General features: G+C 67.9%; 46 protein-coding genes and 6 tRNA genes (2 of these 52 only partly in view). 19 read left to right on the forward strand and 33 right to left on the reverse strand.

Going from position 1 to position 57671, the window contains the following annotated elements:
• From VHR41_03235 to VHR41_03245, 3 genes are all read left to right on the forward strand, one after another.
• On the forward strand, positions 1 to 548 hold the end of the coding sequence (locus VHR41_03235; protein ID HEX3233185.1) for a hypothetical protein. 694 nt of this gene lie to the left of the window's left edge; only the last 548 of its 1242 coding nucleotides appear in the window; the start codon falls outside the window, past its left edge; the stop codon is at positions 546 to 548.
• 149 nt (positions 549 to 697) lie between these two features.
• A complete protein-coding gene (locus VHR41_03240) occupies positions 698 to 1219 on the forward strand; it encodes a DUF4142 domain-containing protein (GenBank protein ID HEX3233186.1) in 522 nt (173 codons plus the stop codon).
• Between the two features lie 411 nt (positions 1220 to 1630).
• On the forward strand, positions 1631 to 4588 hold the full coding sequence (locus tag VHR41_03245) for a serine/threonine-protein kinase (protein HEX3233187.1): 2958 nt from the start codon (positions 1631 to 1633) through the stop codon (positions 4586 to 4588).
• Positions 4589 to 4607: 19 nt separating this feature from the next.
• On the opposite strand, the gene VHR41_03250 is transcribed toward VHR41_03245, so the two are convergent.
• The 18 genes from VHR41_03250 to VHR41_03335 all read right to left on the reverse strand — a co-directional run bounded on the left by VHR41_03250 (position 4608) and on the right by VHR41_03335 (position 19975).
• Positions 4608 to 7742, reverse strand: coding sequence for a TonB-dependent receptor (locus VHR41_03250; protein HEX3233188.1), 3135 nt, complete (start codon positions 7740 to 7742; stop codon positions 4608 to 4610).
• An 876-nt stretch (positions 7743 to 8618) separates the two neighbouring features.
• Positions 8619 to 8691 (reverse strand) — tRNA-Lys (locus tag VHR41_03255).
• 29 nt (positions 8692 to 8720) lie between these two features.
• A tRNA-Glu gene (locus tag VHR41_03260) sits at positions 8721 to 8792 on the reverse strand.
• 24 nt (positions 8793 to 8816) lie between these two features.
• Positions 8817 to 8889 (reverse strand) — tRNA-Glu (locus tag VHR41_03265).
• Positions 8890 to 8928: 39 nt separating this feature from the next.
• Positions 8929 to 9001, reverse strand: a tRNA-Trp gene (locus VHR41_03270).
• A 66-nt stretch (positions 9002 to 9067) separates the two neighbouring features.
• Positions 9068 to 9141, reverse strand: a tRNA-His gene (locus tag VHR41_03275).
• Positions 9142 to 9201: 60 nt separating this feature from the next.
• A complete protein-coding gene (locus tag VHR41_03280) occupies positions 9202 to 9840 on the reverse strand; it encodes an aminotransferase class IV (protein HEX3233189.1) in 639 nt (212 codons plus the stop codon).
• A 3-nt stretch (positions 9841 to 9843) separates the two neighbouring features.
• A complete protein-coding gene (locus tag VHR41_03285) occupies positions 9844 to 10746 on the reverse strand; it encodes a DMT family transporter (GenBank protein ID HEX3233190.1) in 903 nt (300 codons plus the stop codon).
• A gap of 64 nt (positions 10747 to 10810) precedes the next feature.
• On the reverse strand, positions 10811 to 11119 hold the full coding sequence (locus VHR41_03290) for a hypothetical protein (GenBank protein HEX3233191.1): 309 nt from the start codon (positions 11117 to 11119) through the stop codon (positions 10811 to 10813).
• 2 nt (positions 11120 to 11121) lie between these two features.
• Positions 11122 to 11478 carry a hypothetical protein gene (locus tag VHR41_03295; GenBank protein HEX3233192.1) on the reverse strand — a complete coding sequence of 119 codons (357 nt, stop codon included), beginning with the start codon at positions 11476 to 11478 and terminating at the stop codon, positions 11122 to 11124.
• Between the two features lies 1 nt (position 11479).
• Positions 11480 to 12691 carry a divalent metal cation transporter gene (locus VHR41_03300; GenBank protein HEX3233193.1) on the reverse strand — a complete coding sequence of 404 codons (1212 nt, stop codon included), beginning with the start codon at positions 12689 to 12691 and terminating at the stop codon, positions 11480 to 11482.
• A complete protein-coding gene (locus VHR41_03305) occupies positions 12688 to 13776 on the reverse strand; it encodes a cytochrome c oxidase assembly protein (protein ID HEX3233194.1) in 1089 nt (362 codons plus the stop codon). The genes VHR41_03300 and VHR41_03305 overlap by 4 nt, the downstream gene beginning before the upstream one ends.
• On the reverse strand, positions 13773 to 14150 hold the full coding sequence (locus VHR41_03310) for a hypothetical protein (protein HEX3233195.1): 378 nt from the start codon (positions 14148 to 14150) through the stop codon (positions 13773 to 13775). The genes VHR41_03305 and VHR41_03310 overlap by 4 nt, the downstream gene beginning before the upstream one ends.
• 13 nt (positions 14151 to 14163) lie before the next feature.
• Complete coding sequence (locus tag VHR41_03315) at positions 14164 to 14772, reverse strand: hypothetical protein (GenBank protein HEX3233196.1); 609 nt, start codon at positions 14770 to 14772, stop codon at positions 14164 to 14166.
• On the reverse strand, positions 14769 to 16676 hold the full coding sequence (ctaD, locus tag VHR41_03320) for a cytochrome c oxidase subunit I (protein ID HEX3233197.1): 1908 nt from the start codon (positions 16674 to 16676) through the stop codon (positions 14769 to 14771). The genes VHR41_03315 and ctaD overlap by 4 nt, the downstream gene beginning before the upstream one ends.
• Positions 16673 to 17650, reverse strand: a complete 978-nt coding sequence (gene coxB, locus VHR41_03325) for a cytochrome c oxidase subunit II (GenBank protein HEX3233198.1) — start codon at positions 17648 to 17650, stop codon at positions 16673 to 16675. The genes ctaD and coxB overlap by 4 nt, the downstream gene beginning before the upstream one ends.
• Complete coding sequence (locus tag VHR41_03330) at positions 17647 to 18216, reverse strand: cytochrome c (protein HEX3233199.1); 570 nt, start codon at positions 18214 to 18216, stop codon at positions 17647 to 17649. The genes coxB and VHR41_03330 overlap by 4 nt, the downstream gene beginning before the upstream one ends.
• The gene (locus tag VHR41_03335; protein HEX3233200.1) at positions 18197 to 19975 is read right to left on the reverse strand and encodes a methanol/ethanol family PQQ-dependent dehydrogenase; all 1779 of its coding nucleotides are present in this window, start codon (positions 19973 to 19975) and stop codon (positions 18197 to 18199) included. The genes VHR41_03330 and VHR41_03335 overlap by 20 nt, the downstream gene beginning before the upstream one ends.
• Positions 19976 to 20225: 250 nt before the next feature.
• On the opposite strand from VHR41_03335, the gene cax reads away from it, so the two are divergent.
• Positions 20226 to 21308: a calcium/proton exchanger gene (cax, locus tag VHR41_03340; protein ID HEX3233201.1), complete on the forward strand. Its 1083-nt coding sequence runs from the start codon at positions 20226 to 20228 to the stop codon at positions 21306 to 21308.
• On the opposite strand, the gene VHR41_03345 is transcribed toward cax, so the two are convergent.
• The 5 genes from VHR41_03345 to hppD all read right to left on the reverse strand — a co-directional run bounded on the left by VHR41_03345 (position 21305) and on the right by hppD (position 26920).
• Complete coding sequence (locus VHR41_03345) at positions 21305 to 21832, reverse strand: GNAT family N-acetyltransferase (protein HEX3233202.1); 528 nt, start codon at positions 21830 to 21832, stop codon at positions 21305 to 21307. The genes cax and VHR41_03345 overlap by 4 nt on opposite strands.
• A gap of 108 nt (positions 21833 to 21940) precedes the next feature.
• Positions 21941 to 22384 carry a hypothetical protein gene (locus tag VHR41_03350; GenBank protein ID HEX3233203.1) on the reverse strand — a complete coding sequence of 148 codons (444 nt, stop codon included), beginning with the start codon at positions 22382 to 22384 and terminating at the stop codon, positions 21941 to 21943.
• Between the two features lie 156 nt (positions 22385 to 22540).
• Complete coding sequence (locus tag VHR41_03355) at positions 22541 to 24532, reverse strand: acetoacetate--CoA ligase (GenBank protein ID HEX3233204.1); 1992 nt, start codon at positions 24530 to 24532, stop codon at positions 22541 to 22543.
• A gap of 4 nt (positions 24533 to 24536) precedes the next feature.
• Positions 24537 to 25730: a homogentisate 1,2-dioxygenase gene (locus VHR41_03360; protein ID HEX3233205.1), complete on the reverse strand. Its 1194-nt coding sequence runs from the start codon at positions 25728 to 25730 to the stop codon at positions 24537 to 24539.
• A 65-nt stretch (positions 25731 to 25795) separates the two neighbouring features.
• Entirely contained in the window at positions 25796 to 26920 is a 1125-nt protein-coding gene (gene hppD, locus VHR41_03365; protein ID HEX3233206.1) for a 4-hydroxyphenylpyruvate dioxygenase, read from the reverse strand.
• A 228-nt stretch (positions 26921 to 27148) separates the two neighbouring features.
• Here hppD and VHR41_03370 point away from each other — a divergent pair, with 228 nt between their 5' ends.
• The 6 genes from VHR41_03370 to VHR41_03395 all read left to right on the forward strand — a co-directional run bounded on the left by VHR41_03370 (position 27149) and on the right by VHR41_03395 (position 34855).
• A complete protein-coding gene (locus tag VHR41_03370; protein ID HEX3233207.1) occupies positions 27149 to 28243 on the forward strand; it encodes a chemotaxis protein CheB in 1095 nt (364 codons plus the stop codon).
• Positions 28244 to 28271: 28 nt separating this feature from the next.
• The gene (locus tag VHR41_03375) at positions 28272 to 30155 is read left to right on the forward strand and encodes a CheR family methyltransferase (GenBank protein ID HEX3233208.1); all 1884 of its coding nucleotides are present in this window, start codon (positions 28272 to 28274) and stop codon (positions 30153 to 30155) included.
• Positions 30156 to 30192: 37 nt separating this feature from the next.
• Positions 30193 to 32034, forward strand: a complete 1842-nt coding sequence (locus VHR41_03380) for an ATP-binding protein (protein ID HEX3233209.1) — start codon at positions 30193 to 30195, stop codon at positions 32032 to 32034.
• Positions 32035 to 32036: 2 nt separating this feature from the next.
• A complete protein-coding gene (locus VHR41_03385; protein HEX3233210.1) occupies positions 32037 to 32615 on the forward strand; it encodes a hypothetical protein in 579 nt (192 codons plus the stop codon).
• A 442-nt stretch (positions 32616 to 33057) separates the two neighbouring features.
• Complete coding sequence (locus VHR41_03390; GenBank protein ID HEX3233211.1) at positions 33058 to 33558, forward strand: sigma-70 family RNA polymerase sigma factor; 501 nt, start codon at positions 33058 to 33060, stop codon at positions 33556 to 33558.
• The gene (locus VHR41_03395) at positions 33545 to 34855 is read left to right on the forward strand and encodes a zf-HC2 domain-containing protein (GenBank protein HEX3233212.1); all 1311 of its coding nucleotides are present in this window, start codon (positions 33545 to 33547) and stop codon (positions 34853 to 34855) included. Before VHR41_03390 ends, VHR41_03395 begins: the two co-directional genes overlap by 14 nt.
• 9 nt (positions 34856 to 34864) lie before the next feature.
• Here the strand turns inward: VHR41_03395 and VHR41_03400 are convergent, their stop codons facing one another.
• On the reverse strand, positions 34865 to 37342 hold the full coding sequence (locus VHR41_03400; protein ID HEX3233213.1) for a response regulator: 2478 nt from the start codon (positions 37340 to 37342) through the stop codon (positions 34865 to 34867).
• A gap of 128 nt (positions 37343 to 37470) precedes the next feature.
• Positions 37471 to 37734 carry a hypothetical protein gene (locus VHR41_03405; GenBank protein ID HEX3233214.1) on the reverse strand — a complete coding sequence of 88 codons (264 nt, stop codon included), beginning with the start codon at positions 37732 to 37734 and terminating at the stop codon, positions 37471 to 37473.
• A gap of 212 nt (positions 37735 to 37946) precedes the next feature.
• Here VHR41_03405 and VHR41_03410 point away from each other — a divergent pair, with 212 nt between their 5' ends.
• Positions 37947 to 41042: a TonB-dependent receptor gene (locus tag VHR41_03410; protein ID HEX3233215.1), complete on the forward strand. Its 3096-nt coding sequence runs from the start codon at positions 37947 to 37949 to the stop codon at positions 41040 to 41042.
• A gap of 35 nt (positions 41043 to 41077) precedes the next feature.
• Here VHR41_03410 and VHR41_03415 read toward each other — a convergent pair whose 3' ends face one another.
• Positions 41078 to 41710 (reverse strand): porin family protein, encoded by a 633-nt coding sequence (locus tag VHR41_03415; GenBank protein HEX3233216.1) that lies wholly within the window; start codon positions 41708 to 41710, stop codon positions 41078 to 41080.
• Positions 41711 to 41888: 178 nt separating this feature from the next.
• Between VHR41_03415 and VHR41_03420 the strand changes: the two genes are divergently transcribed.
• The 8 genes from VHR41_03420 (at position 41889) to VHR41_03455 (ending at position 50513) form a co-directional block, all read left to right on the forward strand.
• On the forward strand, positions 41889 to 42827 hold the full coding sequence (locus VHR41_03420; protein HEX3233217.1) for an ATP-binding cassette domain-containing protein: 939 nt from the start codon (positions 41889 to 41891) through the stop codon (positions 42825 to 42827).
• A complete protein-coding gene (locus tag VHR41_03425) occupies positions 42824 to 45043 on the forward strand; it encodes a Gldg family protein (GenBank protein ID HEX3233218.1) in 2220 nt (739 codons plus the stop codon). Before VHR41_03420 ends, VHR41_03425 begins: the two co-directional genes overlap by 4 nt.
• On the forward strand, positions 45040 to 45957 hold the full coding sequence (locus VHR41_03430) for a DUF4340 domain-containing protein (GenBank protein ID HEX3233219.1): 918 nt from the start codon (positions 45040 to 45042) through the stop codon (positions 45955 to 45957). Before VHR41_03425 ends, VHR41_03430 begins: the two co-directional genes overlap by 4 nt.
• 413 nt (positions 45958 to 46370) lie before the next feature.
• A complete protein-coding gene (locus tag VHR41_03435) occupies positions 46371 to 46802 on the forward strand; it encodes a hypothetical protein (protein HEX3233220.1) in 432 nt (143 codons plus the stop codon).
• A 209-nt stretch (positions 46803 to 47011) separates the two neighbouring features.
• Complete coding sequence (locus tag VHR41_03440) at positions 47012 to 47317, forward strand: hypothetical protein (GenBank protein ID HEX3233221.1); 306 nt, start codon at positions 47012 to 47014, stop codon at positions 47315 to 47317.
• Between the two features lie 238 nt (positions 47318 to 47555).
• On the forward strand, positions 47556 to 48569 hold the full coding sequence (locus VHR41_03445; GenBank protein HEX3233222.1) for an SRPBCC family protein: 1014 nt from the start codon (positions 47556 to 47558) through the stop codon (positions 48567 to 48569).
• A gap of 30 nt (positions 48570 to 48599) precedes the next feature.
• Positions 48600 to 49772, forward strand: a complete 1173-nt coding sequence (locus VHR41_03450) for a zinc-dependent alcohol dehydrogenase (GenBank protein HEX3233223.1) — start codon at positions 48600 to 48602, stop codon at positions 49770 to 49772.
• A 147-nt stretch (positions 49773 to 49919) separates the two neighbouring features.
• On the forward strand, positions 49920 to 50513 hold the full coding sequence (locus VHR41_03455) for a site-2 protease family protein (protein HEX3233224.1): 594 nt from the start codon (positions 49920 to 49922) through the stop codon (positions 50511 to 50513).
• Between the two features lie 53 nt (positions 50514 to 50566).
• Here VHR41_03455 and VHR41_03460 read toward each other — a convergent pair whose 3' ends face one another.
• From VHR41_03460 to hisD, 7 genes are all read right to left on the reverse strand, one after another.
• Positions 50567 to 50839 carry a hypothetical protein gene (locus VHR41_03460; protein ID HEX3233225.1) on the reverse strand — a complete coding sequence of 91 codons (273 nt, stop codon included), beginning with the start codon at positions 50837 to 50839 and terminating at the stop codon, positions 50567 to 50569.
• A 235-nt stretch (positions 50840 to 51074) separates the two neighbouring features.
• Complete coding sequence (locus VHR41_03465; protein ID HEX3233226.1) at positions 51075 to 52985, reverse strand: MHYT domain-containing protein; 1911 nt, start codon at positions 52983 to 52985, stop codon at positions 51075 to 51077.
• 225 nt (positions 52986 to 53210) lie between these two features.
• A tRNA-Ile gene (locus VHR41_03470) sits at positions 53211 to 53284 on the reverse strand.
• A 65-nt stretch (positions 53285 to 53349) separates the two neighbouring features.
• On the reverse strand, positions 53350 to 53565 hold the full coding sequence (locus VHR41_03475; protein ID HEX3233227.1) for a hypothetical protein: 216 nt from the start codon (positions 53563 to 53565) through the stop codon (positions 53350 to 53352).
• A 38-nt stretch (positions 53566 to 53603) separates the two neighbouring features.
• Complete coding sequence (typA, locus tag VHR41_03480) at positions 53604 to 55448, reverse strand: translational GTPase TypA (protein ID HEX3233228.1); 1845 nt, start codon at positions 55446 to 55448, stop codon at positions 53604 to 53606.
• Positions 55449 to 55548: 100 nt separating this feature from the next.
• Positions 55549 to 56502 (reverse strand): cation diffusion facilitator family transporter, encoded by a 954-nt coding sequence (locus VHR41_03485; GenBank protein HEX3233229.1) that lies wholly within the window; start codon positions 56500 to 56502, stop codon positions 55549 to 55551.
• Positions 56503 to 56505: 3 nt separating this feature from the next.
• Positions 56506 to 57671, reverse strand: partial view of a histidinol dehydrogenase gene (hisD, locus tag VHR41_03490; GenBank protein HEX3233230.1) — the 3' portion only. It continues 124 nt past the right edge of the window; the window shows 1166 of its 1290 coding nt (coding positions 125-1290); its start codon lies beyond the right edge, outside the window; it ends in the stop codon at positions 56506 to 56508.

The raw sequence follows: 57671 nt of genomic DNA on the forward strand, positions 1-57671 counted from the left end.
TCGCCGGCGTGCACAGCGTCACCTACACCGGCGACGGTGACCGGCCTGCCTACTGGAACCGCTACGTGGCCGTGACCCAGATGCACGGGCACGGGTCGTTCAGCGAGCCGAGGCTCGGGGTCGCCGTGAACAACCCACCGGATTCTGTGGAGGGGAAGCTGCCGGCTCTGGAGGCGTACCAGTTGAGTCTGACGGCGCCACCGGCGCCGCCGGCGAGTTTCGACCCCGCGGCTGCGGCCCGCGGCCAGGTCCTGTTCGAGGGCACGGCGCAGTGTGCCACCTGCCATGCGGGGCCCGAGCTCACCGACGCCAACGCGCGGCTCCACGACACCTTGGAGGTGCCGACCGACCCGACGCACGCCCGGCGGAGCGCGACCAAGATGTACCGGACCACGCCGCTCCGCGGTCTCTGGCAGCACGCCCCGTACTTCCACGACGGGAGTGCAGCCACACTGGCCGACGTGGTAGAGCGCTACGTCTCCGCGAAGGGGCTCAGTCTCACGTCGGGGCAAAAGGCGGATCTGATCGAGTACTTGATGTCACTCTGACCCAGCGTCACTCACCCATGAAGAGAGGATTTATGCGTATGGTATCGACGCGACATGCAACAACCGCAGCTATCTGGACCGGGCTTCTGCTGATCGGGGCCTGCAAGGGCAGAACGGAGAGTGCCAGCAGACCGGCCGAGGCGCCCGCTGTGGACTCCGCCGTTTCATCGGTGGCGTCCACCGGTGACACCGCCCAGGCGCGCGCGGGCGCAGGACTCAGCGATGCCAACATCGTCGCGCTCCTGGACGAGGCGAACGCCGCTGATAGCGCCTCCGCCGCGTTTGCGCTTGGCAAGGCCAGCAGCGCAGAGGTGAAGGCATTCGCCAAGCTGATGATGGGTGAGCACCATGCGCTTCGGGCTCAGGGTCGCCAACTCGCCCAGCGGCTCAACGTCACGCCGGACGCCCCGGCCGACGATCCGCTGAAGCCCGCCGCTCAGAGTGAGATGGCTGCTCTCAAGGCCGCCCCCAAGGGATCGCAGTTCGACCGGACGTACATCGATCAGGAGATCGGGATCCATAAGGCGGTCCTCGATCTGGCGGCGAAGGCTCACGATCAGGCGCAGAACGCGGACCTCAAGAAGCTGATCGAACAAGCCAAGCCGGTGATCGAGAAACATCTGGATCGGGCGGAGGAGATCCAGAAGAAACTTGGGAAGCCAAGCGCGTGAGATCGCCGAGCGCAAAGCGTGGGCAGGTTGTAGGTTCGATTCCTACGCGGCGCACTGACAATCGCACGGAACCCAGCAGCACAACGGGCTACCTCGGAGAGGTGGCCCGTTCGCTTTGCCGTTCGTCGCGCAGACCACCGCAGACATGCTCAGCGCGACGCCTTAGTTGCGCGCCTTCAGGCCGAACCGTCCTTCAGATGTTTGTGCGGTAGAGAGGTATCTCGGAAAAATGTCACTGGGAGCCCTTCGATTAGCTCTCACATCAGATGGTCAAGAGATAGAAGGTGAGAGGGTCAGGAGAAGGCGGGCCCCGTTCATCCCGGTCGGTCGAGGTTGCCTCTAGGGCGCAGTGCTCGCTAGCAATCCGCCGCGTCACGAGCCACATTTTAGGGTCCCTAGCCCGGCCAAACCGTGAACGCAGTCAATTCCACGCTCGTCGATGCCCTGGCCGGCCGCTACGCCCTCGAGCGGGAGCTCGGGCAGGGCGGGATGGCCACGGTCTATCTTGTGCGGGACGTGCGGCACGAGCGCCTCGTCGCCCTCAAGGTGCTCCGGCCGGAGCTCGCCGCCTCGCTCGGGCCCGAGCGCTTTCTCCGAGAAACCCGGATTACCGCGCAGCTGCAGCATCCCCACATCCTCCCCGTCCTCGACTCAGGCGAGCTCTCCGGGCTGCTCTGGTACACCATGCCCTACATCGCGGGGGAGACGCTTCGCCAGCGCATCGCGCGAGAAAAGCAGTTGCCCATCGACGATGCACTGCTCATCGCCCGGCAGATCGCCGGGGCACTCGGCCATGCGCACAGCCGGGGCATCGTGCATCGCGACATCAAGCCGGAGAACATTCTGCTCGACGCTGCTGGAGCGATCGTGGCCGACTTCGGCATCGCGAGGGCCGTCTCGGCGGCCGGCGGGGAACGGCTTACTGCGACCGGGCTGTCCATCGGCACTCCTGCATACATGAGTCCGGAGCAGGCAGGAGGGAGCCACGACGTCGACGCGCGCAGCGATATCTACAGCCTGGGCTGCGTGCTCTACGAGATGCTGGCCGGGCAACCACCCTTCACGGGGCTCACGACGCAGGCGCTGCTGGCTCGTCACGCGCTCGATCCGGTGCCGTCGCTGCGGACCGTGCGGCCAACCGTCTCGCCGGGCCTCGACCGGACCGTCACCCGCACCCTGGCCAAGGTGCCCGCGGACCGGTTCGCCACGGCCGATCAATTGTCGGCCGCGTTGAGCGAGTCGAGCCAATCGACGGAGCTGGTTCCCCGCCGTGCGCCAATTCGTCGGTGGCTCGGCCTTGGCCTGCTGCCCGTCGCCGTCGTGGCCGCGCTGGGAATCGTCCGATTCCGGCGTCATCTCGACGGATCAAGTGTCGCCCCATCGGCCTCGATGATCGCCGTGCTCCCCTTCGCCCCCAGCGTGGACGATACCGCGCTGGCGCGCCTGGGCCGCGACCTGGTCCTCACCCTGAGTGCGACGCTGGACGGCGTGGGGGAGATCCGGACGGTCGACCCCCATACCGTGCTCGCGCACTCCATCCCTTCCGCCTCCTCGCTCGAGGCGGGCCGAGACGTCGGGCGTCGTTTCGGCGCCGGGAGTGTGCTTCACGGCAGCGTGGTGCGGATTGGCCCCGCCGTGCGGCTCGATCTTGGGCTCTTCACCACTGATAGCGGCCTCCCGCTGGCCCGGCTGACCGTGTCGGCCCCGTCCGATTCTATCGCGGCCCTCACGGACTCGGTTGCGCGCGTGCTCCTGCCGCAGATCTGGCGTCGGGGAACCCCGCCCACGCCCACCCTCGACGCCGCCCTCAAGACCAAATCCGTCCCGGCCCTTCGAGCCTTTCTCGAGGGCGAGCGTGCGTTCGCGCGGAACGAGTGGGATCGCGCCGAGGAAGCCTACGCTCGCGCCATTGAGGCGGACTCGTCGTTCTGGCTCGCCTATGCGCGTGATGCATATGTTCTAGAGTGGCGGCATCGGGAGTTGGACAGCGCGAAGACGGAGGCTCTGCTGACCCACCGCGCCAGCCTGCCCGAGTTCGATCGGCTCTATCTCGGGGAAGACTCCATCGGGCCGCCGGCGCCCGCCAATCTGTGGAGGGCGCGGGAGCTGACCCAGCGCTTCCCGGGCAACTGGTTTGGGTGGTTTCAATACGCGGACCGCCTGTTTCACTGGGGCCCACTGCTGGGACACCCCCGCGCTGAGTCGCGAGCAGCGTTCGAGGAAACACTCCGGCTGAATCCCGGCCTCATCCCGGCGTGGGACCATCTCATGGAAGACGTGCTGGAGGACCACGACACCCTGGCCTCGACTCGCGTGCTCGGGGCGCTCGAACGGCTGGACGCCGGTCCGGCGTTCATCAAAGAGTGGGGTGCCGACCAGCTCATGCAGTACCGGCTGGTAGACCGCATTCAACGCGGGGATAGTGGCGGAGCTCGCGTGCTGCTGGACAGCGTCGCCCGGGACTTGGCGAAGAACCGCCGGGAGGCCCACAACAATCCGGGGTATTACGGATTCCCCGGCGCTGACATCGCGCTCTCTCGGCGGGTGCGCCGTTTGGGATTCGAGCCGGAAAACGCCGCCCTGACCATGGCGAACGCCTGGGCCGCGCGCGGCGGGTGGGACTCCGCGCTCGCCGTCTTCGACGCCCACGCAAAGGCCGCCGGCGAAGCTGATACGCTGGCACCCCTCATCCTGTATCGGCTGGCGGCGCTCGGCGCCTGGGTTGGAGCACTGCCGGTTGCCGAGGCGGCTGCCCGCCGCGAGCCCGCTCGGCGTGCGTTGGTCGGGCTGTCGTCCTCTGAGCGGGCGGAAATGGCACTGCTGGACGGGATCGTTGCGGTCACTCGGCGTGATCGTCGCGCGCTGGCTGCGGCGCGGCGCGCAAGCCAGGCATCCGGAGATTCCATCGCCGTCGTCCTGGATGAGACTCTCGCAGCTTTTGACCAATTCCTCGCCGGAAACATTGGAGGGGCTGGCAAGGCGTTAACCACCCTCGAATGGTGGCAGGCCGAGCGGTACTATCCCCACAATAACAGCCGTATTCTCATGCCGGTCAGTCGCCTCGCCGCCGCCCAATGGGTACTGGCAAGCGGCGATACCGCGACCGCACTCCGGCTCCTTACGGGGATCGAGGCTGGCGACGGGCCCGGCGGTACGGGCAAGACCGTGTTGAAAGGTTTGGCAGAGCTCGAACGCGCACGCATCGAGGACGCGCGTGGCCAATCGGCGCTGGCCGAGGCCCACTTTAGGCAATTCCTGTTGCGCTACGATTCGCCGGTACCGGCACACCGGCATCTGGTGGAGGAGGCGAGAGAGGCGGTGGCGCGGCTGTCCGGCGTGGGTGACCCGCCGCCGAGCCGGACGCCGTGACCGTAGCGTTTCCCGTCGATCAGAAGGTGTAGCGCGCGCTGAGCTGCATCCGCCACCGGCTCGGGTCGACCTGAAGCTCGTGCCGACGCGGTTCGAGCACGTGGTAGATCCCGCGGGCATTCGCCACGTCGTACCCCACCAACTGTACCAAGCTCACCCGACCGCCAGTCCCGACGCCGCCGGACTCCTCCGCCGTCTGGCGCACCTGGCCCCAATCGTGGTCGATGAAGTTGAGCAGGTTAAAGAGGTCGGCCGTGATCTCCACTGACTGCCCCCGCCCGAGCGGCACCGCCTTGGCGACTCGCGCGTCGAGCCGGTGGATCCAGGGGTTTCGGCAACTATTGCGCTGCAGGAGCCGTCCGCGCTGCATCCGGAGGCAGTCTTCCGCCTGGATGTAGCGGTCGAGACGCGCGTAGTCCGCCGGGTCATCCAGCGTGATGTCGGCAGCGTTCCGAGGGATGTAGACCGGGTCATTGTGGCGACTGTCATCGAGGTTGTCGAGACCGTCGGCATTCGCATCGCCATGCACGATGTAAGTCAGCGGATCGCCCGAGTAGCCGAGGTACGTGAGCCCCAGGCGGACGTTCAGCGGAAGATCGGCGGTTCCGAACAAGGTGAGCTTGTGGGGCCTGCTCCAGAGCGCTGTTCGCAGGTTCGGGCTCTCCCAGGTACCGTCGAGCGGCGAGAGGCCCAGATTGCCACGCCCGCTGTTGCCCGGTGAGTCCGTCCGGTCCTTGGCGTTGGTGTAAGTGTACGCAGCGGCCAGTTCCGTCCCGCCGGCGAACCGTTTCTGGAGTTGCAAGGCGACCGAGTACGAGCGGTCGCCGGACCCGTTGGTGATCTGGGCCACCGACTCGAAACCCGCGGCCCGCCGATTGGGTGACGAGAACCCCTCGGTCGGATCGATCGTGCCGTAGAGTGCACGCCCGCCTTCGCCGGCTGAGGCAGCCGACGGTGGCAGGAGGTTGAGGTCGCGTTCGGCGAACTGGTTGACCCCGCGGGTGTACAGGAGATCCACCGTCCCCACCATTGCCCAGGGCAACCGCTGATCGGCGCCGAGGGCAATCTTGAGATTGCGTGGATACCGGAACGCCGGGTCGAACACGGTGATGACGGGAGTTGGGCGCTCGATGTCAGCACACTGCGTCGGCTGAGCCGCCTCGTCGAGTGTGAAGGCAGGGATGTTTTCCCCATCGCACGCGAGATAGAGCAGTCCTACACCCGCGTCGGCGTAGGCGTTCTCGAGCCAGGTGTACGCCGGCCGGCCCGCGAACAGGCCGATGCCGCCACGGACAAACGTCGCCCCTTTGCCGGAGGGATCGAAGTTCAGGCCCAGGCGTGGGCTCCAGAGCAAATTGCCGCCCGGCGTGCGTGCGGTGCTGATCTTGAGGGGAGAAGCCAGCAGGTCGGCGTTCTCGGGCGGCGTGGTCCGCAGGAACGGTACGTCGAACCGAAGCCCCGCGGTGATCGTGAGCCGCGGATTCGGGATCCATTGGTCCTGGAGGTAGAAGCCGACCTGCATCACTCGGAAGTCTGGACGGCCTCCTGTTGGGATGACCGGGCCAGGAATGAGTATGTCGTAGGCTGCGGGCAAGCCCTGTGCTAGTGAATCCATGCTCTCGAAGAACCAGCCTCCGGTGAAGTCACCAGCATCGTACAGGTGCACCAGTTCCTCGTGCGTGCCCAGCGTGAGATGATGCGACTCGGACGCCAGCTCGAGATTGTCGGTCAGCTCCCAGATCGATTCGAAATTGTCCTGCCGGCATCCTCTCTGCTCACCCGCGATCATACTGCCGGCATCCGCCGCGACCTCGACTGTGGGAAATTGCGAGTTGGGCTCGCAGCGGTGCCGATCGCTTCGATGAGCCAGGAGGAGCTGGTTGGTCACGCGCGGCCCGAACGCTGCCGTCCAATCGAGCCGGGTGGCGTTGAGAACCTGGGTATCTCTCGAGCCGTGCGACGAGAATCCCAGGAATCCGTAATCGTGCTCGCCGCCGAACCTCGCATCTTCGTGCAGGTAGTCCTGGGAAATCTCGAGTCGGTTGTTGATGCCGAGCTGGGCGGTAACCTTCGCGAAGATCGTGCGGGTCGGCACTCGGGACGCGTTGTCCCCGAAGGTGCCCGGATCCACGCCGTAGGTGTTTCGCAGGAGATCCTGAAAGCGGGTCGCGGTGGCGTAGCGTATCCCGGAGCCGAGCGAGTCAGCTCCACCCGTGGTGTCGCGGCCCGGAGCGGAGGTGGTCTGGGGAAAGATCTGGCGCCGACCGCCCGCACTGAGGAAGAACGCCAGCCGGTCGCGGACGATCGGGCCGCCCAGGGCGACGCCAAACTCCTGCCGGGTGAACGGGTCCTGGAGGGTGCCATCGGGGTTGTGCCCGGCAAGCTTGGGGCTGTCGAGATAGCTGAAGATCGATCCTTCCCAGTGATTCGAGCCCGACCGGCTCACGGCGTTCACCAAGCCGCCGGCGAAGTTGCCGTACCGGACGTCGAACGGCGCCGTGATGATCTGCAGCTCCCGCACGGCCTCGGGAACGAGCGCGAACCGGCCGAAAGAGTTCTGATCGCCGGGGATTCCGAAGACGCCGGTTGCACCATCGCCGCGGATGCCGTTGTCGGTGGTACCGTCGACCTGCAGGCTGTTGAGGCGGTCGTGCTGTCCCGCAAATGAAAGCCCGCCGTTGGCGCTCGGCGTAACTTGCGGCGAGAGCAGTGCCAGCCGGGCGAAGTCTCGCCCATCGATCGGCAGCCGGACGATGGTAGAGGCGACAACCGTCATTGCTGGCCCGGTGCGACCTGCATTGATGCGGGGGTCGGTCACCGCGTTGACGGATACCTCCTCCAGCTGGAACACCGTCGGTACCAAAGCGACGTCGACCGTCACCCGCTGCCCCAGCGACAGGAGGACGCCGCTCCGGTCGGCCGGAGTGAACCCGATGGCGCGTACATCCAACCGGTAGGGTCCACCGACCGAGAGGTGCTCCAGAAAGAAGCGGCCGTCGCCTCGAGTGAGGGTCTGCCACCGTTCGCCGGTGGAGGTGTTGGTGACGAGCACCGTGGCATCGGTGACCGGCGTGCTGTCGACTCCGACGATGGCGCCCTGCAGGGCGGCCCCGGTCGGGCCCTGGCCGACCAGTCGGCCCGGGGCGCAGAGCACGGTTGCCAGGCACGCGAGTAAACAGCCTGCGCGCTGACGCCGGACTGCACGGTGAGGCGGGCGGCGCTCGCGGAGCGCTGGGAATGGCAAGGTAGGCGTTTGAAACATGGAACTGCGGGACCCTAACTGAAGCTCGGAAGGTAGGGCATGCATTCGGGGACCACCATGGGACCGGAGAAGAGAAGCGTCTTCGGGGTGAGAACAATGTACTGAAGGTCAGGGGCGCAGCGGGAGGGACCCCTAGCCCCCGGACACTACAGCGAGGCCGGCAAGCACATTCTCCCTGAGCCTATGCGGCATTCGAGTCTCGCCTAGCTCTGGAGCGCCTCGCTTTCGAACTCTAGTCCGGATTGAGGCGGAGAGTCGCCCGGGGCATTCTCGGAGGCGTCGAGGAGCTTCAGGAGGGTTGAGACACAACCAGATTCAGCAACCAATGCGGCACCTACACCACCTTCCTTACCAGCTTCCCTTCAGTGAAGCGTCCCACGGCCGCATACGGCTGCGCCGCAGCCCGAGCGGCATCCCTATTATCTCTGGGCTTCGGACCCCAGGCACGCGGCGTATCAGCAACTTCATCCGACTGCCGGGGAAGTCTCTTAGTTACCGGTTGTATCTTGGAGCCGCCAGCCTGCGGGCTGCGTCTGCAGTCGTCCTCTGCTCGATCGGCCCTGCTCCTTTCAACGTATCCAGAAGCAGTATCCGGCTCAGCTGTGCTGGGGGTGAGCGCCCCGCCGTACTTGTTGAAAAGTTGTACATGATTTGTCCATGTTACAGCGCCAAAAACCTACAAGAACCACATTATAGGACATCAAAGCGAACGGGCCACCTCGTCGAGGTAGCCCGTTGTGCTGTTTTGTGTTCTGTGTGGTTTTCTAGTGCGCCGCGTAGGAATCGAACCTACAACCTAGTGATTAAGAGTCACTTGCTCTGCCAATTGAGCTAGCGGCGCGCATGCTGTCCCGTCCTGCCCTCGACTCATAGCCCCAAGGGGAGTCGAACCCCTCTCTGGACCTTGAAAGGGTCCCGTCCTAACCGATAGACGATGGGGCCGATGACGACAGGGCATAAGCCCGATAGCGCTAACGGGATTCGAACCCGTGTTTGGGCCTTGAGAGGGCCCCGTCCTAGTCCCCTAGACGATAGCGCCGCGACCTTCCACCTCGCGCATCCACCCCGCACACCCACACAGGCCCGGCAGGACTCGAACCTGCAACCCCCGGTTTTGGAGACCGGTGCTCTACCACTTGAGCTACGGACCTCTGCACCAGCCCCCGCCGGCACCACGCGAGCAGCGCCACCGGACGCGGGAACCGGGACCTACCAGGGGTGGCTGACGGGAATCGAACCCGCAACCTCCGGAGCCACAGTCCGGCGCTCTAACCGATTGAGCTACAACCACCGCGAGAACCTGCGCCCGCCCGAGCGAGCCGGAAAAATTACCGCGTCCGAGGGGGTCGGGTCAAGGCCAAAATCGCTCGGCCAACGCCTCGGTCGAGGGATGCGGCGGCACCGCGACACCCTCGAGCGTCGCCACCGGCACGATGCCCCGCGCCGCGTTGGCCACGAACAACGAGCGCCCCCGGATCTGGTCCATCGTGGCCTGACGCTGCTCCGGCTCTCGCCCCAGCTCGGCGATCCTGGCCCGGGCGACGCCCGGGAGCACCCCCAGCTCGAACGCCGGCGCACACAAGGTGTCGTCCTCCCACCAGAACAGGCCCCAGATGGCCGTCTCCGCCACGATTCCGCCGGTGGTGAGCAGGATCCCGTCGTCGAATCCCGCCTCCTTCGCCGCGGCCACCGTCCGGTCGAATCGCTCCCGGTCTACCAGCTTATGGGGATACGGCTTGTACACCACCTTGGAGACCATGAGCCGCACCGGTGCCGTGCTGCCCACCGGCCGCTCGCCCGCCATGGCACCGCGCCGGCTGACCAGCACCCGGTGCACCCGGTCGTTCCCCCCGGCCGGCGGGGGCAGCTCGACCGGGATCGGCACGCCCAGCGCCCGGCAGCTCGCCGTGAGTCGCCGAAGATGCAGCTCCCAGAGCGGCGCCACGCCGTTCCGCACCCGCACCGTCTCGATCAGCGTTTCCATCGCCATGCTTCAGTCTACCGGATCGATGGGGAGCGCCGCCAGCGAGCCCGGGGCGGCCGCCCGCGCGTCGAACATACCCTTGACCGCCGTGGCGGCGAGGATGATCCCACCCCCGATGAGCGCCCAGGCGCCCGGCTGCTCTCCCTGAAAGATCCACGCCCAGACCGGGTTCAGCACCGGCTCGATCAACAGGATCAGCGACGCCTCCAGCGCGGGTATCGCCCGAATTGCCGTGGTTACGAACACATAGGCCAGCGCGATCTGGAAGATCCCGAGGTACAGGATCACGCCCCAGTCGGTGATCGGATGCGCGGCCAGCGGGAGCGCCATCGGGAGCGCGATCAGGAATGCGGTGACGTTTCCCGCCACCACCGCCGCGACCGGCGACCCCTGCGAGCCCTGCCCCGTCCCCAGCCACCGGAGACCACACATCGTGAGCGCCCAGGCGAACCCGCTCGCCACCGCGAGCAGGTTGCCGCGCACCGGATCCGGCGCCGTTGCCGCCGGCCGATCCACCCCCACGAAAAAGAGCGCGAGCCCAAGCGCCACCATCGCCATGTACACCGCATCCCGCCGTCCGATCGGCTCGCGCAGCAGCCAGGGAGCGAGCACCAGCAGGTACAGCGGTGCGGTGGACTGGAGGAAGATGGTGTTGGCAGCGGTGGTGAGCCGGTTGGCCAGCACGTACAGCGTGAGGCAACTGGCGTACGCCACACCCACCAGCAGCGCGCGCGGGGTGAACCCCCGGCGAGCGGCGGGAGTCATCAGCAGGATGGCGATCGCCGCCACACCGGAACGGAAGCCCGCGATCTGCCAGCCGCTGAACGCCGCTGCCTTGATGGCGGCACCACCGGTGGAGAAGAGGACCGCCGCGCCGACCAGTCGGAGCCTGGCGGAGAGCCGGGGCGTCATCCGGCGAAGATAGCCTACTCGTTCTCCGCTGCCAGGCGGATGCCCTTGCGCGGACTCTCGGTACTCACGAGGCGGTTGGTCCCTCCCGCTCCAGCAATTTGGGATGTTCCGGATCGGACAGATCGATCAGCTCCCACGGGACCACCCGGATCCGGCTCTTCCGCCCGAGCCCCAGCGCGCGCAACGTGGGCAGCTGCCAGAAAAAAGCCGAGAGCGTGGCCCAGGCGCCGAGCGGTCCTAGGATGAAGCTCCGCACCAGGTACGCCTCACCGTCGGGCTCGACTCTCACGTCCTCGATTCGGGCGAACGCTCCGCCCGCCCCGGTCACCGGACATCCGATCAGAGCCTCGAAGCGCACCTCATGCCGGGCCATGCTCACGCTCCGGGAATCCGGCCGATGATCCGCTCCCGCACCCAACGTTCCCACGCCAGAGCGGCTGTCTCCTCGGCATCGAGATCGACCTGTACGTCGAGCCCGACCTTGGTGACCTTGGACCACGGCACCTCGACCCCGCTGCGCTCGGGGGGACCCCAGCGCCTCCGCCACCGCTCGACCCGCCGCGCCAGGGCGGGACTGATGCGCCGGAACAGCGTCGGCCCGCCGATGACGAGGCGCGCCACCCGAGGCGGGCCCTCCCCTCCGAGCTCGAGCACGATCCCGTCCACTCGCCCCATCGGAGTCCCGTTCCGATCGGTCACTTGCTGATCGAGGACTGCGCGGCCGAGCTCCATCTCAGCTCCCGAACAGTTGAAGGGGCAGGGCCACCAGGGCGACCACGCAGGCCACGACGCTCACCACCAGCACCGCGGCGTTGCTGATCCAGCCGTTCCCCCAGTCGCCGACGTATTCCGGATCGTTCATCAGGACCAGCATCGGGATGACGGCCACCGGAAGCGAGACCGCCGTGAGCGCCATCGAGAAGTTGGTGAGCTTGAGCGGATCCAGGCCCACCAGCATCAGCGTGGCCGCGAGAGGCACGACCATGGTATAGACCAGGCTGAACCGGGCGTCCTCCCGCGGCTTGAGGCTCTCGCCCCAGCGCCATCCGAATCCCTGGGCCACCAGGTAGGCCATCTCCAGACTGATCTCCAGCGCGGCGCCGAGGCAGGTGACGGCGAGGCTGGCGACGAACAGGATGAATCCCCAGCGGCCGAGCGGGTCGGTGAGCAAGAGCGCGACCTGCTCGTAGCGTTCGATCTGGATGCCCCGAGGCAGGAACACCAGCGCGGCGACGACCACCACGGCCGCCGAGACGACGCCGCCGAACGCCATGCCGAGCCCGGCGGTGATCCGGTTCACGCCGATGTAGCTCTCGTCCCATTCGTCCTCCACCGCACCGGCCGAATAGAAGTAGAAGAGGTAAGGGCTCACCGAGGCACCCAGGATGCTGACCGCGAGGAACCAGTACCGGGCGGAGTCATGCGTCGGCGCACTCGGTTTGAGCCCGGCCACGATCGGCGCCAAAGGCGGATGGAGCTTCCATGCACCCACCAGGAAGGCCAGACTGATGAGGCCCAGGAGGGAGGTTCCCTTCTCGAGCAGGCCGAACGTCCCCTTCCATAGCAAAAGCCAGGCGATGAACGCCACCAGCGGGGCCCACCACTGGAATTTGACGCCGGTGGCGAGCTGGAGCGCGAGGCACACCCCACCGATCTCCGAGGCAAGCACCAGGAACGACACCACCGCCACCGCTACGAGGGGCACGAGGAAGAACCGCACCCCGAAGCGCTCGCGCATGGCGTCGGGGATGGTATGGTGGCTCACCGCCGCCAGCCGGCCGCTCATCTCCACCAGAAAGGCAATGCAGACCACGCCCAGCCCGAGGGCCCAGAGGAGCTGGAACCCGAACTCGGAGCCAGCCTGCGCGGACGTGGCGAGCGAGCCCACTTCGAGGAAGCCGCCGATCCCGGTCACGATCCCCAGGGCGATCTCGAGCAGCTTCATTGCAGCTTCCGCAGCTCCAGAGCCGCGGCGTCCAGCATCTGCTGCGCATACACCTCGGGAATCGCGCCGCGAGCCCGGGCCTCGTGGGTGAGGCGGATCGTCTGCCGCCACGAGGCGGCCTTCTTGGCCTGCTCTTGCGCCTTTGCCTCTGGCGATCGGCCGCAGGCCACCAGTCCGCTGGCCGCGACCACCAGCAACAGCAACACGAGCCTCCGCGCGGCGCTCTCCCAGCGCCGCACCCGCCGGTCGGACTCGGCCAGCCAGGCCCGTGCGAGCCACAGCGCCGCCACCAGGTAGCTGAGCGCCGCGGGGATCCACATGATCAGGCCGGCGAGCTCCTGGTCTTCCAGCGGCGAGAGACCCCATGGCCGGCTGGTGGTTGCGTAGATCGGATAGAGTGGATGCGGAGCCACCGTCAGCAGGGCACCGAGGCCGCTGGTCACGATGGTGGTAAGAAAGAGACAGAGTACCGCCGCGCCGTAGCGGAGCCGGGCACGGCTCCCGTGGAACACTGCCCACCAAAACAGCAGCGCCGTGCCCAGGAAGCTGCTATGCTGCGCCGCGTGAACCAGCTCGGAGCGGACGCTCCACTGGTAGAGCGCCGGGAGGTGCCATCCGAGAACCACGAGCAGCTGCAGTCCCGTGGCCACATCAAGACGGGTGAGGACCGCCCAGAGCCGCCGCATCGGCGTGCGCGTCACCGTGCCCACTACCTGGCGAGACGCCGGCGCGAGCGCCCAGAGCACCACCACCAGCGGCCGGCCGAGCACCAGGAGCGGCGCGGCCACCACCATGAGCAGCTCGTGCTGGATCATGTGAGCCGCGAAGAGCGCTTCGCCCATCTGGTGAATCGGTGAGACGAGCGCGATCGCGAGCACGGTCCATCCGGCCCAGAATGCCGCTGCCTCGGCGCTGGTGGAGGCGCCCGCATCCCGCATGCGCCTGCGGAGCTCGTGCCGGCCGATCGCGTAGAGCAGCGCGCTGCCCGCGAGCCCCAGAACGACCATGGGCTCGAAAGTCCAGGCCTCCCAGAGGTGCTGCGGGGTGAGCGGGCCCGCCTGGACGACCAGCGCCGGCGCGATCACTGGCAGGGGCGGACGAAGGCCGTGGCCGACCACATGGCGATGATGAAGAGCGCCGAAAGGGTGCTCACCAGCATGCCGATGACCGACATGAACCGGCTGCGCCCTTCAGGATCGCCGGCGGGGGTGGAGAGCTGCTCGCCCCAGCGGCGCCACTCCCGCCAGCCGAGCACGGCCCCGGTCAGCGCCAGCGCGAGGCCGATGGCGAAACTCAAGTGGAGCGGCCAGAACAGCCCGCGGGCGCACGAGACCTTCTCCGACAGCACGTAACCACTCTCCTGAGTGAGCAGCGCCGCGACCGGCCCCAGCAGGTTGGCCGTCCACAGCGCGCCGATGCGGGTGCCGTCACGGACGGGGATCTCGGAATCGATGGTCATCGGCCGCTCCTTGCTACATGAACCGCGGGCCCAAGAACACCACGACGTACAGCACGACCCAGCTCCCGGTCATGAAGTACCAGTAGAAGGCGCTGTCGTACGCGTCGGAGAAGTGCTTCTCCTCGATGCGGTCGCTGAACAGAAAAGTGGTGAACACGAGCGTCTCCAGGGCCTGAAGCACCAGCAGTGTTGCGTGGAGGCCCACCGTGGCCCAGGCGATCGACCCGTACGCGTTGGCGTCCCACCGCACGTTGAGCGAGAGGAACTCCTGCCAGCGGAGCGCCACGAATACCACGCACAGGATCGCCTCCAGCAGCACCCACCGCCGCACCCCGTTGAGATCGAGGGCCCTGGCGGCACGCTGGAGCAGGAGGTTCGGCCCGTTGCTCAGGGCCATCAGAACCACCTGGACCGTGGGCCACAGGAGGCTCGGCCGAAGGGTGTGCTGCGGAGGCCAGGTCCCGAAGTTGAGTCGGAGGTAAAAGTAGGTGGCGGCACAGATGAAAAGCGTGGTGCCCTCGATCATGATGAACCCGGCCGTGCCCCACCACATCATGTCCCGGGGACCGAAGGTCGCGGTCGGAAGCCGGGAGACGTCGATCAGCGTTCGCCCGGTCCTCATGCCGCCGCCTCTTCCCGCAATTGCTCTTGATGGTCGCGCTCGGTCGGCCACCCCCAGCCGATGAACGAAATGGTCAGGGGGACAATGCCGATGACGAGGCCCCAGGGCGTGTAGACCAGGGTGATGAAGAGGACGCCGGTCGAGAGCGCGGTGAGCAGGGGCCAGACGGTGGACTGTGGATGCCGGTGCCGGTGATCGGGCTCGGCGTCGAGCAGTGTGGTGACCAGGACCTCGCGCATGTCGGTCCGAAGACCGGTCACGACCGGGTGGTCGGGGCTCCGATCCCACAGCGCCGACCGTCCCTCCACCACCGGCACGTAGGCGAAGTTGTAGCTCGGCGGCGGGGAGGTCGTGCCCCACTCGAGTGTGGGGGCATCCCAGGGGTTCTCCCCCGCTTCACTGCCCTTCCACCGGCTCAGCGCCACGTTGACCAGGAAGAGCACCACGCTCAGCACCACGATCACGGCGCCGATCGTGGCCAGCAGATTGAGCGGCCCCCAGCCGGTCTCCGGCAGATAGGTGTACACCCGCCGCGGCATTCCCCGAAGACCCAGCAGGTGCATCGGAAAGAACGTGAGGTTCACCCCGATGAACCAGAGGGCGAAGTGCCATCTGCCGAGCCGCTCGCTGAGGAGGCGGCCGGTGATCTTGGGATACCAGAAATAGAAGGCGCCGAAGAGCGGGAACACCCCGCCGCCCAGGAGCACGTAGTGCAGGTGCGCCACGATGAAGTAGGTGTCGTGGGCCTGCTGATCGTACGGCACCGACGCGATCATCACCCCGCTGAACCCGCCGATCATGAAGGTGACCACGAAGCCGAGGATGAACAGGAACGGCACCGTCAGCCGTGGCCTGCCGGCCCAGATCGTCGCGATCCAGCAGAAGATCTGGATCCCGGTCGGGATGGCGATCATGAAGCTCGCGGCGGTGAAGAAGCTGCTGCCGAGCTCCGGGATCCCGGTCACGAACATGTGGTGCACCCAGAGGCTGAAGCTCAGAAACCCCGTGGTGATGAGCGAGAGCACCATCGCCGGATAGCCGAACACCGGACGACGAGTGAAGGTGCTCACGATCTCCGAGACCATGCCGAGCGCGGGCACGAAGATGATGTACACCTCGGGGTGGCCGAAGAACCAGAAGAGGTGCTGCCAGAGGAGCGCGTCCCCGCCCTCCGCCGGATTGAACAGGTGGGTGCCGATGAGCCGGTCCATGGCGAGGAACAGGGTCGCGCTGGCCACCCAGGGCATGGCGAACAGGATCATGAACGCCATCACCAGCATCGCCCAGACGAAGAGCGGCATCCGATTGAGCGACATGCCCGGTGCCCGATTCTTGAAGATGGTGACGATCAGCTCGACGGCCCCCACCAGCGCGGCGATCTCGGTGAACGTCACGGTCTGGGCCCAAGTGTCCACCCGCTTGCCGGGCGAGAAGCCGGGCCCCGCCAGCGGCACGTAGCTGAACCAGCCGGTATCGGGGCCGGTGTTGAGCAGGAGCTGCACGTAGAGGAACGTGCCGCCGATGAGGTACACCCAGTATCCGTAGGCGTTGAGACGGGGGAACGCGACGTTCCGGGCCCCGACCATGAGCGGAACGAAATAGAGACCCATCGCGGTCATGATCGGCACGGCGAAGAGGAACATCATCGTAGTGCCGTGCACCGTGAAGAGCTGATTGTATCGGTCGGGGCCGATGAGGCCGTTTTCTGGCCGGGCAAGCTGCGCCCGCATGAGCCCTGCGTTGAGGCCGCCCAGCAGGAAAAACACGAACGCGGTGATGATGTACCGCTTGCCGATGGATTTGTGCTCGGTGCTGGTGAGCCAGCCCCAGAGGCCCGTCCGGTCCCGCCACACCCGCTCGAGCGCCGCGTGCTCGCCCGGGTCCACGCCCACGGCGGGCGTCATCGCAGCGTCTCCAGGTAGGCGACGACGGCGGCCAGGTCCTTGGGGCCGAGCTGGGTCGCGGGCATCCGCGTCCCCGGCTTGAGCCCCTGCGGATCGGTGATCCAGGCGAACAGGTTGCCCTGCGTGTTGAGGAGCGTGCCTGCCGCGATGGTGCGCCGGGAGGCGATGTGGGTCAGGTCTGGGCCGATCCTGCTGCCGGCCGTGGTGCCGCTGATCGAGTGGCACATCACGCAGGGCGACGTGACGAAGACCAGCTGCCCCCGCTGCGCCAGCGAATCGGTGGGTGTCGCGGCCGTGTCCCGCTGCTGCACCAGCCACTCGGCGAACCGGGGCGGCGGCTCGGCGATCACCTCGAATGCCATCTTCGCGTGCTGGTATCCGCAGAACTCGGCGCACTGGCCGCGATAGACGCCCGCCGTGTCGGCCCGGAACCAGAGGCTGGTCTCCTGTCCGGGGATGAGGTCGCGCTTGCCGCCGAGTTGGGGCACCCAGAAGCTGTGGTTGACGTCGCTGGAGCGGAAATCGAACACCACCGGCCGTCCGACCGGCACGTGGATCTCGTTCGCGGTGGTGGCCCAGTGCTGCGGAAGCGAATCTCGGTACTCCACCTCCCACCACCACTGGTGTCCGGTCACCCGGATCTGGAGCGGCTCGCCGGCCGGCCGGCCGGTCATGGCGCGGCTGGTATCGTAGCTGAGGAAGAGGAAGACGAAGAGGATGGCGGCGCTGGCGGCGACCGCCAGCGTCACGGTGCGCTGCATCCGACGCTCGCGCGCTGGATCGTTCGGGTCCTCGCCCTCGGCCCGGCGCCGGAAGACCGCCCAGAGCAGCGCCGCGGTCACCAGCACCCAGAGCACCGCGGAGACGGCGTACATATAGTCGCCCAGCCGGTCCAGCAGCAGCGCCACCGGACCGTCCGGCACGTGCACCGAGTGCCCGCCGATCCAGGCCACCGAGTCGGCGAGCGTCGTCACGGCCGCTGGGTCGAGGGGGGCACCGCCGACTTCACCGGGTGCTCCTTGGTGGTCTGCTGCTCCTGCGCGGTCACCTGCATGTCGTCGCTCCGGCCGGGGGCCACGTCCTTGGCCAGCAGCCCGCTCATCGAGCGCACGTAGGCCACCAGCTGCCAGACCTGCTGGTCGGGGATCCGGTGCCGGAACGACGGCATCCCGTTGGGACGCCCCTCGACGATCGTGGCGAAGATGTTCTGGGGCTCACTCCCGTAGATCCATTCGGCGTCCATCAGCGGCGGACCGATCCCACCCCCGCCCTGGAAGTGGCAGCCCGAGCAGTTGTACTGATTGAAGAGCCGCTTGCCTTCGGAGACCGCGTAGGCGTTGTCGTCGTACGGGCTGGGCACGGCGGCGTCGGCCGTCCTGGGGCCGGGCTGGAGATCGCTCTGGCGGACCATGCTCAACGCGGGCGTACCCGGCACCCGGTCGTGGAATCCACGGCGCTCGCGCTCACACCCGCCCAGGGTGACTGCCCAGAGGGCCACAGCGCCCAGGACCCAGCGCCGCTCAGGGCAGCGCGAAGACATACAGCATGCCCCCTTTGGTGGTGACTTGGGGCAGGTCCTTCATCGCATTGACGAAGCCCAGCGCCGCGCTGGAGTCGCGAACGTCGAGCCCGCCGGCCACGACGGCACCGGCCCAGCCCCCTACCCCCGACAGCACCGCCACATACTGCTTGCCGTCGGGCCCGCGATAGGAGATCGGCTGGCCGATGATTCCCGAGCCAGCCTTGAAGCGCCAGAGCTCCCGCCCGTCCTTCGCGTCCAGCGCCTTGAACCATCCGTCCATGGTGCCGTAAAAGACCACGTCGCCCGCGGTCACCACCGTCCCGCTCCACACCGGGAAGCGCTCCTTCACGACCCAGGCGGCGCGCCGCGCCACGGGATCCCAGGCCGTGACCTCGCCGCGGTGTCCACCGGGCCCGGGGTACATCTTCACGATCGCCGCGACGTAGGGCGTGCCGGCGATGTAGTCCGCCTGGGTGCCCTCCTCATCCTCGCAGAGGTTCTGGTGCGGGATGTAGATCAGACCCGTGCGCGGAGAGAACGAAGAGGGCTGCCAGTCCTTGACCCCGGGCGCCGCCGGACATATGCCGCGCACCACCTTGCCCGTCTGGGGCCGCTTCTCCTCGACCTGCTTCGGGCGGCCGGTCTTGAGATCGATCCCCGCCGTCGTGGTGATGTATCCGAAGGGGTCGGCCGAGAGGACCTGACCGGTGGCGCGGTCGAGTACGTAGACGTAGCCGTCGCGCTCGGGCCGGACCAGCACTTTGCGGGTCTGGCCGTTGACCGGCAGGTCGAGCAGAAGCTGCTCGTTGATCCCGTCGTAGTCGTAGAGATCGTGCGGGCTCCACTGGTAGGCCCAGATCGCCTCGCCCGTTTCCGGGCGGCGGGCGAAGATCCCGGCCGTCCATTTGTTGTCGCCCGGACGGACGTCCGGATTCCAGGGGCCGGGGTTCGCCGTGCCATAGTAGATCAGGTCCAGCTCGGGGTCGTAGGAGATCCAGCCCCACACGCCGCCGCCGCCGATCTTCCACGCGCTTCCCGGCCAGCTGGAGACGCCGAGATCCTTGCCCTGGTCCGAGGGATAGAACGGCTTGAAGTTGGGACCGATGAGCACGTCCTTGTCCGGGCCCGTGGTGTACGCCCGCCATACCAGCTTGCCCGTCTTCCCGTCCAGCGCGGTGAGCCACCCACGGATGCCGAACTCGCCACCGCTGTTGCCGACCAGCACCTTTCCCTTCACCACCAGCGGCGCCATCGTGGTGCTCTCGCCCTGGTTGATGTCGCCCACCTTGGTGCGCCAGACCTCCTTGCCGGTGCTGGCGTCGACCGCGACCGTGTGCGCGTCCAGCGTGTTGTAGATGATCTTGCCGTCGAAGTAGGACGCGCCGCGGTTCACCAGATCACAGCACGCCACTCCCTGCGAGGCCGAGGCGGGATCGGGCTTGTAGGTCCACTTGAGCGGCGCGCCTGGCTGGGTGAGATCGAGGGCGTAGAGCAGGTTGGGGAACGGCGTCACGATGTACATCGTGTTGCCGACCACCAGCGGCGCCGCCTCATGTCCCCGGTTCACCCCGGTCGAGAAGCTGAACGCGAGCTTGAGCTGGCCCACGTTCGAGGCGGTGATCTGGTCGAGGGTGCTGTAGCGGGTCGAGGCGTAATTCTTGGCTGGGATGATCCACTGACTCTCGCTGGTGTCCGGCGCCGCCGCGGCGGCGGCGGCCGGGACGGCGCGCGGGCCGGGGCTCCGGGCGCCCAGCTCGCTGCGCCTGGGTTCGGACACATTGTCGGACACATTGTGTGTCGCCGTGCGGGCGGCCGAGCCGGATCTCTCGGAGCGTGACTCGGAGCATCCGGCGGCCAGCAGGATTACAGACGCGAGCACGGCGTGGTGTCGACAGACCATGAGGGCAACGCTCCTCTGGCCGGCCGCCAGGATCGGCCGGGTTGTGCGTTGAATGACCGCGGCTACGTTGGACAACACGCCTGGCGGACGCCGCGATCTGCGTCACACGAGTCTCCCGGGAGGGTACATGAGCGCAGGTTCGGTCCTTCGGGTCCTTCCGCTCGCACTGATTCCCATCTCGCTGGCGCTGGACCATCTCGACGCTCCACCGGCGGTGGTCTTCCTGGCCGCGGCCGTGGCTATCGTCCCGCTGGCCGACTGGATCCGGAAGGGCACCGAGCAGGTGGCCGCCACCGTAGGCGCCGCCATCGGTGGCCTGCTCAACGTCACCCTCGGCAACGCGGCCGAGCTGATCCTGGCGCTATTCGTCCTGGCCGCGGGCAAGCCGTCGGTGGTGAAGGCCACCATCACCGGCTCGATCGTGGGCAACAGCCTGCTCGGGCTCGGCCTGGCCATCGTGGTGGGAAGCTGGGGACGGGAGCGGCAGTCGTTTCACCGAGAGCGGGCCGGCCTGCTCGGCACCCTGCTGATCATCTCGGTCATCGCCCTGCTGGTGCCGGCGCTGTTCGACTACACCGAGCGCCACCTGAGCGGCGTGCCGTCGGTGGGCGATCTCGACGAGCGTCTGAGCCTGGGGGTGGCCGTGGTGCTGATCCTGGCCTACGGCGCGAACCTGGTGTACACCCTGGTGACCCACCGCGACATCTTCGGAGTCGACGATGAGGCCGCCGAGCCGGGGGCCGTCCTCTGGCCCCTGTGGCAGGCATTCGCCGTCCTGGCGGCCGCCACCGCGGCCGTGGCCTTCGAGGCCGAGCTGGTGGCACACGCCCTCGAGGGCACCGCACAGGCCCTCGGATTGACACCGTTCTTTCTCGGCGTCATCGTGCTGCCCCTCGCCGGCAACGCTGCCGAGTACTTCGCGGCGGTGTATTTCGCCCGCCGCAACCGGATGGACCTGGTCATGACCATCGCGGTCGGTTCCAGCATCCAGATCGCGCTGCTCACCGCGCCGTTGCTGGTGCTGGTGGCCTACGCCCTAGGGACCCCGATGGACCTGGTCTTCAGCAATCCGCTGGAGCTGGTGGCGGTGGCCGCGGTGGCGTTCGTGGTCAACTCCATCACCCAGGATGGGGAGACCACCTGGCTGGAAGGCGCGCTGCTGCTGGCGGTGTATGCGGTGCTGGGACTGGCCTTCTTCTTCGTGCGTTAGCCGGTGGGTGCGCTGCGAACGTCCGCGCTGTAGATCTCTTCCCGGACCGGCTTGAATCCGCGCCGCACGTAGTTGGGCAGCGCGGCCGGATGGTCCAGCGTGCAGGTGTGGATCCACACGCGGGTCGGGTTCAGGCTCCATGCCGCGCGGACGGCCTCGGTGAGGAGAAACTTGCCCCACCCTCGGCCAATGTAGTCCGGCAGGAGGCCGAAATAGGCGATCTCCGCCGAACCATCAGCATGCTGCCGGAGCTCGAAGTAGCCGGCGGGTGCCGCCTGCCAGGTGAGCAGCCAGAGCGAGATCGCCGGGCTGGCCAGGTGGCTTTCCACCATGGCATCGGTCCACCCCAGCCGGTCGACCCAGTGGAAGGCGCGGCCCACCTCCGCGTAGAGATAGCGGAAGAACGAAACGAGGCATTCGCCGATCCGTTCAACTCGGGGCGCGGGAACCGGGGTGGCCGTGGCGCGGAGCTCCCCCGGAGAGCCCATCTCCAGATAGGTGCGGGTGACCTCGATGGAAGCCATGGCGGATTGTAGCGGGGCCGGTCCCCCTGCGCCAAGCCGATGCCACGACACAGGAACGGCCCCGGCGGTATCCGCCGGGGCCGTTCTCAGTTGTGCCAGGCCCGCCCGTTACTTGGGCTGAGTGCTGCTGGTATCAGTTGGCTGGCCCATGGTGCTGTCGGACGGAGCGGTTGGGTTAACCGCAGCGCTGTCCTGGGCACCCGCCGAGCTCGAGGGATTGGTGCTGTCCGACGGCGCGCTCATCGAAGTAGAGTCCCGCCCCATGGACGAAGTATCGCTGGGGGCGGCGGCCGGCGGATTGGCTGCTGGAGGCGCCTGTTGCGTGGTATCAGTGGGCGCGCCCGGCTGAGTCTTGGTGGTGTCCACGCCGGTTGACGGGGCGTAGGTGCCGGTATCGGCCTTCATGGTGGTGTCGGTCTTCATCGAGCTGGTGTCGGTCCGGGTGACGCTCGTGGTATCGCCGCCCTTGTCGGGCGCCGCACCCGTTTCATCGGACCGGTTGTGGCATGCGGCTAGGGAGGCCGCGGCCGCTAGCATCCAGATCATTTTCATGGTTTTCGCTCCTCAGAGCGACAGATACCCGGCCTGCCAGGGCCCTGTCATCGTTGACGTCAGCCGCGGGCCGTAAGCCCGCACATTCATGGAGATGAGAAGGTACGCCCAATTTGGCCGATGCACTAGGTCATACATCACACTTTTGGACTTCAGTTACGTTCGGAGCTCGGCCAAGTCACGAAAGTGCTGCAAGGATGCGGGGTTAGCCAGCGCATCCAGATTTCTGACCAAGCGCCCGTGGATGACCTCGCGGACCGCGAGTTCGGTGATCTTGCCGCTGATGGTGCGGGGGATGTCCTCCACCTGGACGATTTTCCGGGGGACATGGTGCGGTGTGGTACGCTCGCGGATCCGGCGCCGGATGCGGTCTGCCAGCGGCTCGTCCAGGACGTACCCGGACCGGAGGCGCACGAACAGGACGATTCTCACGTCGCCCTCCCACTCCTGCCCAACCACCAGGCTCTCCAGCACCTCGGGCAGCTCCTCCACCTGCCGGTAGATCTCCGCGGTGCCGATGCGCACTCCGCCCGGATTCAGCGTGGCATCGCTGCGGCCGAGGATGACCATTCCGTCGTGCTCCGTCAGCCGCGCCCAATCGCCGTGGCGCCAGGTGCCGGGGTAGAAATCGAAGTACGCCGCTCGGTACCGGGCCCCGTCCGGGTCATTCCAGAACGCCACCGGCATGCTCGGAAAGGGACGAGTGCAAACCAGCTCCCCTTCCTGCCCGTGGGTCGCGTGACCGTTCGGATCGAACACCTCGACCGCCATGCCCAGCCCGCGGGCCTGCAGCTCGCCGCGCCAGACCGGACCGATCGGATTGCCCAGGGCGAAACAGGAGATGATGTCGGTGCCGCCGCTGACGCTCGCGAGATGAAGGTCCTGCTTTATCCGGCTGTAGGCGTAGTCGTAGCTGTGACCGGCCAACGGGCTGCCGGTGGACAGGATGGCCCGAAGGGCCGACAGGTCGTGCGTTCGCGTCGGCTCGAGACCCTCCTTCTCGGCCATCGCCAGGTACTTGGCGCTGGTCCCGAACACCGTCACCCGCTCCGTGGCCGCCATCTCCCACAGGATAGCGGGAGGGCTGAGCGCAGCACCGTCGAACAGCACTACCGTGGCGCCCACCGCCAGACTGGAGACCAGCCAATTCCACATCATCCAGCCACAGGTCGTGAAGAAGAAGATCCGATCGGCCGGAGTGAGGTCGGTATGCAGCACCAGCTCCTTCAGATGCTGGAGCAGGGTCCCGCCGGCGCCGTGAATCATGCACTTGGGCAGTCCGGTGGTGCCGGACGAATACATGATGTAGAGCGGGTGATCGAAGGGCAGCCGGGCGAACTCGAGCTCGGCGCCGCGGTGGGGCCCGACGAAGTCCTCCCACACCACCGCACCGGGGAGCCCGTCCAAGTCGGGAGCATGGTGGAGGTATGGCACGACCACGACGCGCTCGATCTCCGGAATCCGGGCCCGGACCTCGCGCACCCGCCCGAGCGAGTCGATCTCCTTGCCCGCGTAGCGGTACCCATCGGCGCAGAAGAGCACGCGCGGGCGGATCTGGCCGAAGCGGTCCAGCACGCCGGTGACCCCAAAGTCGGGAGAGCAGGAGGACCATACCGCGCCGATGCTGGTGGCGGCCAGCATCGCGATCACGGTCTCGGGAAGGTTGGGGAGGAACCCGGCTACCCGGTCGCCCGGCGCGACACCAAGCCTCCGCAAGGCGCCGGCCGAGGCCCCCACTTCCGCTCGCAGCTCGCGGAAGCTCAGCCGCTTCCCGGGGCCCTGCTCGTTCCAGAAGACCAGGGCCGGCCGATCGTCCTCATGGCGGAGCAGGTTCTCCGCGAAATTGAGACGGGCACCAGTGAACCAGCGTGGACCCAGCTGGGGATCGGGCGGCGCCATCCGGTCCCCACCCACCAGAACCTCGTCCCATGGGGGGAGGCCGGGCCGCTCCACGGCCAGGACCCCGCAATGACGCCACACCCCGGCCCAGAAGGCAGCGGGACGGTCGACCGACCAGCGATACAGCGTGCCGAAATCGTGGACGCCCTCGGAGCCCGGCGGCGACTCCCGCCGCACCCGCTCGATGAATGCCGTGACCTGCGCCGCAGCGACCCGCTCCGGTCCCGGCGTCCAGAGCGGCTGGGTCATCAGCTCACGAGGTCGGCGGATTGAACTGGGCGTGCTGGGCGTCGAGCCAGGAACGGTGATAGGCCGGATCCTCGATCGCCACCGCCGTCTTGGCCACCTTGAGCGGCCGGAAGCTGTCCATCATGACGGCCAGCTCGTCGGTGTACTTGGCCCCGATGCTCGCCTCCGCCCGCCCCGGATGCGGACCGTGAGGTATGCCGTCGGGATGATGGGTGATGCTGCCGAACTCGATCCCTGTCCGGCTCATGAACTCGCTCGAGGCATAGTAGAGCACCTCGTCCGAGTCGACGTTGCTGTGGTTGTACGGCGCCGGCACCGCCTCCGGGTGGAAATCGTACGGCCGGGGACAGAAGCTGCAGACCACGAACCCATCGCCCTGGAAGGTCTGGTGCACCGGCGGCGGCTGGTGCACCCGCCCCACGATCGGCTCGAAATCCATGATGTTGAACGCCCAGGGATAGAAGTAGCCATCCCAGCCGACCACGTCGAACGGGTGATGGTCGAGAATGACCTCGTTGAGGCCGTCGTACTGCTTCACCAGGATGGGGAAGTCGCCTTGCTCGTCATGGGTCCGGAGCGTGGCCGGGCGGCGGATGTCCCGCTCGCTGTAGGGTGCGCCTTCGATCAGCTGGCCGAACTCGTTACGGTAGCGCTTGGGCCAGCGCACGTGGCCGCGGCTCTCCATGATGAGCAGCTTGGTGGCAGGGCCCGCGAGGTCCAGGCGCCAGCGATGGAGAATGCCGCGGTGGATGACCAGGTAGTCGCCTTCTCCGTAGGGCAAGTCACCGAAGACCGTCTCCAACGTTCCGCTTCCCTTGCTTACGTACACCAGCTCGTCGGCCTGGGCGTTGCGGTAGAAGTGCGCGTCGTTCTCATCCGGCTCCACGTAGAGCATCGCCACGTCCTGATTAAACAGCAGCGGGATCCGGTCCAGCGTGGGGCTGCCCCCCTGCTTCACCCGCGAGGTCCGGAAGTGCCGGTGTCGCAGCGTCTGATCGGGGTCGGCCTCGTAGGCCGTCTCCCGAAGTCGGCGCACCGACTTCACCGTGGTAGGCGGATGGGTGTGGTAGAGCAGCGACGAGGTGCCGGTGAACCCCTCGTGGCCCATGAGCTCCTCCGCATAGAGTCCGCCGTCCGGCCGGCGGAACGCGATGTGCCGCTTGCGGGGGATCTGACCCATGGTATGATAGATCGGCATCGTGCGTTTCCTCGATAGATAGGGTGGGCAAGGTGGGGCCCTGCCTCACCTTGCCCCACCCTCCCTCACAAATTCCCCCGCAGCGCCTGCTCCCGCTCGATCGCCTCGAACAGCGCCTTGAAGTTGCCCTTGCCGAAGCTCCTGGCACCCTTCCGCTGGATGATCTCGTAAAACACCGTCGGCCGGTCCTGCACCGGCTTGGTGAAGATCTGGAGCAGATACCCTTCGTCGTCGCGGTCGACCAGGATGCCGAGCTCCTTGAGCGGCTCCAGGTCTTCATCAATCCGTCCGACCCGCTCCAACAGCGTGTCGTAGTAGGCCGTCGGCACTCGGAGGAATTCCACCCCGCGGTCTCGGAGGGCGGTGACGGTGCGGACGATGTCGCCCGTGGCGATGGCCAGGTGCTGAACACCGGGCCCGCGATAGAACTCCAGATACTCGTCGATCTGCGACTTCTTGCGTCCGGCGGCCGGCTCGTTGATGGGGAACTTGATCCGGTCGTCGCCGCTGGCTACGACCTTGGACATGAGCGAGCTGTACTCGGTCGAGATGTCCTTGTCGTCGAAAGAGATCAGGTTGCGGAACCCCATCACCTCCTGATAGAAGGTGACCCACTTGTTCATCGCGCCGAGTTCCACGTTCCCGACGCAGTGGTCCACGTGGAGCAGTCCGATCGGCTGGGGCGCGAACGCGCTGTCGACCGGTTGGAACCCGGGGAGAAAGGGACCCCGGTAGTTCCGCCGCTCCACCAGGCTGTGCACGGTGTCGCCGTAGGTGCCGATCGCCGCGATGATCACCTCGCCATCGCGGTCCTTCAGGGTGGCCGGCTCCTGCACCGGCGTGGCGCCCCGCTCCACCGCGGCGGCGAACGCCTCGCGGGCATCGTCCACCCAGAGCGCGATGTCCCGGACGCCGTCGCCGTGCCGATGCACGTGGGCCGCGATCTCGTGCTCCGGCGAGACCGCCGTAGTGAGCAGGAGGCGTACCTTGTTCTGCTGGAGCAGGTAGCTGGCCCGGTCGCGGGTCCCGGTCTCCGGACCTCGGTAGGCCAGGAGCTGGAAGCCGAAGGCCGAGCGATAGTAGTGGCTGGCCTGCTTGGCGTTGCCGACCCAGAATTCGATGTAGTCGGTGCCGTTGATCGGGAAGGTGTCGCTGGACGTGGCCGGGGCGGCCAGCGTGTCGGTCGGCATGCGATCCTCCATGGACGCCGGAGCTTCGGAAAAGATATCCGCCGCGGGGGCCGCCCGCCACGTGGCCGAGACCTGCGGGCGGGCCGTGACGCAGATCACATGTGATTGGCCGCTCAGGTTTTGCGCGTGTTCGGTGCAAGCGCTATTATCACTTTATGAGATTGCCAGGCGCGGCGTATCACGGGCCGGCGGCAGTCGAAGACCCGAGAGAGAATCAGCAGGCCCACAATGAGCGGCTCTGGCACGACGGGCTCCACGGCGTCCGGGCATGATATCGTCGTCATCGGCTTCTCGGCCGGCGGCTTGGAGCCCGTGATCCGGCTGGTGGCGGAGTTCCCGCTAGAGCTGCCCGCAGCGATCTTCATCGTCCATCACTTTCCCGCCAACAGCATCAGCGCGCTCCCCGGCATTCTTGGCCGCGCTGGACCGCTGCCTGCGGAGCATGCCGAGGATGGCGAGCCCGTGGTTCCCGGTCGAATCTATGTGGCACCCCCGAACCGGCACATGCTGCTCGAGGCGGGACGCGTCCATCTGAGCACCGGTCCGCGCGAGCATAATCACCGGCCGGCCATCGACCCGCTCTTCCGCACGGCGGCACGCACCTACGCCGATCGAGTGGTCGGCGTTCTGCTCTCCGGCACCCTCGATGATGGCACCGACGGGCTGCTCGCCATCAAGCGTCACCACGGTGTGGCCGTGGTGCAGGATCCGGCCGAGGCGCTCCACCCCAGTATGCCGAACAGCGCCATCCAGGAAGTCGGAGTGGATCATGTGGAGCCGGTCTCACGCATCGCCCCGCTGATCGTCCAATTGAGCCGCGAGCCGGCGGCGCACGCCGGTCGGACCGATCCGCTCGCGCCGCTCGATCCGCCCGATCCCGCTGCCACTGGAACCAGGTCGCTGGCTGGGGACAAGCCCCCCGGGAAGCCGTCCGGTCTGACCTGCCCCGAGTGCGGCGGCCTCCTCTGGGAATCGGAGGACGGCGGGTTCCTTCATTACCGCTGCCACGTGGGGCATGGCTACAGCGAGGACTCCCTGGTCGCGGGCCAGGCCCAGCGCCTCGAGTCCGCCCTCTGGGCCGCCGTGCGGGCGCTGGAGGAGAAGGCCGAGCTCGCCCGCCACCTGGCGCGACGCACCCGCCGCCGCGGAATGCTGCGCTCGGCCAAGCGATTCGAGCAGTCGATCGAGGACGCCGATCGCGGGTCGTCCGAGATCCGCGCCCTCCTGCTCGAGGGAGTCAGTGCCCCTCCGGTAGACCCCGCGGACGCCGAGCTGGCGCGCCGGCCCGCCCGTGAGACCAGCGGGTCCGGTAGACACGGATGATGTCCCGGAATCCCGCGCGCGTCCCCGTATGACCCAGACCGGCGATCCGGCCGCCCCGGCCCCCGGCTCCGTGCCGCCTGAGGCGGAGCGGGAGTTCGACGCCCTGCTGCTCTATCTCAAGCAGAATCGGGGCTTCGACTTCACCGCCTACAAGCGGACCAGCCTGATGCGCCGGATCAATGTCCGCATGCAGAACGTGGGCGCCGCCGGGTACGCCAACTACCAGGATTTCCTGGAGGTCGTTCCCGAGGAGTTCACCCGCCTCTTCAACACCATCCTGATCAACGTCACCACCTTCTTCCGCGACCCGCCGGTCTGGGAGTACCTGGGCTCCCACCTTCTTGCCGAGCTGAGCGCCTCGCCGGATTCGGCCGACCCGCTCCGGATCTGGAGTGCGGGATGTGCCTCAGGCGAAGAGGCCTACAGCATCGCCATGCTCCTGGCGGAGCGGTTTGGCCTCGATCAGCTTCGCGACCGGGTGAAGATCTACGCCACGGATGTGGACGAGGAGGCCCTGAACGAGGCGCGGTTGGCGGTGTATCCAGAGCGCGCCCTGGAGAACGTGGCGCCCGAGCTGGTGGCCAAATACTTCGATCGACACGAGGACCGCTACACCGTCGGGAAAGACCTCAGACGGTCGGTCATCTTCGGCCGCCACGACCTGATTCAGGATGCGCCCATCTCTCGGGTCAACCTGCTGCTCTGTCGCAACGTGCTGATGTACTTCAATGCCGAGGCACAGGGCAGGATCGTGAGCCGCTTCCACTTCGCCCTGGCGCCGGGCGGGACCCTCTGCCTCGGCAAAGCCGAGACCCTGCTGAGCCATGCGGCCACCTTCAGCACCCTGGACTCCAAGCGCCGCCTCTTCACCAAACTCGAGCGCTTCCCCTTGGCCGAGCGCCCCGTCACGCCGGCCGCGCGCACCGGCGAGGGAGGCACCGGTGGCCAGGACTGGCGACTGCGTGAGACGGCGGCAGAGATAGGGCCGGTGGCGCAGCTGATCGTGGACCGACAGGCCACGGTGGTCCATGCCAATCAGCGGCTCCGCGCCCTCTTCGGGCTCGGCACCCGGGATCTGGGCCGCCCGCTCAAAGACCTGGAGCTCTCCTACCGGCCGTTCGAGCTGCGCTCCTGTCTGGAGCGGGCCTTTGCGGACGGCCGGTCGGTCGGGATGAGCGATGGGCGGTGGTTCGTCCCGGGGGATAGCGAGATCTACGTCGATCTCCTCGTCGTGCCGATCTCGGATGGCGCGGGCGGGTTCGCCGGCGCGTCGCTGTTCTTCAGCGACGTCACCCGGGAACGCCAGCTCCAGGGGGAGGTGCAGCGGATCCAGCAGGAGCTGCAGACGGCGCTCGAGGAGCTGCAATCGACCAACGAGGAGCTGGAGACCACCAATGAGGAGCTGCAGTCCACGGTGGAGGAGCTGGAGACGACCAACGAGGAGCTCCAGTCGACCAACGAGGAGCTGGAGACGATGAACGAGGAGCTCCAGTCCACCAATGAAGAGCTGCAGGCTCTGAACGAGGAGTCCCGCGAGCGCGGGGACGAGATGGCCGACTTGAACGCCTTCTTGGAATCGATTCTCCGGGGGCTCAGGAGCGGGGTCGTCGTGGTGGATCAGGATCTTCATGTCCGCAAGTGGAATCACCACGCGGAGGAGATGTGGGGACTCCGGCCGGAGGAGGTGCTGCAGCGCAATTTCCTGAATCTCGACAGCGGACTCCCGGTCGAGCAGCTCCGGGCACCGATCCGCGCGTGTCTCCAGGGTGAGAGCGAGCACCTGCAGGTGCTGGTCCAGGCCACCAATCGCCGGGGAAGAGCGATCCAGGTGCGGGTGACCTGTACCCCACTGACGGCCGGTCTCCCCGACGTGCGTGGCGTCATTCTCCTGATGGACGAGGTGGAAGGGTGAGGGCCCCGCGGTGGTCTGCCGTGGGTGGGAGGGTACCATGAAGATCGACGAGTTCGCCGAGCGTATCGCGGCGTTTCGCCGCCGCGTGGAGAATACGGCTGCAGGGCAGCTACCGGCCGCGCTCCTGGAGGATCTCCTGGTGGCCGCGGAGGAGTTGGGGGTCACGGAGGAGGAGCTTCGGCAGCAGAACCAGGCCCTGGAGGAGGCTCGCGACGCGCTGGGCGAGCAGCGGCGCCGGTACCACGAGCTGTTCAATTTCGCCCCGGACGCCTACTTCTTCACCGATCTCTCCGGCATCGTACAGGAAGCCAACCTGTCGGCCTCTCGCATGCTGCGGATCGACCCCCGGTTCATCCCGGGCAAGGCGCTGGCCAGCTACGTGGCCATGCACGACCGCGGCAGGTTTCGCTCCGAGCTCAGCAAGCTGCGCTCCGAGCCGGCCCCTCACGACCTCACCCTCACCCTGCTGCCCCGCGACGCGGCGCCGATCGAGACGGCGGTGACCCTCTCGGTGGCTCGCGCACCGCAGGGCGGCGCCGTTGGCCTCCGCTGGCTGGTGCGCGACGTGACCGCCCAGCGCCGCTTGGAGGCGGAGATCCGCACGCTCAACGAAGAGCTCGAACAACGGGTCGAGGCCCGCACTTGTGACCTGGCCGCGGCGCAGCGTCTGACCGAAGAGCTGCTCGCCCGCGAGCAGGCCGCACGGCGGGCGGCGGAGGCGAGCGCGGCCCAGTCGCGACACGTCCAGAAGCTGGAGAGCATCGGGGTGCTGGCGGGCGGCATCGCCCACGACTTCAACAATCTGCTTCACGTCGTGCTGGGAAACGCCGACCTCGCCCGAAACCACCTGCCCCCCGATTCCCCCGCGCTGGAGACGCTGGACGAGGTGATCCGCGCGGCCCGCCGGGCCACCGACCTGACCCGCCAGCTGCTGGCGTACTCGGGCAAGGGCGCGTTCGTGCTCCGCCACCTCGACCTTTCGCGGGAAGTCCGGGAGATGGCTACCCTGCTCCGCACCGCGATCGCCCGGCAGGCGACCCTCGTGTGGGAGCTCGACCCCGACATTCCCGCCGTCAGCGCCGACGAGACCCAGATCCGTCAAATCCTCATGAACCTCCTCACCAACGCCTCGGACGCGCTGGGCGATAATCCCGGAACGATCACTCTCCGTACCGGCACCGTTCTGGTGGAGGAGCCCGAGGCCAGCGGCGAGTTCGTATACCTCGAGGTCGCGGACACCGGGATCGGCATGGCTTCGGAGACGCTCCAGCGGATCTTCGACCCCTTCTTCTCCACCAAGTTCGCCGGCCGCGGCCTGGGGCTCGCCGCGGTGATGGGGATTGTCGAGGCCCACCATGGGCTGATCCGCATCCGTACCGCACCGGGCGAAGGGACAGCCTTCCGGGTGCTCTTCCCGGCGGCTCACGTCGAAGCTGACGCGGCGGATACGCCGGCGTTCGCCCCCAACGATTGGCGCGGCAAGGGCACCCTCCTGATCGTGGAGGACGAGGAGGGGGTCCGCGTGGTTGCCGAGCGGATGCTCACGGGACTGGGATTTCAGGTCCTCGCGGCGGAGGATGGGCGCGAGGCACTCAAGATCGTGGCCGCCCGCGCCGAAGAGCTCGCCGCCGTCCTGCTCGACCTCTCGATGCCACGGATGGGCGGACCAGAGACCTTCCGGCGGCTCCGAGCCGTGCAGCCGCGCCTGCCGGTGGTGCTGATGAGCGGCTATACCGAGCAGGAAGTGGCCCCGCAGTTTCTGGAAGGCGGGCCCGGGCCGGTGGCTTTCCTCCAGAAGCCGTTCCTCCCCGGCGATCTCGTGGCCGTACTCAGGCACGTCGTCGAGACGTCACCTTCATCCTTCCAAGGCTCGTCCTAGGCATGGGGCGTCCGACTCGGAAGGCGGAGCGCCGGAAGCCACCCCCCGACGCGGCCCAAGGCGTGGCGGCAGGCCTTCGCTCCCGCGCGATCGACTTCAACGCTCTGGTCTGGCGAACCATCACCCGCACCCGCTCCACCGCCGGCGGCTCGCCGCTGTGCGCGGCCAGCCTCGATCCGGCGCTGGCCCCGGTCCGGGTCGACGCGGATCAGCTGGAGCGGGTGGTCCGCGACCTGCTCGCCGGGGCGCTGGAAGCGTTGCCGGCGGGCGCCTGCCTCCTGGTGGAGACCAGCAATATTCCGCCGGAAGCCGCGGAGGTGAGGCGCCAGGACCACCCCGCGGTCGACTCATTCGTGCGCCTTGCCCTGCATGACATGCGGCAGGGTGAGCCGGCGCCCAGCCGCACCCCTCGACGGTTTCCATCCTCGACCACAGCCCTCATTCACCGTTTCGGGGGCTTCCTCAGAACCGAGAGACACCCCGATGGCGGGAGCAGCCTCCGGATGTACTTGCCGCAGGCCGCGCGAACACGACCGTCCATGCCGGCCGGAACGGGCGAGGCGAGTGACGAAATGATCTGACCGTGCAACTCCCGACCGGCTGGACATCTCCAGCCGTTGATGTCCGTCTGGCCGGCTCCGGGGCAGCGACGGTGTCGGATCAAGGGGGCCCGGGGCTTCGGGGCAACGGCAGGCGTCCCGCATCAGGAATGCTAAGTTCCTTACTCATAATCCGTTAAGGAACTCATAATCCGTTAAGGAACAACGGTCAGCGTCGGATTGGGTCCGTGGCACGCAAGATCTAGACTGACCTGCCGTAGCCCGGTAGGATCCCAGTCACGGCATTCGCCGCCTTGACCCAGACATATTTCGGGTTGGTGTGAATGTTGCCGGAAATTGCACTCTTGGTGTCCGTGAGCCGCCCGACCGTAATCACCGGGCGCCGGAGCGGCGTCGAGTCAGGTCCTCGGGAAACCTGGGGTCTGGGGCAGCGGCAGGCCTTTCTCCGCAACTTCAGGGGTACATGACGGCCGACCTCACCGTTTTGTTCGAGCAATACTACGCCTCGCTGGTCCGGATGCTCTACCGCCGGACCGGCGACCGCGATCGGGCGGAGGACCTGGCGCAGGAGACCTTCGCCCGGGCCGTGTCGGCGCCGCCGGACAACCCCCGGCCGTGGCTCTTCGCGGTGGCGCTCAACCTGGTGCGGGAGGACGGGCGGCGCGCGGTCACCCGGGGCCGCCGGCTGGAGCTGCTCAGGTCGGAGAGCGATGGGCCCGCCGCGGGGCCCGATGTGGACCTGGAGCGGAACGAAAGCGCGGCCCGGGTTCGCTCGGCGCTCGCGGCACTGAACGAGCGGGACCGCGAGGCGCTGCTGCTCAAGGCCGAGGGATTCAGTTACGACGAGATCGCCGCGACGCTGGGGCTGGCCAAGGGCGCGGTCGGCACCACGCTCGCCCGGGCCCGGCGGCGATTGGTCGAGGCGTACCGGGCGCAGGAACGAGGGAAGTATGCCGCATCTTGACGAAGGCACGCTGCACGCGTTGCTGGATGGCGAGCTCGAAGGTACCGAGGTCCTGGAAATCCAGGCCCACCTGGGAGGCTGCGCCAGCTGCGGGTCGCGTCTTAAAGACATCCGCGAGTTCATGACGGAAGCCGACCGGCTGCTCGGCAGTGTGGATCTGCCACATACGCCTGGACGTCCTGCGCCCTCGATAGGCCCCCGGACCGTACTGGCACAGGACGTGTCTCAGCCGCCTCGGGAGGCGCCCGCCCGCGCCCCCAATCGCCCGCTCCCACCACCCCCGCCGCGGCCAGGCGCGTGGGAAGAGCCGCCGGTTCTGCTCATTCCGGACAATCCCGACACCATCGAGCTCAAGCAGCGGTGGCTCCACGGCATGGGATGGGCGGCAACGATCGCGGTGGCGGTTGGCCTGGGATTCATGGTGAGTCAGCTGCGGAGCGGCGCGCCCGCTCGGGGAGCCGCCACCGTCGCCACCGAGCGTGCGGCCGCGCCATCGAATGCCGTGGTCAGCACCGAGGAGACGCCCCGTCCAGACTCGGCGGCGGCGGCTCAGACCGGCACCCCGCGTCGCGACTCGGCCAGACCGCCGGCCGCGCCAGCTCCGGCCCCGGTCGCCAAGACCAACGCTCCCAAGCCGGCGAAGCCGGCGGAAAAGCAGGCGGCCGCTCCCAAAGCGGAGACGCCCAGGGATGAGCTCCAGCAGGCCGCCGAACCGGAGTCGACATCCGACAGCGAGCCGGCGGAATCCTCCGCTTCCGGCGACTCGGCCACGACCGGACGGGAGGATCCTGCGGTGATCCGGGCCCGTGCGTCGGAGGCCTTGGCTGAGTTGGACCGGGAGCGGCTGCGGTCCCGGGCGGCCGCCGCCACGGCGGCGCTCGACGCCCAGGCGCGCCGGAGCGCCCGGCCGGCTGAGCAGGCGCCGCCGCCAGCAGCTCCCGCTCCGCCGCCCACGCTGGAGCAGCGGTCGCGCATCTATCTCCGAATTGGTCTGGATGAGGCCGCGCGGCAGCTCGGCGGCCCGGCGCACGTGATCGAGGGGTTGAATCCCTCGTTCATGGGGCTGGCCCAAGGCAGCCTTTCACCAGGAGCGGATACCACCCGTCCGGTGGTGCGAGTGGTGTACCAGGATGCTCAGGGCCGGATGATCGTGCTCGACCAGCAGCGGTTGCGGCCCGGCCAGACCTCGCCGACGCGTGCCTCGTCCAATACCTGGATCACCGGCGACGTCCTGCTACACCTGCAGGGCGAGGTCGGTCCCGAGATCCTCCGCAACCTGCAGCCGCGCGTCCGCTGAGTCCGAGGCTCAGCGCCGCGCGACGTCGAGCAACCCCCGGACCTTCCGCAACAACTCATCCGCGGTGAACGGCTTGTGGATCAGTTCCACGTCGCTCACCCCACGGCGCAGCACCTCGTCGTCGGTGTACCCCGAGACATACAGCACGCGGATCTCGGGATAGAGTGGCGTGAGCGCCTCGACCAGCTCCCTCCCTCCCATCTCCGGCATCACTACGTCCGTGACCAGGACATGGATCGGCTGCTGGTAGCGTTGGGCCAGCAGGAGCGCCTCGCGTCCGTGGGCCGCCTCAAGGACGCTGTATCCGTGATCGTGCAGGATCTTCCGCAAGAGCTCCCGGACCGCCTCCTCGTCCTCGACGACCAGCACGGTCTCGGTCCCGTCGAGGGACGCATCCTCGCCCACTGCCCCGAGATCGTCCTCCTCGTCGTGCAAGGGGAGATAGATCTTCACCATGGTCCCCTCTTCCGACTCGCTGGTGACCCGCACGGCACCGCCGTTCTGCCGGACGATTCCGTAGACCAGCGAGAGCCCCAGTCCGGCGCGGCGTCCCTGGCCATGGCTGGGCTCGACCTCGAACGCCTGAGGCAGCGAGTCGGGGTCGAGCTCGCTGCCGGTGTCGGAGATGGCGAGCACGACGTACCGGCCGGGGCGGACGTGGCGTCCCCGCCCGGCGCGGCTGATCTGACGCTCGGAGGTCTCAATCGTGAGCGTCCCGCCTGACGGCATGGCGTCGCGCGCGCTGAGGATGAGATTGACCACCAGCTGCTCCAATTGGCCCGGATCGATCCGGACCTTCGCCGCTCCGGGAATCAGCCGCAGACTCACCCGGATGTCGGCGCCCATCAGGCGCTGGACGAACCCCTGCATGCCCCGGAGCAGCTCGTTCAGGCTGGTCGGCCGCGGCTGCAGGGCCTGTCGCCGGCCGAAGGAGAGAAGCTGCCGGGTCAGCAGCGCGCCGCGGTCTGCCGCCTGACAGATCCGATCGACGTCCGCCCGCCGCCGATCTGCCGGATCCAGATCCCGCAACAACATCTCCCCGAAGCCGCGCACCGTGGTCAGGATGTTGTTGAAGTCGTGGGCCACGCCGCTGGCGATCCGGCCGACCGCGTCCATCCGCTGGGCGTGACGGAGCTGCTCCTCGCTCTGGTGCAACGCGGCCCGGGTCCGGGTCCGCTCGGTGATGTCGGTGGCCAGCACGAGGCGGGCCTGATGACCATCCACCTCCAGCGCGTGCGAGACGATCTCCATGTCGACGATGGAGCCATCCTTCCGCTGGTGCTGGGCCAGGGCGATCCCTTCTCGTTGCGGCCCGCGCTCCAGCGAGCCCGCCAGCCCGGGCGCGTCCTCCTGGTGCAGGATGTCCATGATGGACATCTGGAGAAATTCGTCTCGCGAGTAGCCGTAGTGGCGGATGGCTGCGTCGTTGACGGCGAGGAAGACCAAGGTCTCCACGTCGAAGACCCACATCGGCTGCGGGTTGGCGTCGAACAGGAGACGGTACCTCCGGTCGGCCTCGACGGCTTCCCGGTGGAGATACGCATTGTCGACCGCGAGCGCCGAGCGTGCGGCGAGCTCCTCGACGAATCTGACGTCGTCCGGCTCGAAGCGCCGGCCCGACTCGCTGCTGATGACCAGGGTGAGGACGCCGAGCGTCCGGCCTCGGGCGTGCAGCGGGACACGAAGCACCCAGGCCGGCGCCAGAGCCCGGTATAGCTTGAGGTGCTCGGCATCCTCCGCCCGTTGGCGGAGCAGCTCTTCGCTGACCTCGGTCACGTCAGAGGTGGCGCCGGGCTCGCCCAAGGGAAGGCCCCGAACGCCGTACTCGCAGAGTGCGCGGACCACCAGATCCCGGGCGGGGTCCCGGTGCGCCGCCGCCACGAACTGCAGCATGCCCTGCTCGGTGGCCACGTGGATGGTGCACCAATCCGCCAGGCCGGAGACAATGAGGCGCGCCAGGTCACGCAGCGTCACCTCGTATTCCAGCGAGGAGGCGAGACGCTCACCCACCTGCTCGAGAAAGGACAACCGACGGTCGAGCGCCTCGGCTTCCTTCTGGGTGAGCGGGATCTCCTCGGCGCGGTTGGCCTTGGTGCGCAGCCGGGCCACCACTGCCGCTATGGCGGACGAGCTGGCGCCGACCGCGAGGAGACTGATCATTCCGGAGGACGTGTAATGGAGCGCGGGGCGGGTCTGGGAAAAGAAGTGCGCCGCGTACACGGTGGTCACCACCGCGCTCACCATGGCGGGCCACAGTCCACCCCAGTACGCCGCACACACGATGGTGAGAAGCAGCAGTGGGAACGGGTGAATGAGCGCCGTTCCCTGGCGTGCAAGCACGTCCAGGACGACGGCCACGGCGACGGTCAGGAGTGGCCCGCGGACGCCGGCCCCCGCGCGGCCCCAGTCCGTGGCGGCCCGGGTGAAGGCTGCTGCGGCGAGGGATCGCAGGCTGTCGGAACCCTGCGTGATGCTGCTCTGGGTCATGGCTCTGTCCGCAGGTTCGACCAACCCCTCGGCACGAGTGATCAGGGGACGGTCCTAACCTCCACTGCGGCAGGCAGCCAGTCTGTGACAGGCCACACACCGAACGGGCGGGCAGCGGCCCGGACGGGCTAAGTGCTGCGGAGCGCGACCATTGGGTCGACTGAGGTGGCCTGGCGGGCGGGCACCAGACAGGCCGCCGCGGCCACCAGAAGAAGGACCAGGATCATGGCGGCAAAGGTGAGCGGGTCGGTAGCGTGGACGCCGTAGAGCAGGTCGGCCATGAGGCGGGTGACCAGCAAGGCACCGCCAACCCCGAGCGCCGGGCCCACCGGCCAGGACCGGCTCGGGCCACGGCGCGCGCGTTTCCGCCCGAGCGTTGCCGCCAATGTCACGCCGCACACGCCGCGCGCGACAACGTCTTCGTGCAGTTCTATCCCTCGCTGCGCGCCCCGCCACCGTGACCCTCGGGCGTCTTGCGACCGGTCCATCTGCGCGGTATGCTATCCCCGTCCGATCCGACAATCCCCGCTGCTCCCATTCCTCCGGCCGCCCGGGCAGGTCCGGTACGCGTGAGCCGGCCGCCCGCGAAAGAGAGAGATTGCCGATGCCGTTGCTTCGTCCGATCCGCGCATCCGCGCGACTGCTGCTGGGTCTCGCGCTCCCCGTCCTGTCGAGCCAACTGCACGCCCAGGCCCAGGCCACCACCGGCGTCATCCGCGGCGTCGTAAGCGACTCCTCCTCGGGCGCGCCGCTGGCCGGCGCCGTCGTGAGACTGCGAAACGTGGAGACCAACGCCGAGCGAGTGCTGACCACCAACGAACTGGGAGTGTTCGCGGGAACCCTGCTCCGGGTAGGGACCTACGACGTCTCGGCGCGCGCGCTCGGCTTCAAGCCATCGGAGCGAAACGGGGTGGGGGTCCGGCTGGGTGAGACGGTCGACCTGCCACTCTCGCTGGCCCCTCAAGCGGTGCAGCTGCAGGAGCTCACGACTGTCGCCGAGTCCCCGCCGGTGGATGTGACCAAATCGGAGGGATCGACCCGCCTCGATGCGGCGGCGGTCGAGGGCCTTCCCAACAATGGCCGCAACATCTTCAACTACACCACTCTGACGCCCAACGTGGGAGTCGTGCAGGGCCCGGACGGCGACGAGATCAGCATCGGGGGGCAGAGAGGCATTCACAACAACGTCTCGGTGGACGGGGCCGACTTCAACAACCCCTTCTTCGGCGAACAGCGCGGCGGCCAGCGGCCGGCGTTCACGTTCAACCTGGATGCCGTGCAGGACTTCGTGGTCGTGGCCGATGGCGCGAATGCGGAGTTCGGCCGGTCGAGCGGTGGGTTCATCAACGTCATCACGAAGTCGGGAACCAACCAATTCCACGGCTCCGCGCACTACTTCGGAAAATATGACGGCCTCTCTGCCGACTTCAACCATACCTTCCCGAGCGGGGCCACCAGTGGTTTCCAGCCCGATTTCCGGCAGCATCAGTTCGGCGGAACCATCGGAGGGCCGCTGGTCCGCGACAGGGCGTTCTTCTTCCTGGCGTACGACCAGCAGGTCTACGATGAGACCAAGCAGAGGACCCGGCAGGCACAGATCGACCCGCTGTTGCTCGCGTTCGTGGATACGGCGTTCGGCGGCGCGCTGAATGGAGACTTCGGCCCGATCGCGCGTACCAATGACGGCAACGCCCTCCTCGCCAAGCTCGACTTCCGGCTGAGCCAGAAGCACACCGCCTCGCTCAAGTACAATTTCACGTACTCGAGGCAGCAGAACGGGACGTTCGACGTCGACTCCTGGGCCCGGAGTGCCAATGCCCTGGAGAAGGACTACTCCCACGCGGTGAACGGAAGCCTCACGTCAAACTTCTCTTCCTCGCTCTCCAACGAATTCCGGTTCCAGTGGGCCCGCGAGGCCCGGCCGCGCCCGTACGACGGACCGGTCAACCCGGCAACCGGCCGCCCCTTCCCGGACACCGACATCGATTTCGTCGGTCAGTACCGCCTCGGCATGCCGTTCTTCATCCCGGTGGCGGACCACGACGTGCGCTTCCAGGCGCTGGACAATGTCTCGCTGGTGAAGGGGAATCACCTCTTCAAGCTGGGTGGTGAGTGGAACCGGACCGCGACGACCCAGACCTTCGTCGGATTCGGAAACGGGCGCATGGCCTTCGGATCGGTGCAGGGGTTCCTCAACTACGTGGCCAACGGGAACGGGTACGTAGAGTGCGTAGACACTCTCACCAACGCTCCGGCTTCCACCCAGACCACCGGCACCTGCCCGGCCGGCCAGCGCATCCAGGGACCCGTGGTGCTGTATCTCCAGCAGGCCGGCGTCCCGCCGCTCACGCTCGAGGAGTCCGGTACCCAAACGATCATCCAGCACGACCTCGCGCTCTTCCTGCAGGACAGCTGGAAGCCGCAGACGAAGCTGACCGTCAACTACGGTCTCCGGTGGGAAGCCCAGATCGAGCCCGGCCTGATCACGCCGAAGGCCGACCTGTTCTACGCGCCCTTCATCGGCAAGACGGTGACGACTTCGGCCGGCGACTTCGCCTTTCCTGGCGCCGGCACGATTCCGTCCGACTACAGCATGTTCCAGCCGCGACTCGGCATCGCGTACGACGTTAGTGGCGACGGCAAGCAGGTCATCCGTGCCAACGCCGGCCTGTACTACGCCAGAATTCCGGGGCTCAACCTGGCCAGCAGCCGAAGCACCGACGGTTCCCGGGGTCAGACGATCTTCCGAAGCAGCGAACTCATCCCTGTCCTCGGCGCGCCGCCGAACTACGGTGAGCTGCTGTCCACACCAGCCGGACCGTTCGATCCCGACGTGTTCGTCTTCGACAAGGACTTCGAGAACCCCCGCACGTTCAGCGCCACGGTGGCGTTCGAGCGCGAGGTGGCTCACGGACTGGCGGCAGCGATCAGCTACACCCATACGCGGGCCGATCATCTCACCCGGTTCTTCAACGCCAATGACGCCGTGTTCGGGCTGCCGTGGCGGACCGGGCTCGGGGCCGGGGGAATCAACGGTATCGGCAACCTGACCGTCATCCAGAGCACCGCGAAGTCGCGGTACAACGGCTTCACCGCAGAGCTCCGTCGGACGCTCGACCCGCATCTCCAGTTCCAGGTCAACTACACGCTTTCGTTCGACAAGTCGGACGATGACAACGAACGCGATCCGTTCACGTTCCGCTATGCCCGGGCCGACTCGCTCCAGGCGGAATACAACTGGAGCGACCGCGACCAGCGCCACCGCTTCAATGCCTGGCTGCTCGCCGTGCTGCCCGGCGACATCTATCTCAACAACCGGGTCAGCGCCTACTCGGCGCAGCCCACCTCCGAGAAGTGCGGCACCACCGGCGCCACCCTCAACCAGGGCACCGGCGTCCCCGTGTCCTCCCTGGCGCAGACGGGGCAAGCCGAGCGGATCTGCCCCGACGGCCACATCATCAGGCGGAACACGATCCGCCGGGACAACGCCTTCTTCTCGTGGGATATCCGGGCGTCAAAGCCGATCAATCTCGGTCCGCAGGGCACGTTCGAGGCAATTTTCGAGGTCTTCAACGTGACCAACAGCGACAACTTCCTGGCCCCGACGGGTTCGAGCGTGTATCTCAACTTCGACGGCACCCTGCGCAGCGGTCTGGGGGCGCCGCGGCAGTTCCAAGTGGGCGGTCGCTGGCTCTTCTGAGCGGGGCGTTTCACGCCAGCAGTCGACGCTTCGAATCAGAAAGTGAGGCCGAGCACCAGTCCGAAGGCTCGGTTGTGGACCTCCCCGGCGTCGAGGATGGAGCGGACCCCCGAGGTATAGCGGGCCTCCAGCGCGAGTGCGGACTGGGGCCAGCGGATCTCGAGGCCGGCCCCGGCCACCAGGCCCAGGTCCAGCTCGCGGACTCCCAGGCTGGCCTCATCGCAGGTCCGGCTCAGTGTCTGGGTGGGCAGGATTACCTGCAGGTCGCAGCCGATCTGCAGGGCGGGCGCGGGGCCGGCGAAGATCACCGGGCGAACCCGCCGCCGGACCGGCGTCACCTTGAGCAGGATCGGCATCTCGATGTAGGCCAGCTCGATGTCGAGGAGGGCGGTGCCGCCGGCCTGGAGCGCGGTGCTGGCCCGGCCCCCTTTGAGCGCAAACAGCAGTTCCGGCCTGAGGCTCAGCCGCCCCACCACCGGCGCCTCCAGATACACCCCGGTCAGCGCCCCCTGGCGGGCCTGGATCCCGGTCGCGTCCGCCCCCTTGAGATCGCTCCGCGAGTAGCCCAGCTCGGCCCCCACCGTCGCCCGCGGTGCCTGCGCGACGGCCACCCCGAGCGGGGCGGCCAGCAGCCAGACCGCGGTCCCCAGCCTCGCGCGTGATCCCATCGCCCCCGCCGGTGAGTGTTGCTCGGATGGCTGCGAATGTAATCGGTCAGGACCGGAATCTCCCCACCATGCGACGGACCGTCGGGGTCGCGCATCTCTGCAGCCTGACTCTTGATGAATCGGGGCGGCCTCGATTATCCTCGTGCCTGTCTCAAACCCCTGACGCTGCGCCACCGACATGACCTTCCTGGCACTGGACCAAGTCTCCAAGCACTTCGGCGGTGTGCCCGCCGTCGATGACGTTTCCTTCGCGGTGGATCGTGGGCAGGTGGTCGGCTTCCTGGGCCCCAATGGCGCCGGGAAGTCGACCACCATGCGCATGATCACCCAGTTTCTCGAGCCCGACACCGGGTCGATCCGGATGGATGGCACCCCACTGGCCGAGGCCGGGCGGGAAGCCAAGCGCCGGATCGGCTACCTCGCCGAGAACAACCCGCTCTACGGCGAGATGCTGGTCTCGGAGTATCTGGACTTCGTGGGGCGGCTCCGCGAGCTCGGCGCCGAGCGCCGCAGCGCCACCGAAGAGGCGGTCACGGCCACTGGCATCGAATCGGTCTTCCACCGTCCGATCGGCGAGCTGTCGAAGGGATTTCGCCAGCGGGTCGGGCTGGCCGCCGCCATCCTCCACCGGCCCGATCTCCTGGTGCTCGACGAGCCCACGGAGGGCCTCGACCCCAACCAGCGGGTGGAAATCCGGCGGCTGATCGGGAAGCTGGGACAGGAGCGGACCGTGCTCCTCTCCACCCACATCCTGCCGGAGGTGCAGTTCACCTGTTCCCGGCTGCTGATCATCAACCGGGGGCGTATCGTGGCGGACGGGCCGGTGGATGACCTGCTGGCGCGGGCCAAGGGCGGTGCCCGGATCGCCGTGGAGGCCAGCGGCACCCGGGTGGCCGAGCGGCTCCAGCGGCTGGAGGGCGTGCAGACGGTGGAGCAGCGGGAAGCCGAGGATGGACGAGTTCGGCTCACCCTGACCACGGCGGGCGCCGAGGATCTTCGGCCCCGGGTGTTCGAGCTGGCCAAGGCCGACGGATGGACCCTGTTCGAGCTGCACCAGGAGGCCGGCAACCTGGAGGATCTGTTCCGTCAGCTCACCACCGACCGGGAGCCCGTATGACGCGTATCTGGATCGTCGCGCGGCGCGAGCTCAAGTCGTTGGTCGACCTGCCGACCGGCTACGTGCTGCTGGTGGTGTTCCTCACCATCAACGCCTTCCTCTTCTTCCGGCAGGCCTACCTGGCCCAGGTAGCCAGCCTGCGGCCGATGCTCGACCTGCTGCCCTGGGAGCTGCTCTTCTTCGTTCCGGCCGTGAGCATGCGGTCGCTGGCGGAGGACCTGCGGGGCGGGCAGATCGAGGTCGTGCTCGCCCAGCCGCTGAGCGAGCTCGAGCTGCTGCTGGGCAAGTATCTCGGTGCGGTGCTGTTTCTCTGGATCGCCCTGGCGCTCAGCCTGGCGATTCCGCTGGCACTCTCGCTGGGCGCGGCGCTGCCGTGGGGAACCATCCTGTCCCAGTACCTGGGCGCGGCGCTACTGGCGGCGGGCCTGGCCGGCATCGGGGTCTGGGCCTCCAGCCTCACCCGAAGCCAGATCACGGCGTTCATTCTGGCGGCCGGCCTCATGTTCCTGCTGGTGCTGCTGGGACTGAATCCGTTGATCGTCGGGCTGCCCCCGGGAATCGGCGCCGTGGCGGCGCGTATCGGGGTGCTGTCTCACTTCGAGAGCCTTGGCCGGGGCGTGATCGATCTCCGGGACGTGGTCTACTTCCTCTCGCTGGCGGGCGTGTTCCTCGCGCTGGCGTATGGAGCCCTGCTGGGACGGAAGCTGGCGCCGGCCGGTGGCACCCGGCGCCGGCTCCGCGCGGGGGTCGGCGTGCTGGTGGCCTCGCTCATCGTGGTGAACCTGCTGGGGAGCTACATCGGCGGCCGCCTGGACCTCTCGCCCGGCAAGGCGTACACCCTCTCGCCGGCCACCCGCAAGATCCTCGGCGGCCTGGACGACCTGGTGACGATCAAGGTCTACGCCACCCCGGAGCTGCCGACCGAGGTGGCGTTGATGAAGCGCGATGTGGACGACATGCTCCGGGACATCCGCAGTGCGGGGCATGGCCGGATCCGGGTGGTGGAGCGAGACCCGTCCAGCGACGACGCGGTCCGCCGGGAGGCCGAGTCCGCCGGGATCCAGCCGGTGCAGTTCAACGTCATCGGGCAGTCGGAGCTGCAGGTCAAGCAGGGCTACCTCGGACTGGCGATCCAGCACGGCTCCCAGACCGAGACGGTGCCGTTCGTCCAGCGCACCGACGACCTGGAGTACCGGCTCATCTCCTCCATCCGAAACCTCACCCGCCAGCACAAGCCGGCGCTCGGTCTGGTGACCGCCGCCCCGGGGCCGGAGGCAACCTTCCAGCAGCTTCAGGAGGAGCTCGCCAAGTCCTACGACGTTCGGACGATCAGCCTGGCGGATTCGACCCAGCCGGCAGCCGACGTCATCGCGCTGGTGCTGGCCGGCACGCCGGATTCGCTCCCCGCGGCACAGCTGGCCCGGGTCGAGCGATTCCTGGACCGGGGCGGGAGCCTGCTGGTCCTGAGCGGCGGCATGGAGGTGTCCCAGGAAACGCCATCGGCGCGCCCTCGCCCGGTGGCCTGGAACCCGCTGCTCAAGCGATTCGGGCTCCAGATCCGGCAGGATCTCGCCTACGACCTCGTGGCCAATGAGGCGATCCCGGTTCCCAGCGACTTCGGCCGGGTGCTCCAGGTGTATCCGTTCTTCATCCGGGCCCAGAGCACCCGGCTCTCCGCCCTCAACCAGGATCTCGGAGCCGTGGTCCTCACCTGGGCCAGCACGGTCGATACGACCGGCGCGCCCAAGGGAAGCGTCACTCCACTGCTCCTCTCCAGCAACGCCGCGGGCGTCTATACCACCGGCACGTCGATCGATCCCGGGCAGGATTTCCCCCAGAGCGGGTTGAGTCGGCGGCTGCTGGCCGTCCAGGTCACTCCGTCGGGCAAGGCGAAGGGGCGGGCGGTGGTGGTGGGGAGTCTCGATTTCGCCACCGACCGCTTCGTGCGTTCGGCGCCGGAGAACCTGGCCTTCACGCTGAATGCGATCGACTGGCTGGCCCAGGATGAGGGACTGATCGCGATCCGCTCCAAGGATCGTCGGCCGGTGCCGCTGGTCTTCGCCAGCGCCACCCAGCGGGAAGCGGCGAAATACCTCAACCTGATCGGACTTCCCCTGCTGGTGGCGGCCGTGGGTGCCGCCCACCTGATCCGGCGGCGCCGGCGCACCCGCCAGCCGTACCAGCCACTGGTGCCGGTCTCCGAAGGAGCACCATGAGCGCCCGCCAGCTGGCCCGGATCGCCATCCTTTTCGGGGTGCTGCTCCTCCTCTGGGGCGCTGCGGCGCTGGCCCGGCATCGCGAGTCCGCCCCCGCCACGGCCGACCTGTTCACCTTGCCATCCATCAAGCGAGCAGCGCTGGACAGCGTGTGGATCGCGAGGCCGGCGGACACGGTGGTCCTGCGGCGCCGGGATAGCACCTGGACGGCCAACGGCCATCCCGCATCCACCGCCGCGGTGGGCGACCTCTTTGCGGCGCTGAGCGATACCGCGCCTGCCAGCGAGCTGGTAGCGGAACGGCGTGCCTCCCATGCGGGCCTGGGGGTCGATGGCGCGGGAGGCACTCGGGTGCGGATGTTCGGCCAAGGCCGTACCTTGGCCGACCTGGTCGTGGGCCATCGGACCCCGGACCTGGGCGGCATCTATCTGCGCCGCACCGGCCAGGATGTCACGTACCTGGTGCGTGGGGCCATGCCGGCGGCGCTGGACCGGAGCGGGGCGGAGTGGCGAGACCGGCGCATCGGCGCCGTGCCGGCGGAGAGCATCGCCACGGTGGACGCGTCGCGCGGAACCCGCGGGTATACACTCCGCCGATCCCACGGCCACTGGAGCTTCGCCTCGGGAGCGGCTGCCGACTCAGGGGCGGTGGCCGCGCTACTGGCGAGCTACCGCGACCTGGAGGCCACGGGCTTCGCATCCGACGCGCAGGCCGACTCGGCACATTTCGAGCGCCCTGACCGGCGGGTCCGCCTGCTCCGGCCCGACGGGACACCGCTGCTTACCCTGCTCTTCGATTCGACGAGCTCCGGGTATTGGCTCCGGCCGGATACCTCGAAGACGGTGTACAAGGTGGAGTCCTGGACGGCGGACCACCTGGTGCCGCCGGACAGCACTCTCCGGACGCATCACTGATTCCTGCCGCTGGTTAACCAGGTTGATCGGACGTTCGGCTCCGGGAACCTCTGAGCTCCGGAGGCCGCCCTCGCCCGCCCCGGAACTCGAAATGGCGCGGATCGCATGCCCGATCGAGCGGGCCGCTGGACCTCCTCGACGACAATTTCGCCAGCTGCTCCGCCAGGAGCCAGGCCGGCTGCCAGACCCCCGGGACAATACCCTCGTATGCCGCTGCATACTCCTGCTTGAGGCGAGCCTGGCGCTCGCGGCCGAACGCGGCATCTCTTACCATGAAACACACCCAGCGGGTTGAAGCCGCCACACGATAACACCCGGAGCAGCCGATCGGCGGTAGTGGCCGCTCACCCAGCCCTTGCGGGACCGGCCGGTTTTGGTTAGTGGTGACAGGTCCGCAACGAGAGAATTTGAGCATGGCCGGAACGGTAGCGCACACCGCTGAAGAAGCCACCGTGCGGGAGCTCCGCCGCGCGGCTCTCCGATTGCTCTTCATGCTGGCCGCGCTGGCCCTGGTGGTCATCCCGCTCCTGGGCGAGCTGCCGCTGGGCAGCAGCTCGCAGACCGGGCTGCTGGCCTGGCTGCTCGTGGTCCTGGGATTCTACTGGCTGTACGCCGGACTGGGCTACCGGCCGCTCCTGCTGGCGCAGCTGCTCTGCTTCTCGGCCGCGGCTACGTTGCTGAGCACCAAGGTCCTCCTGGTCATCGTGGACATTCACCGGCTGACCATCCTTCGGCATATCGCCACCGGGTTCATCATGGTGGGGGCCGCCAGCGCGGCGGCCAATCTCGGGGGCATGCTGGTATCCCTGTACCGGCGGACCCGGGGGGTCACCGGCGAGAAATAGCGGTCGGCTCTGGCCCCCGGCGGCGCTACTCCTGTTTCCCATGGCCTGCGTTTCACCAAGCCCATCTCCTTCGCGATCCCGGAAGCCTACGACAAGGGCGACGAGGTGACCGGCCACTCACTACCATGCCGGCAAGGCACCGGCACACAATCGGAATCGTCGCTATGATTGTTGACGCCCTTCCCCCGGGCGCGGCGCCTGCGTCCTCCATGCCGAAACGCGTGTCGTTCCGTCGCCTGGCCGTGCTGGCCATCGCCGGCCTTTCCGCCGGGGCCTACCTGTGGCAGCGTGGCAAGCGCCGGCGGATGGGCCACTCCGCCGATCGCGCATCCTGGCCGCGTCAGGTCCGCAAGTTCGTCCGCCTGCTGCAGGATCGCGGGAGCACCCTGGTCCAGGTCCGCCGAGTGGAGAGCGGCACCCCCCCGTCGTGGGTCGTGGAATGGGGTCATGGACGCTCGCTGATGTTCCCCGACGAATCCCGCAACGACGAGCTTCACGCCGGCGACCCCACCTAGCGCTCCCCTCACGCAGGCCGTCATCGAATCGCATTTCCGGTGACCGCGCTCACGGACCCCTCGTGGCGACTGCCACTATGTGTCTCCTCCCCGCGGCCCGGGTATCCCGTCGGAGCAGGCGAGCCACCGCACGCTGGACCCCCTCGATCCGACCACCACGATGCTGGGCAGCGGGCTCACGATGTGACTTGCCGCCCTGGTGGCGTGCAGCAACCATCTCGACGATTTCGAGGACTCGATGACAGGAGCGACACAGGACATGACGACCGATGCCGCGCCCGTTGCCGAAAGGCAGCGAGAGGTCGACGGCACCGAGACGCGCGAGCGTCATACAGGCAACGGAAGCAGAGCCGGGGCGCGGGACGAGCCGGAGCGCCTCGCTCGCAGACTGGGGTGGTTCAGCGTGGGTTTGGGACTGGCGGAGATCGCGGCGCCGCGCGCCGTGGGCCGGGTGATCGGGATCGAGGACGATGCACGTCTTCATCGTACGCTGATGGCGTTCGGGGCTCGGGAGCTAGTCAGCGGTGTCGGGATCCTGAGCCGGCCCCGCTCGTCGGCCTGGCTCTGGGCCCGGGTGGCTGGCGACCTGATGGACCTCGCCCTCCTGGGCTCCGCCCTCAGGTCGGAAGACTCCCAGCGCGGGCGCGTCGCGGCGGCGGCAGCTGCGGTGGCCGGGGTCACCGTGCTGGACGTGATCACCGGACGGGAGCTGAGCCGCGCCGGAGAGCGTGCAGGCCAAGCGCCTGGCCTCATCGATGTGGCCAAGACGATCACGGTCAATCGCACGCCCGAGGAGGTGTACGGCTTCTGGCGCGATCTGCAGAACCTCCCCCAATTCATGGAGCATCTGGAGTCGGTGCAGGTGCTCAGCAACCGACGGTCACGATGGAAGGCAAAGGCGCCGGCCGGTCGGTCGGTCGAGTGGGAGGCCGAGATCGTCGAGGACCGGCCGAACGAGCTGATCAGCTGGCGGGTAGCCGAAGATGCGGACGTGACCCACTCCGGCAGCGTGCGATTCACCGCTGCACCGGGCGGGAGAGGCACCGAGATCCGGGTCGGGTTCAGCTACGCGCCTCCCGGCGGCGCGCTCGGCAGCCTGGTCGCCAAGCTCTTCGGCGAGGAGCCCGGCCAGCAAGTCGACAGCGATCTCCGGCGCCTCAAGCAGGTGCTGGAAACGGGTGAAGTCGTGCATTCGGACGCCAGCGTACATCGGGGCCCGCACCCCGCGAGACCATCCGCCGAGCTGCTGTGACGGCATGCGGCGATAGACGAAGGAGAACCGATGAAAGCCAACTGCTGGATCGACAAGAGGAAGGTGCGGGTCGAGGAGGTGCCCGACCCTAAGATCCTCAACACCCGCGACGCCATCGTCCGGGTCACCTCCACCGCGATCTGCGGCTCGGATCTGCATCTCTACAACGGCTTCGTCCCCACCATGGAGAAGGGCGACATCCTGGGCCACGAGTTCATGGGGGAGGTGGTCGAGCTGGGTCCATCGGTGAAGAACCTGAAGGTGGGCGACCGGGTGGTCGTTCCCTTTCCGATCGCCTGCGGGCAGTGCACCATGTGCCGGCGGGACCTCTTCTCCCTCTGCGAGAACTCCAATCCCAACGCCTGGATGGCGGAGAAACTTTGGGGTCATTCGCCGGCCGGCCTGTTCGGCTACTCCCACATGCTGGGGGGCTACGCGGGCGGTCAGGCGGAGTACGCCCGGGTACCGTTCGCCGACGTCGGACCGCTGAAGGTGCCGGATGGATTGCGCGACGAGCAGGTGCTGTTCCTGTCCGACATCTTCCCGACCGGGTACATGGGAGCGGAAATGTGCGGCATCCAGCCGGGCGACGTCATCGCAGTGTGGGGAGCGGGTCCAGTGGGACTCTTCGCCATCGCCAGCGCCTACCTGCTCGGCGCCGAGCGGGTGATTGCGATCGACCGGTTCCCCTACCGGCTCCAGCTCGCCAGGGAGCGGGCCGGGGCAGCCGCGACCATCAATTACGAGGAGGTCGACGTCCAGGACGCGCTGCGGGAGATGACGGCCGGGCGGGGACCCGACGCCTGCATCGATGCAGTCGGCATGGAGGCCCATGGCCACGCCGCGATCTATGCCTACGACCGGGCCAAGCAGGCGCTCATGCTGGAGACCGACCGGCCGATCGCGCTCAGGGAAGCCATCCTCGCCTGCCGCAACGGGGGCACCGTGTCGGTGATCGGGATCTACGGCGGCTTCATCGACAAGTTCCCGATGGGTGCGGTAGTGAATCGCTCGCTCACCATCCGGTCGGGGCAGTGCCACGTGCAGCGCTACATGCGTCCCTTGCTGGAGCGGATCGAGCGGGGCGAGATCGATCCCAGCTTCGTCGTCACCCACCGGATGGCGCTGGAGGAAGCCCCTCGCGGGTTCGACATGTTCCTGAACAAGCGGGACAACTGCGAGAAGGTGGTGCTCACGATGTGAGGTGCCAGCGCCAGGCTCCGTCCGGTAATCCTTCTCACCATCCGCCTGTGCTGCGGGGAAGTGCGCCGTGCTCGAAGTAGGAGTAGATTCTGACTCAGGTGGCGACGGAATCGGCGGGACGGTGTCGGCGAGCGGAGGAGGTGAGCGATGGGGAATGTGGACACGCCCTGGCTAGTCGCGATGGCGCGCTGGTGGTACTGGCACCTGCCCTTCGGGCTCCGGGTGCTCCTGCTGGTCTTCATGGCGGCCTGGCTTGCGCTCCTGCTCCATGAGCTGGCGCATGCGCTGATGGCCCGGTTGCTCGGGGTCAGAGTCTGGAGCATCTCGCTGGGACAGGGGCCGCTGCTCTGGGAAGGGACCGTCGGCCGCTGCCGGCTTCGCCTGGCGCTCTTTCCGCTGCATGGAGAGGTCCGGCTGCACGACGGGGACGCCGAGGAGCTGGGCTACCGGGATGCCGCGGCGGGTGGCGGACGATTCGAGTGGCGTGCGGGCTCGTGGCGCGCTCCCTTCATCTCCGCGGCCGGGAGCCTCGCCAATATGCTCGCCGCGAAGGCGGTGGTGGCCTACTGGGGCTCGGCGCCCCGGCCCGAGCCCCCGGTCCTGATCCTCACACTCTCGATCTTCCTGGTCAACGCGTTCATGCTGTTGAACCTGATGCCGCTACGCGGGTTCGACGGCTGGCGCATCGCGGTGCACGCCGCCGCCTGGCGTCGGAGGGACCTAGGGCTGGACGTCGGCTGACCCTCCGGTCCGCTCCGGCCGCTGGGACGCGGCCGGAGCATCACGCGGTTGTCTCAGGAAGTAATGCTGAGCGCCGAATCCACCGCCGTCGCCCTTGGATCCTCCACCAGACGCTCCGGCGCGACAATTCTCGGACCCGACCCACCACGAAACTCGAAATGACCGGGGTTCAGCGCCCGGTCGCTCAGGACGAACCCGCAGCTCGGCTGCAGCAGGCGGCAGGCGAGCACCTTCTCGCCCAGAACGGCGGCCGACTCCCACCTACCGGGCTCGACTCCGGGATAGAGATGCCCGTGCTCCAGCTTCAGGCGTGCTTCCCGCCTCATGATGAACCTCCTGCTCTTCGAGGCGATTGGTGATGGGGACGAGGTCAATCTACAGTCGGGTGGGATCGATTCAAGCGCTCAATTTTCTTCGGGTTATACACCGGCGATGTGGAGCGGATGTTGAGGGTAACTCGCGCGCGGGCGCACGCTTCGGCGGTCGATGTACATGTGTGTACGATGTGAACAGACGAGAAGATACAGAACGTGCGACAGAACGTGCGGACGAGCCGGTGGTCTATCCCCTGGCGGAAGCGCCCGCGAGAACTTCCCGCAGCTTGACCGCCAGCACATGGGGCGTGAACGGCTTCTGAATGAAATCGGTGCCGGGCTGCAGCACACCGTTGTGGACGATCGCGTTCTCGGCGAAGCCGGACATGTAGAGCACCCGAATCTCGGGTCGGGCGGCCAGCAGTGATTCCGCCAGCCTGGAGCCGCTCATGCGGGGCAGGACCACGTCGGTCAGGAGCAGGTGGATCGGCCCCGCGTGCTGCTCGCTCAGCCTGAGGGCCTCTTCCCCGGTGTTGGCCACCAGCGGCGTGTAGCCCCGCACGAACAGCGTGCGCGCGGCGAGCTGGCGCACAGCCTCCTCGTCCTCCACCACCAGAACCGTTTCCGTTCCGCTGGTGCTCGCGGCCGGCCCGACCGACTCGCTGGCCGCTGGCACCGATTCGGGCACTCGGGGGAGATACACCTTGAAGGTGGTGCCGCGGTTCGGCTCGCTATAGACCGAGATGCTGCCGCCACTCTGCCGCACGATACCGTATACCGTCGCGAGTCCGAGGCCGGTGCCCTTGCCCAGCGCCTTCGTGGTGAAGAACGGCTCGAAGATGCGGTCCTGGGTGGCCGGGTCCATTCCGACTCCAGTGTCGGTGAAGGCGATCATCACGTAGTCGCCCGCGGGGGCCCCGATGTGCTGGCTGGTGGACCCCGGCTGGAGCGTCACGTTCTGGGTCTCGATCGTGAGCTTGCCGCCGTCCGGCATCGCGTCCCGCGCGTTCACCACCAGGTTGACGATCACCTGCTCCAGCTGGGCTGGGTCGGCCTCGACCTCCCACAGGATGGGATCGGGAACAACCGCGATGTCGATGTGCTCCCCGACCAGCCGGGTGAGCATCCGCATGGTCTGGGAGAGCGTGGAGTTGAGGTCGAGGGACGTGGGTCTCAGGACCTGTTTCCGGCCGAAGGCGAGGAGCTGGTGGGTGAGCTCCGCTGCGCGGGTCGCGGCGCGCTCGATCTCGCGGACATCGGCGTGGCGGGGATCGTCGGGCGGGGTGGACGCGAGCACGAAGGCGGCATTCCCCAGGATGGCGGTCAGCAGGTTGTTGAAGTCATGCGCGATGCCACCGGCCAGCTGCCCGATCGCCTCGAGCTTCTGGGACTGCTGCCGCCGCTCGGCGAGCTCGCCCCGCTGGCGGAGCCAGCGATCCACCATCGCACCCAGCAGACCGAGCGCGAGGATCAAGAGGGCGCCAAGGGTCACTCCGATGGCGAGTTCACGGGTGGCAAGGACGCCGCCCAGCGACGCGCCGGTGCGACCTGGCGTGGTGAAGTCGGCGGCCGCCATCCCGGTGTAGTGCATGCCGGCGATGGCGACCCCCATCACGAATCCGCTTCCCAGGCGCCGCGCCACCCGGCCGGCGCCCTCGTCCTGGCGGAAGTGGTAGGCCAGCGCCAGGCCGACGAACGAGGCGGCGATCGCGATGGCCACCGAGGCAGTCACCAGGACGGGCTCGAAACGCATCGCCGCGGGCACGTTGAGCGCGGCCATCCCGATATAGTGCATCCCCGCGATCGCCGGCCCCATGCAGAGCGCGCCCACCGCCAGGCCGAGCAGGCCCACCTCCGGGCGACTGACCACAACCAACGCCAGCGCCGAGGCAGCCACCGCCACCAGTACCGACAGCAGCACCCGGCCGACCTCGTAGCCGATGGGTACGGGCAAGTGGAACGCGAGCATGCCCACGAAGTGCATGCTCCAGATGCCGACGCCCATGGCCAGAGACCCGCCGGCGAGCCACGGCAGGCGCCCGCGGCCGCGGGCGGCCGTGACCCGGCCCGCCAGATCGAGCGCCGTATAGGACGCGGCGCTCGCGATCAGGACCGAGAGGACGACCAGTAAGGGGCTGTAGGCTGCGTGCAGCGGCATCCGAGGGTCCTCCTACCAGACCGCTGCTGCGGATCGGGCCGGCCCGGGACGCACACACCCTGCCCAGGAGAAGGGCGCGGGTGGCGGATCGGGGGGGTGGCCTGAGATAGTGATGGCCTGACAAGATATTAGGACCGGCCCGGAGCAGCAACTTTCCGGGGACCCCCCGGAAAGCGCGAGCCCCGCCCCCGAGCGGGCTCGGGGGGCGGGGCAACGGTTGGCACATGGGCCTGGGTAGAGTTGAACTACCGACCTCACGCTTATCAGGCGTGCGCTCTAACCACCTGAGCTACAGGCCCTTACGGGGACGGGAGAATAGCCTCACCGCCCGCGCCGGCGCAAGGTGGCCGGCGCGGGCCCGTCGTCAGCGCATCTCCTCCTCCTCGTCCAGATCCTCGAGCTCCTCGAGCTCGTCCTCGTCGAAGTCCTCGTCGTCGTCGAGATCCTCCTCGTCGTCCAGGTCTTCGTCCTCGTCCTCATCATCGTCGAAGGCAAACCCGTCGTCTTCGAACTCGTCTTCGTCCTCATCGAACTTCCGACGCATGTTCGGGGCTTCCGCCGACGTCTCCCAGGCCAACATGATGCCCTCCGCCATCAGAGAGAGTGTAACAGGGCGTCTCAGGACGCGTCCGCCACCCGGGCGGCCCGGGCAGCTTTCTTGCGCTCGTTCGCGGTCAGGACCCGCTTCCGCAGCCGGATGTTCCTGGGCGTGACCTCGATGAGCTCGTCTTCCTCGATATACTCGAGGGCGTACTCGAGGGTGATCTGGCGGGGGGGCTCCAGGATGACGTTGTCGTCCGAAGCCGTGGTCCGCATGTTGGTGAGCTTCTTCTCCTTGGTGACGTTCACATCCATGTCGCCCGGCCGGGAGCTCTCGCCGGCGATCATCCCCTCGTACACCTGATCGCCGGGCGTCACGAACATCTGGGCCCGCTCCTGCAGATTGCCGAGGGCGAACGCCACGACGCTCCCCTCCCGGTCCGCCACCAGGACGCCGCGCTTCCGCCCGGCCAGCGGGCCCGCCCACGGTCCGTAGTCGAGGAACCGATGGTGCATGATCCCGGTGCCCCGGGTGTCGGTCAGGAACTCGGAGCGATAGCCGAACAGCCCCCGGGCGGGAATACGAAAGGTGAGGCGCACCATGCCCTGGCCGGGGTTCCGCATCTCGGTCATCTCGCCCCGGCGCGGCCCCAGCTTCTCCATGACGACGCCCATGTACTCCTCGGGCACATCGACCGTCAGCTCCTCGTACGGCTCCAGCCGCTCTCCATCCTTCCCCAGCTTGGTGATGACCCGCGGCCGGGACACCTGGAACTCGAATCCTTCCCGCCGCATCGTCTCCATCAGGATGCCCAGGTGCAGCTCGCCCCGGCCGCTGACCGTGTGCGTGTCGGGGCTGTCGGTGGGCTCGACCCGGAGCGCCACGTTCCGCTCCAGCTCCCGGAAGAGCCGGTCACGGAGTTGGCGGCTGGTGACGTACTTGCCCTCCCGTCCGGCAAAGGGGCTGTTGTTGACGATGAAGTCGACCGAGATGGTCGGCTCCTCGACGGCGATCCCGGCCAGCCGCTCGGGCGCCTCCACCGAGGTAAAGGTCCGTCCGATCTCGATGGTCTCGAACCCGGAGAGCGCCACGATGTCACCCGCGCCGGCCACGTCGACCTCCACCCGGTGAAGCCCGTCGAACGTGTACAACCGGGTGACTCGATTGCGCTCGAACGTCTCGTCGGTCACCAGTCCCGGCTCTCCCAGCGGCAACAGCGCCACCTGGTCTCCCACCCGCACCCGTCCCCGCTCGATGCGGCCGATGGCGATCCGGCCGAGGAAGGTGGAGAAGTCCAGGGTGGAGACCAGCATCTGGAAGGGACCCTCAGGGTCACCCTTGGGCGCAGGCACGTAATCGAGGATGGTGCGGAACAGCGGCTGGAGATCGGTGCCGGGGTGATCCAGCTCGAGGGTGGCCGTCCCCGCGCGGCTGGAGGTGTAGAGGAACGGCGCGTCGAGCTGCTCCGGCGTCGCCTCCAAATCGATGAACAGGCCGAGCACTTCGTCGTGCACCCGAAGCGGCTCGGCGTCGGCCCGGTCGATCTTGTTGATCGCCACGATGGGCCTGAGCCCCAGCGCGAGCGCCTTGCGGGTGACGAAGCGGGTCTGCGGCATCGGTCCCTCGGCCGCGTCGACCAGGATCAGCACGCCGTCCACCATTCGGAGGATGCGCTCGACCTCGCCGCCGAAGTCGGCGTGGCCCGGGGTATCCACGATGTTGATCTTCACGCCCTGCCAGCGCACCGCGGTATTCTTGGCCAGGATGGTGATGCCCCGCTCCCGCTCCAGCGGGTTCGAGTCCATCACCCGCTCCTCCACCTGCTGGTTGGCGCGGAACGCCCCGGCCTGCCGCAGCATCTGGTCCACCAGCGTGGTCTTGCCGTGGTCGACGTGAGCGATGATGGCCAGGTTACGAATCAATCTGTGGTTCCTTGCCCCGGGACGATGGAACGGCGGAGGCCCGGGGGTCCGGGCCTCCGCGGCGCATATATAGACTAGGCCGTCCCGGCCCGCAAGAACCTCAATGGCGGTGTCCCAAGTGGCCAGGCTGGGGGTGCCCGGCGGGGGCGACCTCCCGCAGCGCGCCACACTCGTCCTCGACCTCCAGTTGAATGGTCACGTGACCGATGCCCAGCGTAGCCATCTCGCGGCGAATCCCGTCCAGCACCCCGGGGTGCGCACCCAGATCGGGCACGACGGCGTGTCCACTCATGGCGACCACCCCGTTGACGACAGTCCAGACGTGAAGATCGTGTGCCGCCCGGACCCCGGGCACGGCTAGAATCCGCCGCTGCACCTCGGGCATGGACACATGACCCGGCACCGACTCGAGCAGGATGGCGGTGCTCTCCCGGAGCAGCCGCCACGCGCCGACCAGAATCAGCAGCGAGAGCGCGATGGAGGCGATCGGGTCGGCCACGGTCCACCCGGTGCTCCAGATGATCGCCGCGGCACCCAGCGCTCCCACCGACCCCAACGCGTCGCTCATCACGTGGAGATAGGCCCCCCGCGCGTTGAGACTGCCGGCGCGGGCCCCGTGCAGCAGCCACAGGCTGGCCAGATTCACCACCAGCCCCACCGCCGCGATCGACAGGAACAGCCCGCTCCGGATCGGCTGCGGATGATCGATGCGCTGGAATGCCTCCACCACGACCCAGCCGGCGATCCCGAACAGCGCGGCCCCATTCACCAGCGCCGCGAGGATCTCCCAGCGAAGGTAGCCGTACGTCTTGCTGTCGTTGGCGGGCCGCCGGGCGATCCAGGCCGTGAGCAGGGCGAGGGCGAGGGCGCCGGCGTCGGTGAGCATGTGACCGGCGTCGGCCAGGAGGGCGAGTGAACCGCTGAGCCAGCCCCCGACGATCTCCAACACCATGAAGGCGCCGGTGAGCCCCAGGACCAGCCAGAGCCGCGGCAGGGGTGTCGTCCGGCCCTGAGCGAGGTGCGCGCAGTCATCCCGGATACGTGTGCTGGCCATGAATCAAGGATAACCGGGCGGCGTGTCGCGAACCCGGACCGCTTGCGCGTGTCCGTACAGTCCTTCCGCTTCGGCCAGTGCGATCAGCGGCGCCGCATCGGCCGTCAGTCGGGCCCGCGTGTAGCGGATCACGCTGGTCCGCTTGACGAAGTCGTAGACCCCGAGAGGCGAGGCGTAGCGGGCGGTGCCACTGGTAGGCAGCACGTGGCTCGGTCCGGCCAGGTAGTCGCCGACCGGCTCTGGCGTGTCGTCGCCCAGGAAAATGGCCCCGGCGTGGCGGATGCTGCTCGCGATGCGCTCGGCCCCCTGCGCCATGATCTCGACGTGCTCGGGTGCGCGCCGGTTGGTCACCTCGATCGCCTCCCGCATCGAGGGCACCAGCACGATGGCGCCATGCCGGTCCAGCGCGGTCCGGGCGATCGCCTCGCGCGGCGCCCGCGCCAGGGCCGCCTCCAGGGCGTCCGGCAGCGCGTCGGCGAGCGGCGCATCGGTGGTCACGCACCAGCTGGTGGCCTCTTCGTCGTGCTCCGCCTGGGCGATGAGGTCCGCCGCGATCCAGTCGGGCCGGGCCGTGCCATCGGCGATGATCAGCACCTCGGTCGGGCCCGCGATCATATCGATCCCCACGTCCCCCGCCACCTGCCGCTTGGCCTCCGCCACCCAGCGGTTCCCCGGGCCCACGATCTTGTCCACCCTGGGGACGGTGGCCGTGCCGTACGCCAGGGCGGCCACCGCCTGGGCCCCGCCGATCCGGAAGATCCGGGTGACACCGGAGAGGGCGCAGGCAGACAGCACGAGGTCGGTCACGCCCTGCGGGGGGACCACGGCAATGATCTCCTGCACGCCGGCCACCAGGGCCGGCACCGCATTCATCACCACCGAGGAGGGATAGGACGCCTTGCCACCGGGGATGTAGAGACCCACCCGGTCGAGCGGCGAGAGCTTGACCCCCACCAGGCTTCCGTCCGCCTCGGTCAGGTGAAAGCCCGGGTCCCGCTGGTGCTCGTGGTAGACCCGCACCCGGTCGACGGCCAGGTTGAGTGCCGTGCGAAGCGGGGCCGGGATCCGCTCCAGCGCGGCCTGCCAGATGCCCGGATCGAGGGCCCACTGGTCCGGGGCGAGATCCACCCCGTCGAACTGCCGGGCGTACTCCCGCACCGCCTCGTCGC

The organism is Gemmatimonadales bacterium, assembly GCA_036265815.1.
Classification (GTDB): domain Bacteria; phylum Gemmatimonadota; class Gemmatimonadetes; order Gemmatimonadales; family GWC2-71-9; genus CAVVWJ01.

Bases quoted from the DNA above. Each gene is read 5' to 3' on its own strand.
- VHR41_03280 (HEX3233189.1), bottom strand. From the start codon at position 9,840: ATGGCGATGGAAACGCTGATCGAGACGGTGCGGGTGCGGAACGGCGTG.
- VHR41_03285 (HEX3233190.1), bottom strand. From the start codon at position 10,746: ATGACGCCCCGGCTCTCCGCCAGGCTCCGACTGGTCGGCGCGGCGGTC.
- VHR41_03290 (HEX3233191.1), bottom strand. From the start codon at position 11,119: ATGGCCCGGCATGAGGTGCGCTTCGAGGCTCTGATCGGATGTCCGGTG.
- VHR41_03295 (HEX3233192.1), bottom strand. From the start codon at position 11,478: ATGGAGCTCGGCCGCGCAGTCCTCGATCAGCAAGTGACCGATCGGAAC.
- VHR41_03300 (HEX3233193.1), bottom strand. From the start codon at position 12,691: ATGAAGCTGCTCGAGATCGCCCTGGGGATCGTGACCGGGATCGGCGGC.
- VHR41_03310 (HEX3233195.1), bottom strand. From the start codon at position 14,150: ATGACCATCGATTCCGAGATCCCCGTCCGTGACGGCACCCGCATCGGC.
- VHR41_03315 (HEX3233196.1), bottom strand. From the start codon at position 14,772: ATGAGGACCGGGCGAACGCTGATCGACGTCTCCCGGCTTCCGACCGCG.
- ctaD (HEX3233197.1), bottom strand. From the start codon at position 16,676: ATGACGCCCGCCGTGGGCGTGGACCCGGGCGAGCACGCGGCGCTCGAG.
- VHR41_03330 (HEX3233199.1), bottom strand. From the start codon at position 18,216: ATGTCTTCGCGCTGCCCTGAGCGGCGCTGGGTCCTGGGCGCTGTGGCC.
- cax (HEX3233201.1), top strand. From the start codon at position 20,226: ATGAGCGCAGGTTCGGTCCTTCGGGTCCTTCCGCTCGCACTGATTCCC.
- VHR41_03345 (HEX3233202.1), bottom strand. From the start codon at position 21,832: ATGGCTTCCATCGAGGTCACCCGCACCTATCTGGAGATGGGCTCTCCG.
- VHR41_03350 (HEX3233203.1), bottom strand. From the start codon at position 22,384: ATGAAAATGATCTGGATGCTAGCGGCCGCGGCCTCCCTAGCCGCATGC.
- VHR41_03355 (HEX3233204.1), bottom strand. From the start codon at position 24,532: ATGACCCAGCCGCTCTGGACGCCGGGACCGGAGCGGGTCGCTGCGGCG.
- VHR41_03360 (HEX3233205.1), bottom strand. From the start codon at position 25,730: ATGCCGATCTATCATACCATGGGTCAGATCCCCCGCAAGCGGCACATC.
- hppD (HEX3233206.1), bottom strand. From the start codon at position 26,920: ATGCCGACCGACACGCTGGCCGCCCCGGCCACGTCCAGCGACACCTTC.
- VHR41_03370 (HEX3233207.1), top strand. From the start codon at position 27,149: ATGAGCGGCTCTGGCACGACGGGCTCCACGGCGTCCGGGCATGATATC.
- VHR41_03375 (HEX3233208.1), top strand. From the start codon at position 28,272: ATGACCCAGACCGGCGATCCGGCCGCCCCGGCCCCCGGCTCCGTGCCG.
- VHR41_03380 (HEX3233209.1), top strand. From the start codon at position 30,193: ATGAAGATCGACGAGTTCGCCGAGCGTATCGCGGCGTTTCGCCGCCGC.
- VHR41_03385 (HEX3233210.1), top strand. From the start codon at position 32,037: ATGGGGCGTCCGACTCGGAAGGCGGAGCGCCGGAAGCCACCCCCCGAC.
- VHR41_03390 (HEX3233211.1), top strand. From the start codon at position 33,058: ATGACGGCCGACCTCACCGTTTTGTTCGAGCAATACTACGCCTCGCTG.
- VHR41_03395 (HEX3233212.1), top strand. From the start codon at position 33,545: ATGCCGCATCTTGACGAAGGCACGCTGCACGCGTTGCTGGATGGCGAG.
- VHR41_03400 (HEX3233213.1), bottom strand. From the start codon at position 37,342: ATGACCCAGAGCAGCATCACGCAGGGTTCCGACAGCCTGCGATCCCTC.
- VHR41_03410 (HEX3233215.1), top strand. From the start codon at position 37,947: ATGCCGTTGCTTCGTCCGATCCGCGCATCCGCGCGACTGCTGCTGGGT.
- VHR41_03415 (HEX3233216.1), bottom strand. From the start codon at position 41,710: ATGGGATCACGCGCGAGGCTGGGGACCGCGGTCTGGCTGCTGGCCGCC.
- VHR41_03420 (HEX3233217.1), top strand. From the start codon at position 41,889: ATGACCTTCCTGGCACTGGACCAAGTCTCCAAGCACTTCGGCGGTGTG.
- VHR41_03425 (HEX3233218.1), top strand. From the start codon at position 42,824: ATGACGCGTATCTGGATCGTCGCGCGGCGCGAGCTCAAGTCGTTGGTC.
- VHR41_03430 (HEX3233219.1), top strand. From the start codon at position 45,040: ATGAGCGCCCGCCAGCTGGCCCGGATCGCCATCCTTTTCGGGGTGCTG.
- VHR41_03435 (HEX3233220.1), top strand. From the start codon at position 46,371: ATGGCCGGAACGGTAGCGCACACCGCTGAAGAAGCCACCGTGCGGGAG.
- VHR41_03440 (HEX3233221.1), top strand. From the start codon at position 47,012: ATGCCGAAACGCGTGTCGTTCCGTCGCCTGGCCGTGCTGGCCATCGCC.
- VHR41_03445 (HEX3233222.1), top strand. From the start codon at position 47,556: ATGACAGGAGCGACACAGGACATGACGACCGATGCCGCGCCCGTTGCC.
- VHR41_03450 (HEX3233223.1), top strand. From the start codon at position 48,600: ATGAAAGCCAACTGCTGGATCGACAAGAGGAAGGTGCGGGTCGAGGAG.
- VHR41_03455 (HEX3233224.1), top strand. From the start codon at position 49,920: ATGGGGAATGTGGACACGCCCTGGCTAGTCGCGATGGCGCGCTGGTGG.
- VHR41_03460 (HEX3233225.1), bottom strand. From the start codon at position 50,839: ATGAGGCGGGAAGCACGCCTGAAGCTGGAGCACGGGCATCTCTATCCC.
- VHR41_03465 (HEX3233226.1), bottom strand. From the start codon at position 52,985: ATGCCGCTGCACGCAGCCTACAGCCCCTTACTGGTCGTCCTCTCGGTC.
- VHR41_03475 (HEX3233227.1), bottom strand. From the start codon at position 53,565: ATGTTGGCCTGGGAGACGTCGGCGGAAGCCCCGAACATGCGTCGGAAG.
- VHR41_03485 (HEX3233229.1), bottom strand. From the start codon at position 56,502: ATGGCCAGCACACGTATCCGGGATGACTGCGCGCACCTCGCTCAGGGC.